This window comes from Azospirillum sp. OGB3 (assembly GCF_014192915.1).
Taxonomy (GTDB): Bacteria; Pseudomonadota; Alphaproteobacteria; order Azospirillales; family Azospirillaceae; genus Azospirillum.
On record NZ_JACHYN010000003.1, the window covers coordinates 223786 to 279842 of the forward strand.

The following is a 56057-nucleotide window of genomic DNA, read 5'->3' on the forward strand; positions in this document are numbered from 1 at the left end:
CACAGCCCGCCCGGCCGCAGGCACCAGCGCTCGCCGTTGCCGAGGTCGAGGAAGGGAAAGGCGGCGGGGCGCAACTCGGTCAGGGCATCGCTCGCGCCGACCCGTTCCAGATAGCCGAGCAGGGAGCGGTTGCCGCTGAGCGCCAGATGGCTGCCGTTGTCCACCATGCGGTCCAGCGCGGCGTCGTGGAAGGAGCGGCAGCGCCCTCCGGCCTGCGGGGCGCCCTCATACAGGACGACCCGCCGCCCCGCTTCGGTCAGGCGGACGGCGGCGGACAGGCCGGCAAGTCCGGCGCCGACGATGTGGACGGTGCCCAAGACGTCCGTCAGGCGGTGGGCGGATAGCCGAGCGCGCAGCGCACGGCCACCAGTGCGCACTCGCGCTTGCCGACCCGCACCCGCCGGTCGAGGTCGCGCCAGCCCCGGGCGCGCAGTCGCACAAGCAGCCGGTGGTACAGCACCATCATGGCGACCGCCGCCCACAGCGAGCCCCGCCGCCCGGCGGCCTGCCCGTCGGTCAGCGCGCGGCGCGCCTCGGCGAAGCGCTCCTCGGCCAGCACGGCCAGCGCCTCGCAGGTCCGGGGCAGGTTGGGGTGGGCGAGCACGGTGGCGGGGTCGGAGCTGCCGATGCCGGCCTCGTCGAGCAATTCGCGCGGCAGGTAGAGGCGGCCGATCTCCGCGTCCTCCGTCAGGTCTCGCAGGATGTTGGTCAACTGCAACGCCTCGCCCAGCGCCAAGGCGAAGGCTTCGGTGGAGGCGTCGGCGCGGTCGAACACGCGGATCGCCAGCATGCCCACCGCGCCGGCGACGCGGCGGCAATAGAGCCGCAGGGTCGGCAGCGCCGGGCCGGTCATGCCCCCGCTGTCGCCTCCATCCGCCGGGATGTCCATCGCCATGCCGTCGATCAACGCTTCCAGCTCGCCGCGCGGCAGGCCGTAGCGTTCGATGGCGCCCTTCAGCGCCGCCCCCAACGAGCTGGACGGCGCGCCGCCGGCATAGAGGCCGCGGATCTCGGTCCTCCAAGCGTCGAGCGCCGCGCGCTTCTCCGCCGGCTCGCCGGGCTCGTCCGCGATGTCGTCGATTCGCCGGCAGAAGGCGTAGATGGCGAACATCGCCGCCCGCTTGGAGCGGGGCAGCAGCAGCATCGGCCAGTAGAAGGTGCTGCCCGACCGTCCGGTCACCGCCGCCGCCGCGGCAGCCGGGCTGCCGGCGGTGTCGCTCTGCGTCGAGTCCAGCGATGGCTGCGGCATACGTCGGTCCTGCGTGGTGGCGGTCGAAGGGTGCGGAGTCTATTTGCTCCCGATGGCGCGCGCCAGCCCGCGTGCGGTGGCGAACAGCTTATGATGCGTGCCAAGCACCACCCGCTTCTTCAGCGGGTCGCGGCTGCGCAGCCGTTGCGCCAGCGACTCGGCGAGGCTGAGGATCACCGAGGCTTCCATACGCAGGCCGCGATGCTGGATCAGGCCGGGCAGGGGGGCGGCGCGTTCCAGCAGCCGGTCGGTGTGCTCCAACGTGCGGTCGAAGATGGCGCGCAGCTTGGCGTCGCTCTCCGTTTCCACCAGCCGCTCGACGCTGATCGCCGAATCGTCGAACCAGACCAGCGGGATGTAGCAGCGGCCGAGCTGGCTCCAGTCCTCCCGGCAGTCTTGGAGGTGGTTCAGCACCTGCAAGGCGGTGCACAGCGCGTCCGACGCGGGACCGGCGGCCACACCCTCGCCGTGAAGGTCCAGCAGGTAGCGCCCGACCGGGTTGGCGGAAAAGCGGCAGTAGAGCAGCAGGTCGCTCCAGCTGTGGCAGCGTGCGCCCACCGCGTCGCGCCGGAAGGCGCGCAGCACCTGCCGGGGGTGGCGATCGCTGACCCCGGTCGCCTGCAGGCTGGCGCGCAGGTCCAGCGCCGGCTTCAGATAGGCGTGCTTGGCCTGCCCTGTGGTCAGCGAGCGTTCCAGCGCCTCCAGATAGGCGAGCTTGGTCTCCGGTTCGAGATCGGGGTCGTCGGCAATGTCGTCGCCCAGCCGGACGAACCGGTAGAAGGCCATGACATGCGGCCGGAGATGCTTCGGCAGCAGGCGCGAGGCGACCGGAAAATTCTCCGAGTCCGCGTCCTTGCGGGCGACCGGGCTGGGTTTGCGGGGCTTGGTGGGGGCGATGTTGAAATCGGCCATTGTTCCGCCTGCTGCGCGTCGGGGCTGGTGTGGGAAGCCTGTCTGCCTAATATAAGGCGCGAGCGGGCTTTGCCCTGCTTCCAAACTGTGCCACCCCCATTTTTCCAGAACAGGCATCACATGGCGAAGGCGACCCCCGACCTGTCCTATTGCGGACGGGAGGTGAGGAAATATGACAACGACCGTTTCCTGACGTGCCTTTTCGCCCCGGCGGAGCGCCGCGAATCGCTGTTCGCCCTCTACGCCTTCAACCTGGAGATCGCCAAGACCCGCGAGGTGGTGACCGAGCCGGTTCTGGGCCAGATGCGGCTGCAATTCTGGCGCGACGGGCTGGACAAGGTCTATGAGGGCGCCGCCGTTCCCAAGCATGCGGTGATGGAGCCGCTGGCCGCCGCCGTGCGGGAAGGTGGGCTGAGCCGCGCCCTGTTCGACCGGCTGATCGACGCGCGGGAGGCCGACCTGGACGACACCCCGCCGGCCAACCTGTCCTGCCTGGTCAACTACGCGGAGGTCACCGGCGCTCCACTCGTCCAGCTCGCGCTGGAGATCCTCGGCGCGAAGGACGCCGACGCGGCGGAGGCCGGGCGTCAGGCCGGGATCGGCTACGCGCTGGCCGGCATCGCCCGCGCGGTGCCCTTCCACGCCCGCCAGCACCGCCAGCTTCTCCCCGCCGACCGCATGGCGGCGCACGGCGCCAAGCAGGGCGACCTGTTCGAACTGCGCTCCACCCCCGAGCTGCGCCCCGTGGTGCGCGAGGTGGCGGAGGCCGCCCGCGACCATCTGGCGAAGGCCCGCGCGCTGCGCCGCTCCGTCCCGCGCGCCGCCCTGTCGGCCCTGCTGCCGGCGGTGCTGGCCGGGCTGCATCTGGACGCGCTGGCGCGGGAGGGCAACGACCCCTTCGCCCCGCGCGTTCTGATGCCCCACCCGCTGCGCCACGCCAAGCTGGCCTGGGCGGCGCTGCGCGGCAGGTTCTGACCCCTGTCGGTCAGGCGGCGCGGATCATCGCCACGAACCGCTCCACCTCCTGGCGGAGCTGGTCGGCCTCCCGCGACAGGTCGCCGGCGGCGTTGAGCGCCTGATCGGCCATCGAGCCGGTGGACCCCGCCGCCTGGGTCACCCCGCCGATGTTCACCGACACGGCGGCGGTGCCCATCGACGCCTGCTGGACGTTGCGGCTGATCTCCTGGGTGGCGGCGCCCTGCTGCTCCGCGGCGGCGGCGATGGCGGTGATCGTCTCGTTGATGGCGATGATGCTCCGCCCCACCGTCCCGATGACGCTGACCACCGTGCCGCTGACCGTCTGCATGTCGGCGATCTGCCGAGAGATGTCCTCCGTCGCCTTGGCGGTCTGGTTGGCGAGATTCTTCACCTCGCTGGCGACGACGGCGAAGCCCTTGCCGGCTTCGCCGGCGCGGGCGGCCTCGATGGTCGCGTTGAGCGCCAGCAGATTGGTCTGGCCGGCGATGCCCTGGATGAGGTTCACCACGTCGCCGATCTTCTGCGCGGCGGCGGACAGCCCTTCCAGCGTGGCGTTGGTGCGCTCCACCTCGGCGACCGCCTCGGCGGCCATCTGGGAGGAGCGGCCGATCCGCTCGTTGATCTCGCGGATCGAACAGCTCAGCTCCTCCGCCGCGGCGGCCACCGTCTGGACGTTCTGGCTGGCTTCCTCGGCGGCGGTGGACACGGCGGCGGCCTGACGGTCGGTCTGGGCGGCGATGGCCGACAGGCTCTGCGCGGTGCTGCGCATCGCGCCGGCCTGCTCCGACACGTTGCGCACGACGCCGCCCACCGACGCCTCGAACCGGCTGGCGACGTCGGCGAGGTCGCCCTTGCGGCGCTCGGCGGCACGCTGCTCCTCGCGGCGGCGCTCCTCCTCCAGCTCCGCCATGCGGGTGGTGTTGTCCTGGAAGAGCTTCAGGGCCTTGTTGATGGCGCCGATTTCGTCGGTGCGGCCGGTGTCGGCGATGACCACGCCGCGGTCCCCGGCAATCACAGCGTCCAGCGTCGCGATGGTGCGACGCAACGGCAGGCCCACGATGCTGCGGCTGGCCAACAAAAGCGCTGTCACCAGGGCGGCCAGCAGGACCAGCCCGCCGATGATGGTGGCGTTGCGCAGGTCCCGGACCGGGGCGTTGATCTTGTCGAGCGGCAGGTTGACCAGCAGGGACCAGGGTGTATCCGTTCCCGCGACCTTCACCGGCAGGAACAGCTGCTTCACGGGCTGCCCGTCGGCGACCGCCATCTGCTCGAAACTCCGTCCCGCGCGGACGGCCGGTTTGGCGGCGTCGAGCGCCGGGTCCGATGCGCCGATCGGTTGCCCCATCCGCTCGGTATCGGGATGACCGGCCCAGACGCCGTCGTTGGAAATCAGGTGGATGGACCCGCTGTCGAAGGGCTTCACCGTCTTCAGCATGGACCAGATGCCGTCGGTGGACAGATCGACGCCGGCCACCCCGACGACCCGGCCGTTTTCGACGATCGGAACCGACATGGACACCATCAGCACCTTCCGGCCGGCGACCATGTAGCTGTAGGGCTCCACCACCATGGCCTTCCCGGTGCGCTTCGGGATCTGGTAATAGGCGCCGTCGGAGCCCGGATCGTCATAGCCGACGAGGGACTCCAGCGCAACCGTCCCCGACCCGCGGTTCCAGTAGGGAAGGAACCGGCCGGACGCGTCGGAGCCCGGCTTGCTGGCGAACTCCGCGTCGCGGCCGTCCAGGGCGTTCGGCTCCATCCCCACCCACACGCCGAGGAAATCCGGGTTGGCCTCGGCGATGCTCTTGAGCCAGGTGGAGAGCTGCTCCCGGTCGGTGCGGCCCGCGGCCTTCAGGCCGACCAGGGAAGTCGCGATGAAGCGAGCGGCTTCCATCGCGGTGCCCAGCCGGGCGTTGACCATCTCGCCGTAGCGCTGGCCAAGCTGCTCCCCGCTCTGGAAGGACAGGGTTTCGATGTCCGACCCGCTCTTGGCCGTCAGGGCCGCAATCCCCACCGCCAGGGAAATGATCGTCACCGTCACGATGACGATCACCTGTTTGGCAACCAATGATTTTGTTCTAATCATAACCATCCCGCCGGAAGACTTTCTCACCCATTCGAAAGAAAGTGTCCCATGGGATTGGTTAAGCGTCACTTATGACCTTTATTATAGTTCCGTGATAATTTTCCCGAAATTGCCGGGCTTCAGACCGTGACGGCGGGTGCGGCCTTTAGCCACCCCTCCAGATCCTCCAGCGCGCGGCGGGTGTAGGCCAGCTTGCGGTCACGCCCGCGGATGCGATCGTCCACCGGCGGGAACAGGCCGAAATTGACGTTCATCGGCTGATAGGTATCGGCGTTGGCGCCGCCGGTGATGTGGCCGAGGATCGCCCCCAGCGCGGTGGTGACCGGCGGGGCGGACGGCTCCCCGCCCAGCCGCTCGGCGGCGGCGAAGCGCCCGGCGAGCAAGCCGACGGCGGCGCTTTCCACATAGCCCTCGCAGCCCGTCACCTGGCCAGCGAAGCGGATGCGCGGCTGCGCCTTCAGCCGCAGCGCGCCGTCCAGCAGGCGCGGGCTGTTCAGGAAGGTGTTGCGGTGCAGGCCGCCCAGCCGCGCGAACTCCGCCTTTTCCAGGCCGGGGATCATGCGGAAGATCCGCGCCTGCTCGGCGTGGCGCAGCTTGGTCTGGAAGCCGACGAGGTTGTAGAGCGTGCCGAGCGCGTTGTCCTGGCGGAGCTGGACCACCGCGTAGGGGCGGCGTTCCGGCTTGTGCGGGTTGGTCAGGCCGACCGGCTTCATCGGGCCGTAGCGCAGCGTGTCGACCCCGCGCTCCGCCATCACCTCGATGGGCAGGCAGCCTTCGAAGTAGGGCGTGCTCTTCTCCCACTCCTTGAAGTCCACCTTTTCGGCGGTCAGCAGGGCGTCGATGAAGGCGCGGTACTCGTCCTTCTCGAAGGCGCAGTTGATGTAGTCCTTGCCGGTGCCGCCGGGGCCGGGCTTGTCGTAGCGCGACTGGAACCACGCCTTGGACAGGTCCACGCTCTCCAGATAGACAATGGGGGCGATGGCGTCGAAGAAGGCCAGCGACTCCTCGCCCGTAAAGCTGCGGATGGCCTCGGCCAGCGGCGGGGAGGTCAGGGGGCCGGTGGCGATGACGACGCTGTCCCACGCCTCCGGCGGCAGGCCGGCGACCTCGCCGCGCTCCACGGTGATGAGGGGATGGCTGGTGATCGCCTCGGTCACGGCGCCCGCGAAGCCGTCGCGGTCCATGGCCAGCGCGCCACCCGCCGGCACCTTGTGCGCGTCGGCGCAGCGCAGGATCAGCGAACCGCAGCGCCGCATCTCCTCGTGCAGCAGACCGACGGCGTTGTACTCCGCGTCGTCCGACCGGAAGGAGTTGGAGCAGACCAACTCGGCGAGCTGGTCGGTGCTGTGCGCCTCGGTCGGGCGGACGGGCCGCATCTCGTGCAGCACGACGGGAACGCCGCGCTGGGCGAGCTGCCAAGCGGCTTCGGACCCGGCAAGGCCGCCGCCGATGACGTGAACGGGGGAAAGGGACGTGTCGACCATATCAGCAACTTTCACAAAGTTGCCGAACAAGTAGACCGTCGTTGTCGCCACGGCAAGGCCAACCCGGACCACAGCGCGGAATCGCGGCCAGGATCGTCTGCCGGTTCCGGCGATCCTGGTCGCTCCGCCGAACAGCGGTGACTTACTGGGCGGCGAGCTTCTGCTTCAGCCCGTCGAAGCCCGAGGTGAAGATGCCGGAGATCACCTTGCGCGATTCCTCGTCGCTGGCCCCGTTGGAGGTGTAGCGCGCCTTCCACACGACGCGCGTGCCCTTGCCCGCCGGTTCGGCCGACAGGGAGGCCGCATAGTCCTTGACCGGCAGCGGGCTGGTCAGGATCGAATAGCGGATGCGGTGGCTGCTGGCGGAGGAGGAGAGCAGCCGCTCCTCGATCGTGCCACCGCCCTTGAGGGCCAGCACGCGCTCCTGCGCGCCGTCCTTCCGGCGCAGGGTGCAGCTTTCCACCGCCGGGTGCCAAGTGCCGAGGTTGCAGAAGGGGCCGATCTGCTGCCAGACCTTCTCGATCGGGTAGGGCAGGGTGGTCGATTCCGTGACCTCGACGGCCAGGGCCGGGCTTGCCAGAGCGACCAGCGTGGCCGCGACCGCGAACAGGGTGCGCATGGGGTTCCCTCCGTTGTTCGGCTGTTCCGGCGCGCATCGTTGGGCGCGCCTCGAAATCCTAGCCGAGCGGGGAGGGCTTGAAACTTGTACGTTGGTAGGACGAACAAGGGAAGAATCGGCAAGACAACGGCCGGTCCCGCCTGGGCGGAGCCGGCCGTTTCACTTGGGAGCGAAACGAAGAGTCCTTATTCGCTCTTGGTCGTCGTCGTGCGCTCGGTGGTGGTCGAGCCGCCGGTCGGCGGGGTGGTCAGGCTGGAGTTGCCGTAGTTGGGCGAGGTGGTTGTGGTCGTGGTCGTGGTGCTGGTGGTGTCGTCGGTCCCGCAGGCGCTGACCAGAAGGGCCGCGCCGAAGGCGAGCGCCACACCGGACATCAGGGTCCTGGACATGCTCCGTCTCCATCCTGTTTGGCGAACGATGAAGAGGAAACGCCCCCGCTCCGGCTTTGTTTCCAGGGCAAAAATCGGCCGAAGGAAAAAGGCCGGGATGACCCCGGCCCATCTTCACGCCCTCTTCCGGCTTTTCGGCTTCGCCTTCAGGTAGGGGGCCAGATACTGGCCGGTGTAACTCCGTTTAACCTTCACCACGTCTTCCGGGGTGCCCTCCGCAACGATCTCGCCGCCGCCGGTGCCGCCTTCGGGGCCGAGGTCGATGATCCAGTCAGCGGTCTTGATGACCTCCAGATTGTGCTCGATCACCAGCACCGTGTTGCCCTGGTCGACCAGCGCGTGGAGCACCTCCATCAGCTTCTCGACGTCGGCGAAATGCAGGCCGGTGGTCGGCTCGTCGAGGATGTAGAGGGTGCGGCCGGTGGCGCGGCGGCTCAGCTCCTTGGACAGCTTCACCCGCTGCGCCTCGCCGCCGGACAGAGTCGTGGCGGGCTGGCCGATGTGGATGTAGCCGAGGCCCACCCGCTCCAGAGTCTCCAGCTTGTCGCGGATGCCGGGCACCGCCTTGAAGAACTCCTTGCCCTCCTCGACCGTCATGTCCAGAACGTCGGCGATGGTCTTGTCGCGGTAGGTGACTTCCAGCGTTTCGCGGTTGTATCGCTTGCCGTGACAGACGTCGCAGGTGACGTAGACGTCGGGCAGGAAGTGCATCTCGATCTTAATGACGCCGTCGCCCTGGCACGCCTCGCAGCGCCCGCCCTTCACGTTGAAGGAGAAGCGGCCGGGGCCATAGCCGCGGGCCTTGGCCTCCGGCAGGCCGGCGAACCAGTCGCGGATCGGGGTGAAGGCGCCGGTGTAGGTGGCCGGGTTGGAGCGCGGGGTGCGCCCGATCGGCGACTGGTCGATGTCGATGACTTTGTCGAGATTCTCCAGCCCCAGCAGTTCGTCATGCTCCGCCGGATGCTCGCGCGCGCCCATCAGCTTGCGCGCCACCGCCTTGTAGAGCGTCTCGATGATCAGGGTGGACTTGCCGCCGCCCGACACGCCGGTCACGCAGGTGAAGGTGCCCATCGGGATGCGCGCCGAGACGTTCTGAAGGTTGTTGGCGCGCGCGCCCTTCACCTCCAGGAACTGGCCCTTGTGGCCGGGGCGGCGCTGGTCCGGCACCGGCACGAAGCGGGTGCCGTTGAGGAACTGGGCGGTGACGCTGTCGGGGTTGGCCTGGACCTCCGCCGGGGTGCCCTGGGCGATCACGGTGCCGCCGTGCTGGCCGGCGCCGGGGCCCATGTCCACCAGATAGTCGGCGGTGCGGATGGCGTCCTCGTCATGCTCGACCACGATCACGGTGTTGCCGAGGTCGCGCAGCCGCTTCAGAGTCGCCAGCAGCCGGTCGTTGTCGCGCTGGTGCAGGCCGATGGACGGCTCGTCCAGCACGTAGAGCACGCCGGTCAGGCCGGAACCGATCTGCGAGGCCAGCCGGATGCGCTGGCTCTCGCCGCCGGACAGCGACCCGGAGCCGCGGCTGAGCGTCAGATATTCCAATCCCACCGCGTTGAGGAAGCCCAGCCGCTCGTTGATCTCCTTGAGGATGCGGTAGGCGATCTCCTTGTCCTTCGGACGCAGATGGTCGTTCAGCGTGCTGAACCACGTGGCCGCGTCGGCGATGGACATTTCCGCGGCCTGGGAGATGTGGTGGCCATGCACCTTGACCGCCAGCGCCTCCGGCTTCAGGCGGGCGCCCTTGCAGGTCTCGCAGGGCTGGGAGGACTGGTACTTGGACAGCTCCTCCCGCATGTAGGCGCTTTCCGTCTCGCGGTAGCGGCGCTCCAGATTGTTGACGATGCCCTCGAAGGCCTTGTTCGTCTGGTAGCTGCGCAGCCCGTCGTCGTAGGTCATCGTGATCGGCGCGCCGTCGGAACCGTAGAGGATGGTCTGGCGGACCTTCTCCGGCAGCTTTTCCCACGGCGTGTCCATGGCGACGCCGAAATGCTTGGCGATGCTCTCCAGCGTCTGCACGTAATACTGCGAGGAGGAGCCGGCCCACGGGGCGATGGCACCCTTTTTCAGCGACAGCCGCTCGTCCGGGACGACAAGCATCGGGTCGAAGTAAATCTTGCTGCCCAAGCCGTCGCAGGCCGGGCAGGCGCCGAACGGGTTGTTGAAGGAGAACAGACGTGGCTCGATCTCCGGAATCGTGAAGCCGGACACCGGACAGGCGAATTTCTGCGAGAAGACGGTCTGCTCGTGCGACTCGGCGTCCTCGACGAAGACGATCCCGTCGGCGAGGCCGAGTGCCGTCTCCAGCGAATCGGCGAGCCGGTTGCCCAGCCCCTCGCGGACGACGATGCGGTCCACCACCACGTCGATGTCGTGCTTCAGCTTCTTGTTGAGCGCCGGAACCTCGTCGATCTCGTGCATCGTGCCGTCGACGCGCACGCGCTGGAAGCCGCGCTTGCGCAGATCCTGGATCTCCTTCTTGTACTCCCCCTTGCGCCCCCGGATGAGCGGCGCCAGCAGCAGCAGGCGCGTGCCCTCCGGCATCGCCAGGATGCGGTCGACCATCTGGCTGACCGTCTGGCTCTCGATGGGCAGGCCGGTGGCCGGGGAGTAGGGGATGCCGACCCGCGCCCACAGCAGGCGCATGTAGTCGTAGATCTCCGTCACCGTGCCGACGGTGGAGCGCGGATTCTTCGAGGTCGTCTTCTGCTCGATGGAGATGGCCGGCGACAGCCCCTCGATCGAGTCGACGTCCGGCTTCTGCATCAGCTCCAGGAACTGGCGCGCGTAGGCCGACAGGCTCTCGACATAGCGCCGCTGGCCTTCCGCGTAGATCGTGTCGAACGCCAGCGATGACTTGCCCGATCCCGACAAGCCGGTGATGACGATCAGCTCGTCCCGAGGCAGATCGACATCGACGTTCTTGAGGTTGTGCTCCCGCGCGCCGCGGACACTGATGTGCTTGTTCATGGAGTGTTCTTAGCCGAAACCGGAGGGGAATGGAAGGCGCCAAAAAAGCTCCGAAAGCCCGGACAGATATGTGCCGCGCGCAGGCGACTTGCCACCGGCGCACGTTCCTTTCCGGCCGCGTGGGACGCAGGGGCGGGATGCGGGAGCCCCAGGTAAGGGGCAGAGAGACACCGGGGAGACGATGATGGGGAGCCACCAAGGAATCGGTTGGCGGCACGGACTCTCTCTGCTATGTTTGTTCATGGAGTGTTCTCTTCCGTGCGGGCCGGGCGGGTTGATCCGGATGGAAGGGGCGAAGCGCTCCGGCGGCGGCGGTTGACCCGTGCCTGTCCCCCGTGCTTTGTGAAGCGCAAGGCGGGGCGGGCATGGACCGGACCACGGATCAAACCGGCCCTGCGAACAGACACCCCCGGTATCCGGACGCCCTTCCGCCGGGCGCCCGAACGGGTCGGATGGGATACCGGGAACCCGCGCTAGGAGACACGTGCGATGAATGTATGGACGTTTACGGGGCGCCTCGGCGCGGATGGCGAGCTTCGCTCCACGCAGAGCGGCGAAAAGGTTCTGGGCTTCCGCGTCGCCAACGACGTCGGGTTCGGCGACCGCAAGACCACCCAGTGGGTGGACTGCTCCATCTGGGGCCGCCGCGCGGAGGCTCTGGCGCCGCACCTGACGAAGGGCAAGGCCGTGGTGATCTCCGGCGAGGTGACGCTCCGCGAGTTCGAGAAGCGCGATGGGACCCGCGGCGCCGGCCTGTCGGTGCGTGTCAACGAAATCGACTTCACCGGCGGCCGTGAGGGCGAAGGCGGCGGCGGCGGTGGTTACGGCGGCGGTGGCGGCGGCTACGAGTCGCGCGGCGGCGGTGGCTACGGCGGCGGCAGCGGCGGCGGCTACGGCGGTGGTGGTGGTGGACGCAGCGGCGGCGGTGCTCCGCCCAAGCACGACGACCTGGACGACGAAATCCCGTTCTGAGCGCCCGGGTGACCGCGAGGGAGGGGGCGTTTCTTCCCCTCCCGTCCGGTCCCGGCCGCAGGATTGTCTTCGCTTCACCTCCACAGGCCAGGGCTTGACGGGGCCAGGGCTTGACGGGGAAGGCTCGTCACCCGAGATTCCGCGGCGAGTGTCCGTCGTGATCCAGGAGCAGCCATGGCCCCCCAGCGCCGTCACATCCTGCGTGCCCTTGCCGCCGTCGCGGTCGGGGGCGGTGCCGCGACCCTGTCCGGTCCCGCCGCGGCGTTCCGCGTGATTCCGAACGACGATCTGAAGGGGGTGCTGGACGAGGGCTGCGGGGCCACCGCCTATCATCGCCGGATGATCGACGAGGCGGTTCAGGCGGCCGGCGTCTCGTTGACGGACGAGCAGCGCAACACGCTGCTTTCCCAGATTTCCTGTCCGACCTGCCGTTGCCCACTCAACCAGATCGACAATCCCGCGGCCGGCCTGCGCTTCTGAGAGGCCTTCGGGGCTCTCCACGACGCCGGGCGCGCCCGGCAACCAGGTCTTTCAGCCCGCGCGGGATGCGCGTGCGGTCGCTCCAGCGCACGACGATCCCGGCGGCGCGGCATTCCGCCGCCAGTTCCCGGCCATTCTCGTAACGGTGCTGGTCGAGCAGCGGCCAGCCGTCCAGCCCGCGATAAACGAACGGGCGCCCGTCGAGGAAGTCCCGGAACCCGTCGAAGAAGCGTGGGTGCAGGACCACCGGCTTCGCTTCCCGCCAGGAGCATGCCCCGTAGAAGCGGTTGTTGGTCACCCCGCTCATTGAAGTGATCCCGGACTGGCGCCCGAAGGGGTGTCCAGAACGGCCCGGCCCAACCGGTCGAGCAGAGTCGCCGTCGCGTTAGGGCCATGCAGGGTGGCGAGCCGGTCCACCGATTCGACCAACATCGCCCAGGCGACCAACCGGTCCGGTACGCCGTCGTGCCGTCCTTCGGCCCACAGCGAGCGCACCAGCTCCAGCGCTGCCTCGAAACCCGCCGGACGGTCCGGTGCATCCGCATCCTCGATCATCATCCCCCCGTTGCCGCGTGTCGCCAAACAGCTCCGGGAATATGTAACGTTATATCATAACGTTTAAAAGACGAAAGGATGCCTGCCGGCCAGACCTTGCGGCCCCGTCATGGGGTGCCTCGCATGGTCTGGCCGAAGGAGGAATCAGCGCGGGGCGGTGGCGCGGTTCCAGTTGGTGGCGTCCGCCGGATTGCCGGGCAGGGGAGCCAGGGCCGGAGCCATCGCGGCGGGCGTGGCGAACAGGGCGTCGAACTGGTCCGCGCTCATGCCGGTGAGGACGAGCGCCTGCCGTTCTTCCGAATAGCGCAACTGCCCGGAGTCCAGCGTCACGTGACGCCTCACCGGATGGACCGGCGCGCCGCTCGCCACCACGAGTTGGACCGGCTCGCGGGCCGGGGTGAGGACGACATCCTCCACCGCACCCAGGATGCGGTTCTCGGGAATCGACTGCACCGTTAGCCCGACCAGTTCCAAGGGGGACATTTGCGCCATGGGCCGTTGCGTGGCGCCGGTCTCCGCGCAGGCGGCGAGCGCCGCCAGGGCACCGACGGCCAGCAGGCGGCCGGCGGGGCGGGGGGTGAAGAGTCGATGATTCATGCGTGGCTCCTCCGTCGCGTGGGCAAGGCTATAACGCGGCAGCGGAGCGGAGGAGCCATGGACTGGAACGGAAAAGGGCGCGGCCAGCCGCGGCCACGCCCCTTGCGCCATCGGGCCCTTATGCCCGCGGTACTTCCATCAGGTGGAAATGCCGGTCAGGTGAAGACATAATCGCGGCCGGACACCAGCCCAACCGAGTCCACGGTCAGCGACGAGCCGTCCCGGAAGCCGAAGGCGGTGCTGGTGGCGGTGGTGGAGACGGTCAGGTCGGCGGCGGAAAAGCCGCGGAACTCGATGCGGTCAATCCCCGCTTCGAAATAGCTGATGTCGTCGGTGCCGAAGCCGCCCGGCGCCACGTCGAAGCGGAAGATGTCCGTCGCGCCGTCGCGGTAGCTGACCATATGGTCGTTGCCGGCGCCGGGCAGGAAGATGTCGGAGCCATCGTCACGCAACGTGTCAATCAGCCAGTCGTCACCGGTTCCACCGACCAGCGTGTCGTCGCCGCGGCCGCCCTTGACCGTGTCGTTGCCCGAACCGCCGTCCAGCCAGTCGTTGCCGGCCCCGCCGAACAGCTGGTCGTTGCCCTGGCGCCCGTACATGCGGTCGTTGCCCGGATCGCCGGCGTAGGGATCGCCCAGCCAGTCGTTCCCAAGCCCTCCATCCAGAAGATCGTTGCCGAGACCCCCGGAGAGCGAGTCATTCCCTCCATTGCCATAGACCGTGTCGGCGGAGTCGGTGCCGAGGTAGCGTTCGGCGGCGTTGGTTCCCGAAAACCTGGCCATGGTTGCCTCTCCTCAATGATTAACAAATCGTTAACATCAAGGTGGGAAGAGAGAAAGGTAAAAAAACACTTAACGCATCGGCGCCGATTTTTGCCACGGTCCCTTGTGTCTTGTTGCCCTTGTGTTTCGGTGTTGTTTCCAGATTCGAATCTTCGATTTCCAATGCAGCGGCCATTGGAAAGGAAAAAGGCCGGCGCCTCGTGGCACCGGCCTTTCTTGAAACGGCTTGTTGCGGACGAACGCCGTGTCCGGCGCCTTACGCCTGGGTCGGCGACGGCATGCCGGGAACCGGCTGGTCCGCCGGGGGCGGCATCTCCGGAGGGGTGTCGGGATTCTCAGGCACCGGGTAGGGGTCCGGCGTGGTCGGACGATCCGGCTGCGGAGTGTTCGGGTTGCTCGGCGGCGGCACCTCAGCGGGGCGCTTCGGATTCATGGGATCGCTCATGCGGGCGTCTCTCTCGTGGTTGAAAAGCGTGTTGGGGCGCGTCACTCGGCGGCGCGTTCGACGGCCCGGCCGCCGGCCTGGACATCCTGCCCGGCCCCTTCGATCGTGTTGCAGCCGACAAGCAGCGCGGCGAAGGTCAGGACGAAGCTGGCAAGGGCGATCTGGCGGACGGGGAACGGCATGGCGCGGCTCATGATCCCGAACTCCTCAATGGATGCTGTTGCTTCGTCAACGCGCCGCCGCGCGCGTTGGTTCCGGCCCATTCGGCGGATTTGCAACAGGGCGGAAGGACAATAAGCCGCCACTTGACGTGGTACGCCGCACGGTCAAGATGGCCGGTTCCGCCACCGGCGGTGACAACCGTACACAAGCGACCGATACCTCGATCATGCCTGACCACGCGATTCCCGCCCCTCTCCTGGCCGACCGTCTGCGCTCCCATGCGGGCGAACTGCTGCGGCTGGCCGCCCCGGTCATCGTCTCGCGCGCCGGTCTGGTCGTCATGATGGCGGTGGATACCGCCATCGTCGGCCGCTACAGCGCGCAGGAACTGGCCTATTACGGGTTGGCCCACCTGCCGGCCAACCTGCTGGTCACCACCGGCGTGGGGCTGATGATGGGCGTGGTTGCGGTGACCGCCCATGCCCTTGGCGCCGGCCAGGACGCCGAGTGCGGGCGCATCTGGCGCCGGGCGATTCCCTACGCGCTGCTGCTCGGCATTCTCTTCGCCTTGGCCTCGCTGGCCGGAGAGCCCTTCTTCCGCCTGACCGGCCAGTCCGCGGATCTGGCGGCGGGCGGCGGGCAGGTGATGGCGGTGCTCGGCTACGGCATGCCGGGCATGATGCTGTATGTCGCGACCGGCTTCTTCCTGGAGGGGCTGAAAAGGCCCGTGCCCGGCATGGTGGCGATGATCCTCGGCAATCTCCTGAACGCGCTGCTCGCCTGGATGCTGGTCTGGGGGCATGGCGGCTTTCCGGCCCTGGGGGCGGTCGGCTCAGCCTGGGCGACCACGGCGGTGCGCTGGGGAATGGGGCTCGGTCTCGCCTTCTACGCCTGGCACATGAGCGACCACGCCCGCTGGGCGGTGCGCGACCCGGTCCGCGACTGGTGGAGCGGCAGCCGCAGGCAGCGCCATCTCGGCTACGCCGCCGGGGTCAGCCTGGGCGTGGAAAGCGGCGCCTTCGCCACCTTGGGCCTGTTCGCCGGGATGATCTCGCCGCTGGCGCTCGGCGCCTACACGGTCGGTCTGAACCTGACGGCGCTGCCTTTCATGGCCGCGGTCGGGCTGGCCTCGGCCACGGCGGTGCGGGTGGGGGTGGCCTATGGCCGGCGCGACCCGCTGGACATGGCGCTGGCCGGCTGGACGGGGCTGGCGGTGACCAGCCTGATCCTGGCCGGAGTCGGGGTGCTCTACCGCTGGATGCCGGAGCCGCTGGCGGCGATTTACAGCGCCGACCCCCAACTCATCGCCGCGGTGGCGCCGCTGATCGCCTTCACCGCCTGGGTCCTGGTGGCGGACGGCGGGCAGGTGGTCATGGCGAACGCGCTGCGCGGGCGCGGCGATGCCTGGGTGCCAACCGCGCTGCACTTCATCTCCTACGCGGTGGTGATGATTCCGGTGTCGGCCTTGCTCGCCTTCGGGTTGGACCGCGGCGCGCGTGGTCTTTTTGAGGGAATTTTGATCGCCAGTGTGGTATCCGTGACCATCCTTTCGCTGCGCTTCGCGCTGTTGAGCCGCCCTCGTCCCGCAAAGGCCGGAGGCCATTGACCTGCAAAGGCCAGAAATCGTGGGATTGCCGGAGCGTTGTGAGCACATGCGAAAGCTGATAGGAATTCTTATATTACATGCAGCGGCCCGAAGGGCCGTGCGGACGTGCCCCGTTGAACCTTAAGTGTTGACCTTGAGCGTTGAACAGCAAGCGTTGAACACCGAGCATCGCCGCAGCCCGTAGAATGAGTTTGTCTCCTTGAGCACGACGCCCCTTCCTCCCGCCTCCGACATCGCGCCGGTCACCATCGAAGATGAGATGCGCCGGTCCTATCTCGATTACGCAATGAGCGTGATCGTGAGCCGCGCTCTGCCCGACGTCCGCGACGGGCTGAAGCCGGTGCACCGCCGCATCCTGTACGCGATGAAGGAGGGCGGGTACGACTCGACCAAGCCCTACAAGAAGTCGGCGCGCATCGTCGGCGACGTGATGGGTAAATACCACCCGCACGGCGACAGCGCGATCTACGACGCCATGGTCCGCATGGCGCAGGACTTCTCGATGCGCCTGCCGCTGATCGACGGGCAGGGCAACTTCGGTTCGATGGACGGCGACCCGGCGGCGGCCATGCGCTACACCGAGGCGCGGCTGGCCAAGGCGGCCGAGGCGCTGCTCGACGACATCGACAAGGACACCGTCGATTTCCAGGCCAACTACGACGATTCGGGCAAGGAGCCCACGGTCGTCCCGGCGCGTTTCCCGAACCTGCTGGTCAACGGCGCCGGCGGCATCGCCGTCGGCATGGCGACCAACATCCCCACCCACAATCTGAGTGAGGTGGTGGACGCCTGCTGCGCCTACATCGACAACAACGACGTCACCGACGAAGAGCTGATGGAGTTCGTGCCGGGTCCGGATTTCCCGACGGGCGGCATGATCCTCGGCCGGTCGGGCGTCCGGTCGGCCCTGATGACCGGGCGCGGTTCCGTCATCATCCGCGCCAAAACCGAGATCGAGGAGATCCGCAAGGATCGCTTCGCCATCGTGGCGACGGAGATCCCGTATCAGGTCAACAAGTCCAAGCTGATGGAGCGCATCGGCGAGGTGGTCAACGACAAGACCATCGAGGGCATCGCCGACCTGCGCGACGAATCGGACCGCGACGGCGTCCGCGTTGTGATCGAGCTGAAGCGCGACGCCATGGCCGACGTGGTGCTGGCCCAGCTCTTCCGCCACACCCAGTTGCAGACGTCCTTCGGCGTCAACATGCTGGCGCTGAACGGCGGCCGGCCGGAGTTGATGAACCTGCGGCAGATCATCGTCGCCTTCATCCGATTCCGCGAGCAGGTCATCACCCGGCGCACCGAGTTCCTGCTGGGCAAGGCGCGCGAGCGCGCCCACACCTTGGTCGGTCTGGCCGTCGCCGTCGCCAACCTCGACGCCATGATCGCGCTGATCCGCAGCGCCCCGGACCCCGTCTGGGCGCGCGAGCAGATGATGGAGCGCGAGTGGCCGGCGATGGACGTCGCCCCGCTGATCGCCCTGATCGACGAGCCGGGCCGCGGCGTGTCGGAGAACGGCACCTACCGGCTGTCGGAGGAGCAGGCCCGCGCCATCCTCGACCTGCGCCTGCACCGCCTGACCGGGCTGGAGCGCGACCGGATCGGCGCCGAGTTGAAGGACGTCACCGACCAGATCGCCGATTACCTGGAGACTCTGGCCAACCGCGCGAAGCTGCTGGGCATCCTCCGCGACGAGCTGGTGGAGATGAAGGAGCGGTTCGGCACCCCGCGCCGCACCGAGATCCAGGAGCTGGAGTTCGAGGCCGACATCGAGGACCTGATCCAGCGCGAGGACATGGTCGTCACGGTCAGCCAGTCCGGCTACGTGAAGCGCGTGCCGCTGTCCACCTACCGCGCGCAAAAGCGCGGCGGCAAGGGGCGGTCGGGCATGTCGATGAAGGCGGAGGACGCGGTCAGCGACCTGTTCGTCGCCAACACCCACACGCCGCTCCTGCTGTTCTCGTCGCGCGGCATGGTCTACAAGCTGAAGGTCTACCGCCTGCCGCTGGGCAACCCGCAGGCGCGCGGCAAGGCCTTCGTGAACCTGTTGCCGCTGATCGATGGCGAGACCATCACCACGGTCCTGCCGCTGCCCGAGGACGAGGCTGTGTGGGCGGACCTGCACGTCGTCTTCGCCACGTCGAAGGGCAACGTGCGGCGTAACCGCCTCTCGGACTTCGCCAACATCCGCTCCAACGGCCTGATCGCCATGAAGCTGGAGGAGGAGGGCGAGCGTCTGATCGCCGTCCGCACCTGCTCCGAGGCCGACGACGTCCTGCTGGCCACCGGCGGCGGCAAGTGTATCCGCTTCGAGGTCGCCGATGTGCGCGTCTTCGCCGGCCGCACCTCGACCGGCGTGCGCGGCATCCGTCTGGCCGACGGCGACGAGGTCATTTCGATGACCACCCTCCACCATGTCGACGCCTCGCCTGAGGAGCGCGCCGCCTTCCTGAAGCGCAAGCGCGAGGAAGGCGTGGACATGGAGGGCGAAGCGGCGCCGGAGGCCGACGAGGTTCCGACCGAGGCCGTGACGCTCAGCCCCGAGCGTTACGAGGAGCTGAAGGGCCTGGAGCAGTATGTGCTGACCGTGACCGAGCGCGGCTACGGCAAGCGGACGTCGTCCTACGAGTACCGGGTGACCGGCCGCGGCGGCCAGGGCATCTGGAACATGGAGATGGGTGACCGCAACGGCTCCATCGTCGCGGCCTTCCCGGTTGAGGCCACGCATCAGGTGATGATGGTGACCAACGGCGGACAGGTCATCCGCATGCCGATCCACGACGTGCGAATCGCGGGCCGCAAGACGCTGGGCGTCACACTGTTCCGCGTCGGTGCGGACGAGCGTGTGGTGTCCGTTGCGTCCATCGCTGAGGACGAGGACACCAACGGGAACGGGACCAATGGCAACGGCGGCGATTCGAACGGCGCCGATCCAAACGGCGACAGGACGGCCTCCGTGGACGACACGGCTGGGAACGGGGCCGGCCCCGGCGACACGCCCGGTGACACCATCGAATAAGAAGAGGCGGAAGGTACTCCCATGGCCAAGCGCCGCATCGGTGTCTATCCCGGCACCTTCGACCCGATCACCAACGGGCACATGGACATCATCCAGCGGGCGTCGCGCCTCGTCGATCACCTGATCGTCGGCGTCGCCCGCAACGCCGGCAAGGGTCCGCTTTTTTCGACGGACGAGCGGGTGGCGATGGTGCGGGAGGACGTGACCGCCCTTAACAACGCCGGGGCGAGCATCGAGGTACGGGCCTTCGACACGCTGCTGATGCATTTCGCGGTGGAGGTGAACGCCACCGTGATCATCCGCGGTCTGCGGGCGGTCTCCGACTTCGAGTACGAGTTCCAGATGGCGGGCATGAACGCCCGCCTGAACCCGAAAATCGAGACCATGTTCCTGATGGCCTCGGAGAAGAGCCAGTTCATTTCCTCCCGCTTCGTCAAGGAGATCGGGCGTCTGGGCGGCGACATCCGCGGCTTCGTCAGCGCCCGCGTGGCCGAGCATCTGGCTGAGCGCTTCGCCCTGGAGGCCGGCAACGGCGACGCCAGCAAGCAGGTGCAGACCCTCAAACAATGATGGCGGCGGGACTGTGGCGGAGGGCGAAATTTCTGTGCGCTCCGCCCACCCCACTGTTGACCGGGGCGCCCCCGCCCCCTATGTTGCGCCCCGCATCGGCAACAGGCCGCATGCTTTTTGTGATCCGGTAGCTCAGTCGGTAGAGCACGTGACTTTTAATCATGTGGCCGTGGGTTCGAATCCCACCCGGATCACCATTCCCCTCAATGGGTTGACGGTCTTAAGGACCGTCCGTTCAGACCCTTCCGGCAAACTCGTCCGTAACGGTTTGCAAGGGATGGGGTACCGCTCCCGGTTGCCGGCTGTTTAAAAAGATCGGACGGGCGATCCCTCGTGTCACCCCGGCAGCGAGCCGGAACCTTCCGCCAACCTGCGGTGTTGCTTGGCGGCAGCGTTAAGAGGGGGAGTCGCCGGCATGAACCGAGCCACCGATCCGTATGCCGACACCATGGGCGGCGTCGCGGCGGGCACAACAGCAAACGCAACACCGGCCTCCGCCGCCTCGGCATCGCCAGGCGGGCGGCGCGGGACGGATGAGATCGAGCAGGACATCCACGCCATCCGCGGCCGTATGGACGCGGTTCTCGACGAGATCGAGTTCCGCCTTTCACCCGGCCAGGTGTCCGGGGGTGTCATCGAGGTGGTGCGGGACGTGGTGGAGGGCAACCCGTCGCGCATGGCCCGTGCCATCCGTTCCAACCCCTGGCCGCTGGCCGTGATGGCGGCGGGCGCCTTGTGGTTCGCCTGGACCGTGTCGCGCACGCCGGAGGTCGAGCCGACCGCTTCGGGAGCCGCCGCGGGTCGGGTGGCCGACGGGACGATCCAGGATGTGCTGAGCGTTCTGGTCGCCGCGTGCCGCCAGGGGGCCGCCGGCTTCCGTCAAGCCGACATGGTTCTGGATGATCCCGACCTAAGGGCGCGGCTGACCCAGGTCGCCAGCCAGTTCGACCGGAGCGCCGCCGCCCTGGAGGCGGAACTGGTGCGCCGCGGCGGTGGCCGCGATTTGCAGACGCCCGTCCACGCGGTCTGGCGTGACCTGGACACCGAACTGGGCGGTGCGCGGACGCGCGGCGGGCTGCTCCGCGGGCTGGAAAGCGGCGTGGAAGGCACGCTGGGCCTGTTCCGGAACAGCCTGCACGATGACCTGCCCGAGGAACTGACGGTGATCGTCGGCGCCCATTTCCACGAGATCGAGACGGTGCGCCACCGTGTCGGCGCTTTGCGCGAAGCGGTCGCGTGAGGGAGGAGGCATGCTGGGGCTGAGCCGTCGCCACCGCAACGAGTATCCGCGTGTCGAAACGGGGCGGGGACGGTCGGCGGCCCGGCCGTCCGACATTCCCAAGGCGGGCTGGAAAGACATCCTCTGGCGCACCTGGGAGGAGCAGGGGAAGGACAACATCTCCATCGTGGCGGCGGGGGTGGCCTACTACGCCCTGTTCGCCATCTTCCCGGCCATTGCCGCGCTGGTGTCGATCTACGGCCTCGTCTTCGACCCGGCGGGGGTAGAGCAGCAGGTCAACCAACTGGCCGGGCTGCTGCCGCCTGAGGCGCTGAACGTGCTGCGGGATCAAGCGCGCAACGTGGCGTCGGCGCCGCAGGAGGGGCTGGGCTTCGGCGTCCTGTTCGGCCTCGCTTTGACGCTGTGGAGCGCGTCGCGCGGCACCAATTCCCTGCTCACCGCGCTGAACATCGCTTATGGTGAGGAGGAGCGGCGCAGCTTCATCTGGCTTGCCGGCCTGTCGTTGGTGCTGACGCTGGCTGGGCTGGTGTTCGTGATCATGACCCTGGCGATGATCGTGGCGGTGCCCGCGGCCATCAACTTCCTCGGCCTGCGTGACACGCCCATCGGCTGGGCCGCCAGCCTCGCGCGCTGGCCCATTCTGGCGGTGGCGATCGTGCTGGCGCTCGCCGTGCTTTACCGTTACGGGCCGGACCGGCGACAGCCGAAATGGCGTTGGGTCACCTGGGGGTCGTCCATTGCCACGGCGCTGTGGATCATCGCGTCGGCCGGCTTCTCGGTCTACGTCTCGAACTTCGGCAGCTACAACCAGACCTACGGATCGGTCGGGGCGGGCGTGGTTCTGTTGCTGTGGTTCAACCTGACCTCCTATGTGATCCTGATGGGGGCGGAGCTGAACGCGGAGATCGAGCACCAGACGGCCCGCGACACCACGGAGGAGGACGGGCGTGGCCCGAAGCCGATGGGGCACCGGGACGCCTATGTCGCCGACACAGTTGGGAAGCGCCGGGCGTAGCGTGTCCTTCGCCTCAGCGGCTGCCGCAGCTTTGGATAACGCCGTCGACCTTGTGTGCACTGTCCGCGCTCAACCGATCGTGGATGAAGTCTGACCACAGGCCCGCCCGGTTCAGATCGTCGGACACGCAGCGGCAGGTGGCGGTGCAATGCGCCACCTCCCCGCCGCCGGCGATGCAGGTTGCGACGCAGGACGTCTGGAAGCTGCGGACGTCCGCCGGGTCGGCGCCGATCCCCATCGCCACCGCCGACAACAGGCCGAACAGTATGGGTTGGTGCAGCAGATAGACCGCCAGACTGTGCCGCCCGGCCCAGGCGAACCCGCGCCCGACCGCACCGCCCGGAGTCCTCGCCGGGCCTGGACGCCACAGCCGCCCCAGCGCCATCCCGAACAGGAAGCCGCCGAACCAGGGGAAGAGCGGGACATAGTCGTTCGATTCCGGCTCGAAGCTCATCAGCCCGATCCAGCGCAGCCAAGGCTCGTCGAACAGCGGCAGGGCGACCGTCCTGCCGATCGCAATCACCGCCACGCCGAGCAGCAGAAGCGCCGGCCAGGGAAGGCGCAGCAGAGCGAGGCCGAGCAGGCTCGCCACCGCCATGTGGTGCAGCACGCCGAAAAAGATCGGGCTGTCCGGGAACATGACCATGGAGACCGCCGACACGCCGCCCGCGGCCAGGACCAGCAGGGCGAAACGCCGCAGGAAGCGCCTCCGGTCGATCCCTCCCGCCGCCGCCAGGGTGAGGCTGAGGCCCGACAGCATCAGAAAGCTGCCGAGGATACCGGTGCGTGCGGCCAGCCAGAGGGGATCGCCGAACAGGTCGAAATCGGCCAGCCCCAGATAGGTCAGGTCCCAGGAACCGTGATAGACGGCCATGGCAAGCAGGGCCATGCCGCGCGCCATGTCGATGACGCCGACGCGATGCGCCGCCGTGGTCGCCGGTGCGGATGAAGGGGTGAGCATAGGCATGGGCGCGACTTTTGCCGGAACGGCATGCCGCTGTCCACCGCTGCCCGTCAGGAGGCCAGGGTCTGCGAAAGGACCAGCCGGGCCGTTGTTCCCTGTCCGCGTGATCCGGTCATGCTGAAGGTTCCGCCAATCTGGGCGGCCAGCGAGTTGACGATCTTCAGGCCGAGACTGGACGGGCGTGTCAGGCTGAAGCCATCCGGAAGGCCCGCCCCATCGTCGTGCACCGTCAGCACCAGTTCCCCTTCGTCGGCGCGCAGATCCACGCCGATCCGTCCGGCCTCGCCGTTGGGAAAGCCGTGCTCCAGGGCGTTGCTGACCAGCTCGGCGAGGATCAGGGCCAGCGGGATCAGAGTGTCCGGCGGCAGGTCGGACTCGGCGGCCCTGACCGTGCAATCAATCCGTTCGGCCCCGGAGGTCTTGAGAATGTCTTCGCACAGCTCACGCAGGAACGGCTCCATGTCCATCGGGCCGTCATGGGGAGCGTGAAGCCTGCGGTGCAGGCGGCCCAGAGTGGACAGCCGCCCGGCGGCCTCCTCCAGCGCGCGACGGGCTTCGGGATCCTTGACCTTGGACTTCTGGATCGCGATGAGCGAGGAGGCGAGCTGAAGGTTGTTCGAAACGCGGTGCTGAAGCTCGCTGAACATCACCTGGGTCTGTTGCGTCAGGCGGGCGCTGCGGTTGCGTTCCTCCGCCAGCCGTTCCAGCGCCACGTTCATGATGTGGATCACCGCGATGTCCACCGCCACGACCAGCCCGAAGAAGCCAAGCGCCAGGGCGCTGCCGGGCGTCAGGTCAAGCGATTGGTTGGGGCCGAGGAAGAAGTACCAGGAGGCCAGCCCGCTCAGCAGCGCCGTCAGGATGCCCGGCCACAGACCGGCCAGGAAGGTGGTGACGATGACCGCCGGGAAGAAGGTCAGGAACGGGAACCCCGCCGGCAGCCGGTCGTCCAGGGCGAGACGCGCCATCAGGGCGACGGCGAAGGTCGCCAGCGCGAACATGATTCCCAAACCCCTGTGCCCGCGCAACCGGGAGAGCTGGGCAAGAGTCATCGGCGACAGTCGTCCGTTTCGAAAGCAGGGAACGGACGATGCCGTCCGCGGGAAAGAGCGTCTACGATATGGAGATTCGTATGCGAACGCACCGTGTTTTATGCGGGTGCTTGACAAATTAACTTCGATCTTCGTGGCGTTCGTCCAGCGCTTGGGTCTGGGAGGTCATAGGCACGTCACCACCTTGCGCACTTCCCCGCATTGGATCTGCAACGGCGCCATCGAGCGTCGCGTTGCGATGCGGTTGGCGGCTTCCACGGATTGCCGGGCCGCGGTGAAGTCCCCCTGCGCCGCCAACCCGCGGGCGAGCGCGAGCCGTGCCCAGGCCTCGTCGCCCGATTGTCCGGCGGCCGCGGCTTTCTCGGCGGCGTCACGGGCGTTGCGGACGGCGTCCTCCACTTGGCCGGAGAGCAACGCGGCTTCGGCGATCCAGATCAGGATTTGCGGCTCGTGGCGGCGGACGCCGAGCATCCGCGCATGCTCCCGGCTGCCGAGCAGCAGGGATGCCCCGTCGTTGAGTGTTCCGGTGCGGACCAGCGCGTAGCCCAGCGCACCGAGGACAAGTGGCTGACAGGCGTGCAGGCGGATCATCTCGGTGACCGCGACGGCCCGCTTCAGGGGCTCCACCGCCACCGCGTAGCGCTGCCCGGTCAGCGCGGCCCAGCCGAGATGCAGACAGGCCAGAGCGTGGGACGCCGCGTGTCCGCTGTCCTCCGCCATGGCGAGCGCGGCTTGGGCGAGCCGCATCGCCGCCTCCGGATCGCCCAGCTCCGCCCGGCAGCGCGCGCGGTGCGCGGCGATGCAGACCGGCGCCAAGGCGGTCGGGCCGCGAAGGCGGCGTGTTTCCCCCTGGGCCGCCAGTTCGCCGGCGGCGCGCAGGACGGTATCGGCGTGGCGGAATCGGCCCTCCTCGGCCAAGCCGCGGCCCAGCTTGATGAGCGTCTGCACCTGTTGGTCGGGGCTTTCGGCTTCCCGCCAGAGTCTCAGGGCCCACAGCCCGGTGCGGCGGGCTTCCGGCAGGTTGCCGGCGGCCCAGCGCTGGGCCGCCAGCAGCGACAGGGCGCGTGCGGCGCGCAGCCGGTCGCCGCAGCCTGCGGCAAGCGCGCGAGCGCTTTCCGCCGCCTTCACCGCGCCGCCGCCCTGTGGCGGCTGGGTGCGGGCCAGCGCGGTCCACAGATCGATCCGGCGTTGCTCGTGCCGCCGGGTTTTGGGCAATTGGTCCAGCGCGGCCAGCGCGCTCCTGTAATGGCGGGCGGCGTCGGCAAGACGGCAGTCCGCCTCTGCCCGTCGTCCGGCGTGCCGTGCGCTGGCGCAGGCCAGCGCCCAATCGCCGGCCAACGGGGCGTGGTGGGCCATCCACTCGATCCGTTCCGGCCGCCGGTCGCGGCGCAGTGCGTTCAGCAAGACGGCGTGCGGCGTGGGATCGCCCTCGTCAACGCCGCCGGTGTCGTCCTGCTTTCCATTCGGCTCCGTCGGGACGATGCACCGCGCCGTGCCGGGGGGGACCCAAGCGTCTGGCCGGTCACACGGCACGGGAGAGCGGATGGCCAGCAGGCACAGCCGCGCGTCTTTGACGGCGTGGCTGAGCCCTTCGAGGAGCGGCACCGTCAAACCGCGCGCCCATTGGACGTTTTCCACCACGATCAGGATGGGACGTTCGTAGCACAGGTCGAGGAGGGCGGCGGCCAGTCCCTCAACCAGGAATGCCGCCTTCTGCGCGCCGTCCAGGCCAAGCCAGAGCGGTTGGAGCGACGGCAGGCCGAACAAGCCGCGCATCGCCTCTCCGGCCAATTCGCCGCCACCGCGTTCGGCGGCCAGCACGATGTCCCGACGGGCTTCGGCGGAAGGGCCGCCAGCCAAACCCAGCAGGCTGATGGCCACCGCTTCGAGATCGTCGGGCCCACCCAGCGGCGGCAGCAGGGATTGCGGCCAACGGAGGACGCCGAACCCGGCGGCAGCGGGGCTGTGGACAAGCGCACCGATCAGGCGCTGGGCGTCGTCGTCCGCCAAGGCCAGCGAAAGGATGGAGCCGATTCCCTCTTCGGCCCGGTGCAGAGCCTCTGCGAGATCGGCCAGAGCGCGCTGGAACACGGCACCATCGGGTGGCGCCCGGGTACCATCCTGAGCGACGGACCACGGCTGTGCCATCGGTTTCCCCGTGGTGTTGAACTTTCGGAACGCTCATCCCGTTCCGGCATGCCGGAGCTTGCGGAAAGACAATGACAGATTTCGCGATGGATGGCCTGCGCTTCCTTTGGCGATGCGGCAGAAGGATCGGAGACATACTGCCGCATGCGTCGCGGGCGCCTGCCGCGCCCAGAAAGAGAAACGGCACCGCGCATTGCCGCGGTGCCGTCCATTGCTCCAAGTTGCAGTAGCAGCACTGCCGAAAGTCTTAACCGGAAGGTTTGGTTCCTTCCTTCGCGCCTTCGGCGTGGCGTCAGCGCTTCACGGCGATGCCCTCGACCTGAGACACGTCGCGGACCGCGCCGCGGTCGGCGCTGGTGGTCAGGGCGGCGTAGGCGCGCAGCGCCGGCGAGACGACGCGGTTGCGGTTGGCCGGCTTCCAGGCGTCGGCGCCCTTGGCGTTCTCGGCGTCGCGGCGGTTCCGCAACTCCTTTTCGGACAAGGCGAGGTTGATTTTGCGGTTGGGGATGTCGATCTCGATCCGGTCGCCGTCCCGGACAAGACCGATGGCACCGCCCTGCGCCGCTTCCGGCGACGCGTGGCCGATCGACAGGCCCGAGGTGCCGCCGGAGAAGCGCCCGTCGGTGACCAGGGCGCAGGCCTTGCCCAGCCCTTTCGACTTCAGGTAGCTGGTCGGGTAGAGCATCTCCTGCATGCCGGGACCGCCGCGCGGGCCTTCGTAGCGGATGACCACCACGTCGCCCGCCTTCACCGTGTCGCCCAGGATGGCCTCGACCGCCGCGTCCTGGCTTTCGAAGACGCGGGCCGGGCCGGCGAAGACGAGGTTGGAGGCGTCGACCCCCGCCGTCTTCACGATGCAGCCCTTTTCGGCGATGTTGCCGAACAGCACGGCGAGGCCGCCGTCCTTGCTGAAGGCGCTGTCGACGGAGCGGATGACACCCTTGTCGCGGTCGAGGTCCAGTTCCGGCCAGCGCTTCTCCTGGCTGAAGGCGATGGTGGTCGGGATGCCGCCGGGGGCGGCCTTGAACATGGTGTGCACGCCCTCGTCCTGGGTGCGCTTGACGTCCCAGCGGTCCAGCGCATCGCCCAGCGTCTTGGCGTGGACGGTCGCGACATCGCGGTTCAGCAGCCCGCCGCGGTCGAGTTCGCCCAGGATGCCGAAGATGCCGCCGGCCTTGTGCACGTCCTCGATGTGGACGTCGGACACCGCCGGGGCGACCTTGCAGACGTTGGGCACGCGGCGCGACAGCCGGTCGATGTCGGCCATGGTGAAGGGCACCTGGCCCTCCTGCGCGGCGGCCAGCAGGTGCAGCACCGTGTTGGTGGAACCGCCCATGGCGATGTCGAGCGTCATGGCGTTCTCGAACGCCTCGAAGGTGGCGATGCCGCGGGGTAGGGCGGTGGCGTCCTCCTCCTGGTACCAGCGGCGGCACAGCTCCACCGCCATGCGGCCGGCGGCCAGGAACAGCTCCTTGCGGTCGGCGTGGGTCGCCAGGATGGTGCCGTTGCCGGGCAGCGAGAGGCCCAGCGCCTCGGTCAGGCAGTTCATCGAATTGGCGGTGAACATGCCGGAGCAGGAACCGCAGGTCGGGCAGGACCCGCGCTCCATCACCGCCGCCTCCTCGTCGGTCACCGTCGGGTCGGCGGCGGCGACCATGGCGTCGATCAGGTCGACGGCCTTGGTCTTGCCGCGCCAGTTGACCTTGCCGGCCTCCATCGGGCCGCCCGACACGAAGACCGCCGGGATGTTCAGCCGCATGGCCGCCATCAGCATGCCGGGGGTGATCTTGTCGCAGTTGGAGATGCAGACCAGCGCGTCGGCGCAATGTGCGTTCGCCATGTACTCCACGGCGTCGGCGATCAGCTCGCGCGAAGGCAGGCTGTAGAGCATGCCGTCGTGGCCCATGGCGATGCCGTCGTCCACGGCGATGGTGTTGAACTCCTTGGCGACGCCGCCGGCCTTCTCGATCTCGCGGGCGACGAGCTGACCCAAATCCTTCAGGTGGACGTGCCCCGGCACGAACTGCGTGAAGGAGTTGGCGATCGCGATGATCGGCTTGCCGAAATCGCCGTCCTTCATGCCCGTCGCGCGCCACAGGCCGCGGGCGCCCGCCATGTTGCGGCCGTGCGTGGAAGTGCGGGAGCGATAATGCGGCATGTCTCTACCTCAGGGATCGAACATTGCGTGCGGATGCGCAGGGGCAGCAACACTAGCAATCCCGAAGGGCGGAAACCAGACCTCTCGTTCCCTTTCGAGCCCCATTTTCCGCCAGACAGGGCATAGGAGGTCTGCGGAGGAAGGGAAGGGGAAACGCCCCCGCCCCGTCAGCCGCGCCCCATCAGCCGCTTGAGGCGTCCCGGCGCGATGCCTTGCCCGGTTTTCCGCTGGCGGCACCGCCGCGGGAGATCTGGCCGCCGGTTTTGGTGGTGCCGGTTTGCTCCGTCCGTCCGGCTGCGACGGCCGACAGGTTTTCGGCCGCCGCCCGCGTGCCGGCGCCCCCGGCGGCTTTAGGAGTGGCTTTGGGTTTCGCGGAGGTCGGCTTCGCGTCGGTCGCCTTGGTGGAACGCCGTTTCGGCGCGGCGTCCGGTGCGCTGCTTTCCGTTTCCGCGCTTTGCCGCTCGGCTCGGATCTCGTCATCGACCTCGGCTTCGGCCTGCGCCCAGTGCTCGTCGTGCCGGCCTTCGGGGCGGCCGTCCCGTTCCCAGATGTCGTGAGCACGGCGACGCACGCGTTCGGCCCGATCCTGTTCCGGCTTTTGGGTCATGGGGCTGCCTCCTCCTGCTCATGGCGGGTCACGGACCGGGCGGGTTATGGGCCGGCCTGCCCGTCACAACGCAGGAGAGCGTCGGTGGTTTCAAATCATCCGAAACGGCGGACCAAATGGCGTGCGATGCCCCGTCAGCGGCTTTCCTGTCCGACGAACCGGCTTTCGAAGCGGGCGGCGTCGGCGGGGGCCAACGCGACGTGCACGTGGGCCTGCCCGTCCTCGTCCCGGCGGTCCAGCACCTGCCCATGCTCGTACAGCCACGCCAGGGCGCGCCCGTCCGACAGGTTTACGCTCAGCTCCAGCACCTGCCGCCCGGCGGACACGCGCCGGTCCAGCAGTTCCAGCAGGTCGTCGAGCCCCTCCCCGGTCAGGGCGGACACGGCGATGGCGCGTTCCTCGCCTTCCATCATGCGCTGGTTGGCGAGGCGCATGTGGAGCGCGCCGCGGGCGGTCGCCGGCATCTGGTCGGTCTTGTTCAGCACCTCCACCACCCGAGGGTCGTTGGCGGCGTCGATCCCAAGGTCGGCCAGCACCGAATCCACATCCGCCTTCTGCGCCGCCGTGTCGGGGTGGGAGACGTCGCGGACGTGCAGGATCAGGTCGGCGGCCTGCACCTCCTCCAGCGTGGCGCGGAAGGCGGCGACGAGCTGGGTTGGCAACTCCGACACGAAGCCCACCGTGTCCGACAGGGCCATGGTCTTGCCGGAGGACAGGGCGATCCGGCGCACCGTGGGGTCGAGCGTGGCGAACAGCACGTCCTCGGCGGTGACGCCGGCGCCGGACAGCCGGTTGAACAGCGTCGATTTGCCGGCGTTGGTGTAGCCGACCAGCGCAACCAGCGGGGTGCCGCCGCGCTGCCGGGCGGAGCGGTGCAGCTTGCGCGTCCGCCGCACCTCCTCCAGGTCCGACTTCAGGCGGCTGATGCGTTCGGCGATCAGGCGGCGATCGAGTTCGAGCTGGCTTTCGCCGGGGCCGCCCAGGAAGCCGAAGCCGCCGCGCTGCCGCTCCAGGTGGGTCCAGGACCGCACCAGACGGGAACGCTGGTAGGTCAGGGCCGCCAGTTCGACCTGCAACTGGCCTTCACGGGTTTGGGCGCGTTCTCCGAAGATCTCCAGGATCAGGCCGGTGCGGTCGATCACCTTGGCCATGCAGCGGCGCTCCAGGTTGCGCTGCTGGACCGGGCTGAGCGGATGATCGATCACCACCAGATCGGCGTGGAAGGCCTCCACCATGCCGCCGATCCGCTCCGCCGTGCCGCGCCCGAACAGGGTGGCGGGATCGGGATGGGCGACGCGGATCACCTCGGCGTGCGGCACCTCCAGCCGGATGGCCTGGGCAAGCGCGATCGCTTCGGCGAGGCGCGCGTCGGGCTGGCGCGCCGCGCCGTGTCCTTGGTCGGGGGAGGTGGGCAGAACGGGCAGGATGACCAAGGCGCGGCCCGCGGAAGGCGGTGGCGCGCCGTCAGGGTCGTAGCCCTGGGCGCTGCGGGAAACGGAGGCGGTGGAACGGGGTGACGGGCGGTCGTCGGAATCTGGCATCGGGCTGGCACCGTTCCTTCAGGCAGAGGGGTTGGGCGATCAAGAGTTGCAGGTCCGCAAAAAACAGCCCGCTGCTGCCGCGGTTCCAAAACCGTCCGGAATCGTGCACAAACCGCTGGCGTGTAACCTCTGGACATACTCCGATCATGTCATCCTCGGACCGCATCGCCGCCCCCCCTCAACCGGTCACGCCCGATCGCTCGGCCGGGGTGCCCAACGCCGGCCTGCTGGAGCGCTGGCCCTGGTGGGGGCTGTGCGCGGCGTTGGCGGCGGTGATGGTGGTGTCCGCCGTGGCGATCGGGTTCCGCACCCCTTACTGGTCGCACGCCGACCAGGATCTGGTGCTGGCCTACCACGGGCTGCTGTTCAACGAGGGGCTGCCCCAGGAGTATTTCGACCATCCCGGCTACACCTATTTTCTGGTCATCGAGGTCTGGTACCGCCTGCTGCACGCGCTGGGGCTGATGCCGGTCGTCACCTTGTCCGGCCTGCCGCCCGCGGCGGACACCGCCGCCTACAACGCCGCCTGGCAGAATTTGGTGGAGGCCGGACGGGCGCTGTCCATCCTCATCACCACGATTTTCGCGCTGGTCTACGCCAATCTTGTCCGCGCGCTGGTCGGCGACCGCCGGGTGGCCTTTCTGGCCGCCGTGGTGATGGCCTTCGGCATCGGCCTGTCCACCCAGGCGCGGCAGATGCGCACCGACCTGCTGTCGGCCTCCTTCGTGGCGACGGCGCTTCTTCTCGTGCTGGTCGCCATCCGCACCGCTCCGGGCTGGCGCCCCCTTCTGCTTCTCGGGCTGGCCGGCCTGCTGGCCGGGCTGGCGGTGGTGACCAAGATCCAGGCCATCTTCCTGGCGCTGGGCATTCCGGTGATCGCGCTGGCCTTCGGGCGCTGCTTCACCAGGGAGGGCGGGCCCAACTGGATCGCCGCCGGAACGCTGGCGCTGGCGGCGGGTGCCGCGGCGCTGCCCGCGGTCGCTCTGATCCAGCACGGCATCGCCAGCGCCGGCCATTCGCTCTACCCTTACCGGCCGGTCGGCGGCGGGCTGTCGGGGGTCTATCAGGGGATCATCGTCGGCTGGGTCTTTCTGGGGATGCTGGTCTACGCTGCGGTGTGGCGGGTGCGGGCGTCCTACGCGGCGGCGGCCATGGCGGTGGTCGCGCTCGGGCTGGCGCTCGGCGTGCTCGCGTTGACGATCCGCCCGCACGAGCAGAACGTGATCGCCGTCGCCAACCTGATCGAGCACATGTTCGTCTTCACCACCTGGAAGCATCAGGCGGCGCTGCAGGGACAGGAGCAGGTGCTCTCCGACGGGCTGGTGACTCTTCTGGCGAAGGGGCTGTGGCGTACGCTGGCGATCCGCACCATCGTCCTTCACCCCGACAACATCCCCCAGACCGTCGTGGTGGAATGGTTCATCATCGGCGGCTGCATCGTGCTGTGGTGCCGGGGCGAGCGGGCAGCCGCGGCGCAGGCGGCGCTTCTCCTGCTGGTCGCCTGGGGTCTGGAGACGCTGTTCTCCCTGCGCGGCTTCCAGCGGGCCTACGCCGCCTACACCGACCCGCTGATGGGGCTCGCCGCGGCCTGGGTGCTGCTGCGCCTGCCCGGTCTGCTGGAGCGCGCCCGGACGCGCCGCTGGATCGTCGGCATGGTGGCGCTGGTGGTGGTGGTCGCCCAGGTCTGGCCCGCCATCGAGGCCATCCGCCTGCCCAACCCCGCCGGCCAGTGCGGTTGGATTCCCACCTATATGAAGCACGTCGAGCCCTTCCCTTTCTGCCGCCCCGGTTGAGGTGCGGCGCGGGCGTCCCACATCATGGGGACAGGCTGACCACGAGGCCCGACCCCATGGACGACACCGCCGACACCCCCTGGAAAACCGATCCCGAAGCCCCCGATGCGGCTGAGAGCGCCGAAGCAGGGGAAGGCACCGATGACCTGGACCGGCGGGTGGCCGCCGCGGCGATGCGGCTCGCCGCCGGGCAGGGCTGGCGCAATACCGGTCTGCTGGCGATCGCCCGGGCGGCGGAGGTGGCACCCGACGTCTTCTACCGCCGCTTTCCCTCCCGCTCCGACGTGCTGGCCGCCGTGTCGCGGGTCGCCGACACCGCGGTCCTCGCCGACGACGCCCCGGTCGGTCCGGACGAGAGCGCCCGCGACCGGCTGTTCGACGTGATGATGCGCCGCTACGACGCTCTGCTTCCCTACCGGGACGGGCTGCGCTCGGTCGTCCGCGACCTGCGGCGGGAGCCGCTGACCGCGCTGGCCTTCTCCCGCCATTTCGGGCGGTCGATGGCCTGGATGCTGCGCGCCGCGGGCGTGGAGGCCGACCGGAGCGGCGGCGCCCTGTTCGTGGCCGGGCTGGGGGCGGTGCAGGCGCGGGTCATGCGGGTCTTCCTGGAGGATGACAGCGCCGACCTGTCGCGGACCATGGCGGTGCTCGATTCCGAGCTGCGGCGGGGGGAGCGCTGGGCTGGGGCATTACGCCGCAGATCCGGGCGCGCCTCTCCGACCGAATCACCGCCGCCCCCGCAGGGTACCGGGGAACCGGCCGGGGAACCAGGAAGCGCGTCCGCTGGTTGAGGTTCCATGAGCCGCGGTGTAGCCCCTGGTGCGACGCACAAGGGCGTTGACTATCTTTTTGGCAATCTGCATAGTCGCGCCACAGGTTTGCTGCGCCGCAGCACGCCGAATGAATCCTTTCGTCGGGGGTGAGAACCATGGCCAAGCAGACCGGTAACCCGTTCCTCGAATTCGACCTGTCCAAGATGCTGGGCGATTACAAGGTGCCGGGCCTCGACGTCGAATCGATCCTGGCGAGCCAGCGCAAGAACATCGAGGCGGTGACCGCCGCCAACCAGCTCGCGATCGAGGGTCTGCAGGCCGTGCTCCGCCGCCAGGCCGAGATCGTCCGTTCTTCCGTCGAGGAGGCCGGCACCTATGTGAATCAGGTCGCCGCCGCCGGCACGCCGGAAGAGAAGGCCGCCAAGCAGGCCGAACTGGTCAAGGTCGCCTTCGAGAAGGCCCTGTCGAACATCAAGGAACTGGCCGAGCTGGTCGCCAAGTCCAACACCGAGGCCGCCGACGTGCTGTCCAAGCGCGTGTCGGAGAGCCTGGACGAGGTCAAGGCCGCCATCGCCAAGAAGTAAGCCCCTCTCCCACCTGGGAGACGTGCTGCAAAGGGCCGCCCATCGGGGCGGCCCTTTCGCGTTTCGGCTTCGATGCCGCCGGTGCTAGCCTTGCTCGCGACGATTCAAGCCGTGACGACCGCAACAGGGCAGGGACGAAACCCGTGACCATCAATTACGACGATTTTCTGAAGGTGGACATCCGCGTCGGCACCATCACCGCGGCGGAGCCCTTTCCGGAAGCGCGCAAGCCGGCCTACAAGCTGACCATCGATTTCGGGCCGGAGATCGGCAGCCGGCGCAGCTCCGCCCAGATCACCCGCCATTACACGCTGGATGAACTGGTGGGCCGGCAGGTGCTGGGCGTGGTGAACTTCCCGCCCAAGCGCATCGGCCCCTTCACCAGCGAGGTCCTGTGCCTGGGCCTGCCCGACGCGGAGGGCGAAGTCGTGCTGGTCGGGCCGGGGCAGGGTGTGCCGAACGGCGGGCGCCTATACTGAGTCTGCGGACAGCAAAAGGGCCGGGAGGCGTTGCCGTCCCGGCCCTTTTGCTTGTGACCAAGCCCTTACTCGGCGCGTTCGATGGAGCCCCAGAGATCGTATTCGTCAGCGTGCTCGATGGTCACGTCGACGATGTCGCCCGGCTTCACGTTCGTCTCGCCGTTCAGGAAGACGTTGCCGTCGATCTCCGGCGCGTCGGCGTAGGAGCGGCCGATGGCGCCCTCCTCGTCGACCTCGTCGATGAGGACGCCCAGCGTGAAGCCGACCTTCTGCTGGAGCCGTTCGGCGCTGATCGCCTTCTGGGTCTCCATGAAGCGCTCCCAGCGCTCCTGCTTGACCTCTTCCGGAACGGCGCCGGGCAGGTCGTTGGCGGTGGCGCCCTCGACCGGCTCGTACTTGAAGCAGCCGACGCGGTCGAGCTGCGCTTCCTTCAGCCAGTCCAGCATGAATTGGAAGTCCTCCTCCGTCTCGCCGGGGAAGCCGGTGATGAAGGTGGAGCGCAGAACCAGATGCGGGCATTCCTGCCGCCACTTCCGGATGCGGTCGAGCTGCTTCTCCTGGGCCGCCGGGCGGCGCATCGCCTTCAGGACGGTGGGCGAGGCGTGCTGGAACGGGATGTCCAGATAGGGGAGGATGCGGCCCTCCGCCATCAGCGGGATCACCTCGTCAACATGCGGGTAGGGGTAGACGTAGTGCAGGCGCACCCAGACGTCGAAGTTCGCCAGCTCGCGGCAGAGGTCGATGAAGCGGGCCTTCACCTTGCGCCCGTACCAGTCCTCTTCCGCATACTTGCGGTCGATGCCGTAGGCGCTGGTGTCCTGGGAGATGACCAGCAGTTCCTTGACCCCGGCGATCGCCAGCTTCTCCGCCTCGCGCAGGACCGAGACGACGGGGCGGCTGACCAGATCGCCGCGCAGGGAGGGGATGATGCAGAAGCTGCAGCGGTTGTTGCAGCCCTCGGAAATCTTCAGGTAGGCGTAGTGGCGCGGGGTCAGCCGCAGCCCTTCCGGCGGCACCAGATCGGTGAAGGGGTCATGCACCGGCGGCACGGCGTCGTGCACGGCGTTGACCACCTGCTCGTACTGGTGGGGGCCGGTGACGGCCAGCACGTCCGGATGGACCTGCCGGATCATGTCCGACTCCACGCCCATGCAGCCGGTCACGATGACCCGGCCGTTCTCCTTGATGGCCTCGCCGATGGCCTCCAGCGATTCCTTCTTGGCGGAATCGAGGAAGCCGCAGGTGTTGACCAGCACGACGTCGGCGCCGTCGTAGGACGGCGAGATGTCGTAGCCTTCGGCGCGCAGGCGCGTGAGGATGCGCTCGGAATCGACGAGCGCCTTGGGGCAGCCCAGGCTGACGATCCCCACCTTGGGGGAGGACGCCGGGTTGGTCTTGAAACCGGGAATGGACGGGGGCGTGCTGGTCATGGCGCGCATATATAGGCGAGTCGCGGCGCAACGCCAGACAAAACGCGCGGCGCAGCCCCGACACGAGGTGGTAGGTGCCCTGCGTTGTCTCCGCACCGGTCCGGTAATCCGCACGGCGCCACAGGGGGGTGCGACACCTTGTGCTGAATGAGGTTTGAGGTCAATGTTTCGTTTACCCTCCCGATACCGTAGTGTGCGGCTCGTCGTCGGGGGTGGGGAGTCATGGACTTGCCTACTGGGGCATGTTAGTTTGGTGTTCGTATAGTCTCTGAAACGTACAGACTCGTTGCCGGCATTTGCTGCGCAGCGCGTGTTTATTCTGGCAACTGTCGAGACCCCGCTGCCATGTCGAAAAGCCCGCCGTCCCTGGCTTCGGCGCAAGCGATTGCCGAGGTCATGATGCACATCGGCCACATCGCCGACAGCATGGGCTATACGCAGGGGTTGAAACCATCGCAGTGGACGGCGTTGCGCTACTTCGCGCGCGCCAACGACAGCCAGCGGACGGTGTCCGCCTTCGCCGACTTCCACGCGACGACCCGCGGCGCGGCGTCCCAGATGGTCGAGGTGCTGGTGACGAAGGAGTTGCTGACGCGCGTCCCGGTGCCGGAGGATCGCCGCGTCGTGCAGCTTCACCCGACGGAGAAGGCTCTGGCGCTTCTCGAATACGACCCGCTGAAGGACTTCGCCGCGGTCATCGCCGCCCTGCCGGGGCCGGAGCAGTTCCAATTGGCGGATCTGCTGTCGCGCGTGCTCAAGGGGCTGTTGAGCCAGCGGGCCTGAACAGGAGAGGTGCTGTTGCCCCCTCCCTAACCCTCCCCCGCTTCGCAGAGGAGGGAATTATGTCCCCTCCCTCGCGAAGCGGGGGAGGGTTAGGGAGGGGGCAATGCGTTCCTACGCGCTCCCTACCGACGGCCCTTTCAGCCGCTCGACCGCCTGGGTGACGATCTCGTGCAGGCCCTCGCCGCCGGCGCTGCTGTGCTCCAGCAGGCGCTGGCGCATGCGCGGTTCCCAGAAGGCGCGGATGTGGCCGGCGGTCTCGGTCACCGCCTCGTCCTGCGGGTAGGACTGGAAATAGCTGGCGATCTGATTCGCCATGCGGACGAGTTCGCGTGTGGTGTCCATGGGTCGGCTCCCGGAAAAGTCGGTTTTCTTCGTTAACGGAACAGCATGACGCCGTTGCCGCGGGCGCGGGCGGCCAGAGTCATGCCGGCGGCGCGGGCGAGCTTCAGCGCCAGCGCCGTGGGGGCGGAAATGGTGGCGAGCATGGGGATGCCGATGGTCGCGGCCTTCTGGACCAGTTCGAAGCTGCACCGGCTGCTCATCACGGCGAAGCCGCCGGACGGGTCGATGCCCGCGCGGGCCAGCGCGCCGGCCAGCTTGTCGAGCGCGTTGTGCCGCCCGACATCCTCCCGCGCCATCACGATGCGCCCGTCCGGCCCGGCCCAGGCCGCCGCGTGCAGGGACTTGTTGGCGCGGTTCATCGGCTGGTGGTCGGGCAGGGCGGTAAAGGCGGCGGCCACCGCCTCCACCGACGGGGCGAAGGCCGCCGTGACCCGCGGCGGCTCGCGCACCGCGTTGGCGAGGCTGTCGATCCCGCACAGGCCGCAGCCGCTCCGCCCTTCCATGGAGCGGCGGCGGAGCGAACCGCGCAGAAGACGCAACGGGTCGGCCTCGATGGACAGGACGATGCCGTCCTCCACTGGGCGGAGGTCGATGCGGTCGATGTCGGCGGCGCTGCCGACGATTTCCTCGCACAGGCTGAAACCCAGCGCGAAGTCCTCCAGATCGGCGGGCGTCGCCATCATCACGGCGTGGGAGCGTCCGTTGTATTCGAACGCCACCGGAGTCTCCTCGGCGACCAGCCACGTCACGTTTGCCTGATTCGCGGCCTGATCGGCGGTTTCCGGAAAGCCGGTGCCGCTGACCGGCAGGGAATGGGCGAGTGACCGCATCGTTGGTCTCCTGTTTTCCCTCTCCCGCCCCGGGAGAGGGAAGGGGCCTGCGCGCAGCGCGGGAAGGGTGAGGGTGCTGACAAGCATCATCCACTGATCTTTGGACGACCCTCACCCGGCCGCTTCGCGTCCACCCTCTCCCGGGACGGGAGAGGGGTTCGGGTTACTCCGCCGCCACTTCCACCAGATCGCCGCGGCGGATCTGCCAATCGGACGGGTGGTTGCTCAGCGTCACCTGCACCGCGGTCACCTTGTATTCGGGGCAGTTGGTGGCCCAATCCGAATTCTCGGTGGTGACCACGTTGGCGCCCGTCACCGGGTGGTGGAAGGTGGTGTAGACCACCCCCTGCGGCATCCGGTCGGAGATGCGCGCCCGCAGCGTGGTGGCGCCGATGCGGCTGGCGATGGAGACCAGATCGCCGTCGCGGATGCCCCGCTCCTCGGCGTCGTGGGCGTGGACCTCCAGGATGTCCTCCGGGTGCCACGCCACGTTGGCGGTGCGGCGGGTCTGGGCGCCGACGTTGTAGTGGTTGAGGATGCGGCCCGTCGTCAGGATCAGCGGGTAGAAGCGCGAGGCGCGCTCCTCCGTCGGCACATACTCGGTGATCATGAAGCGGCCCTGGCCGCGCACGAAACCGTCGGCGTGCATGATCGGCGTGCCGACCGAGTCCTCGTCGGTGCAGGGCCACTGCACGCTGCCCACCCGGTCCAGCTTCTCGAAGCTGACGCCGGAGAAGGTCGGGGTCAGGCGGGCGATCTCGTCCATGATCTGCGCGCCGCTGCGGTAGAACATGGGATAGCCCATGGCGGTGGCCAGATCGCAGACGACCTCCCATTCCTGCTTGCCGGTCTTGGACGGCATCACCGGGCGGACGCGGTTGATGCGGCGCTCGGCGTTGGTGAAGGTGCCGTCCTTCTCCAGGAAGGAGGTGCCGGGCAGGAAGACGTGGGCGAAGGCCGCGGTCTCGTTCAGGAACAGGTCCTGCACCACGACGATCTCCATGGCCCGCAGGGCGGCGAACACATGCTGGGTGTTCGGGTCGGACTGGGCGATGTCCTCGCCTTGGACGAACAGGCCCATGAAGGTGCCGTCCACCGCGGAGTCGAACATGTTGGGGATGCGAAGGCCCGGTTCGGGGTCGAGCGCCGCGTTCCACACCTCCTCGAACTGCTGGCGGACTACGTCGTCGGAGACGTGGCGGTAGCCGGTCAGCTCGTGCGGGAAGGAGCCCATGTCGCACGAGCCCTGGACGTTGTTCTGGCCGCGCAGCGGGTTCACGCCGACGCCGTCACGCCCGATGTTGCCGGTCGCCATGGCGAGGTTCGCCATGCCCATCACCGCGGTGGAGCCCTGGCTGTGCTCGGTGACGCCCAGGCCGTAATAGATGGCCGCGTTGCCGCCCGTGGCGTAGAGCCGGGCCGCCGCGCGCATCTCCGCCGCCGGGATGCCGGTGTACTGCTCGGTGTTCTCCGGGGAGTGGCGCGGGTCGCGGACGAAGGCTTCCCAACGGGCAAACTCCATCGGGTCGCACCGGTCGGCCACGAAATTGCGGTCGACCAGTTCCTCGGTCACGATCACGTGGGCCAGCGCGTTCATCGCGGCGACGTTGGTGCCGGGGCGGAGCTGGAGGTGGTGCGTGGCCGAGACGTGCGGGCTGCGCACGAGGTCGATGCGGCGCGGGTCGATGACGATCAGCTTGGCGCCCTGGCGCAGCCGCTTCTTCATGCGCGAGCCGAAGACCGGGTGGCCGTCCGTCGGGTTGGCGCCGATGACCAGGATGACGTCGGACTTGTCGACGCTCTTGAAGTCCTGCGTGCCGGCGGAGGTGCCGAAGGTCTGCTTCAGGCCGTAGCCGGTCGGGGAGTGGCAGACGCGGGCGCAGGTGTCGACGTTGTTGTTGCCGAAGGCGGCGCGGATCATCTTCTGGACGACATACACCTCCTCGTTCGTGCAACGGGACGAGGTGATGCCGCCGATGGAACCGCGGCCGTATTTCTGCTGGACCGCGCGCAGGCGGGTGGCGGCGTAGGTGATCGCCTCCTCCCAGGACACGACGCGCCACGGATCGTCGATGCTCTCGCGGATCATCGGCTGCGTCTGGCGGTCGGCGTGGGTGGCGTAACCCCAGGCGAAGCGGCCCTTGACGCAGGAATGGCCCTCGTTGGCGCCACCGTCCTTGTGGGGGACCATGCGGACCACGGTGGTGCCCTTCATCTCCGCCTTGAAGGAGCAGCCGACGCCGCAATAGGCGCAGGTGGTGATGACGCTGTGCTCCGGCTGGCCCAGCTCGATCAGTGACTTCTCGGTCAGGGTGGCGGTCGGGCAGGCCTGGACGCAGGCGCCGCAGGACACGCACTCGCTGTCCATGAACTGTTCGAGAGCGCCCGGCGACACCTTGCTGTCGAAGCCGCGCCCGTCGATGGTCAGCGCGAAGGTGCCCTGGACCTCGCCGCAGGCCCGCACGCAGCGCGAGCAGACGATGCATTTGGACGGGTCGAAGGTGAAGTAGGGGTTGCTCTCGTCCTTCACGGCGGTGCGGTGGTTCTCACCCTCGTAGCCGTAGCGGACGTTGCGCAGGCCGACCGCGCCGGCCATGTCCTGAAGCTCGCAATTGCCATTGGTCGGGCAGGTCAGGCAGTCCAGCGGGTGGTCGGAGATGTACAGCTCCATCACGCCGCGGCGCAGCCGGCCCAGACGCTCGTTCTGGGTGTGCACCTTCATGCCCGGGGCGACCGGGGTGGTGCAGGAGGCCGGCGTGCCGCGCCGCCCCTCGATCTCCACCATGCACAGGCGGCAGGAGCCATAGGCGTCCAGCATGTCGGTGGCGCACAGCTTCGGCACGGTGATGCCGGCTTCCATCGCCGCGCGCATCACCGAGGTGCCTTCCGGCACGGTCACCGTGCGGCCGTCGATGTCCAGCGTCACCATGGTGGCGGACTCGCGGGCCGGGGTGCCGTAATCGATGTCTTGGATGGACATGGGGTCTGGTCCTTTCCGCTCACTCGGCCGCGACAGCCGCGGGGCTGCGGGTGAAATCCTCGGGGAAGTGCTTCAGGGCGCTGCGCACCGGGATCGGCGTCATGCCCCCCATGGCGCAGAGTGAGCCGTCGGTCATGACCTCGCACAGGTCGTTGAGCAGCGTGATGTTCGCCGCCACTTTCTCGCCGGCGATGATGTGGTCCATCACCTCGACGCCGCGCACCGCACCGATGCGGCAGGGGGTACACTTGCCGCAGGATTCGGCGGCGCAGAACTCCATGGCGAAGCGGGCCTGCTTGGCCATGTCCACGCTGTCGTCGAAGACGACGATGCCGCCGTGACCGACCATCGCCTCGACCGCGGCGAAGGCCTCGTAATCCTTCGGCAGGTCGAACAGCGAGGGCGGCAGGTAGGCGCCCAGCGGGCCGCCGGCCTGCACCGCACGGATCGGCCGGCCGGTGATGGTGCCGCCGCCGAACTCGTACAGCAGTTCGTGCAGGGTGACGCCGAAGGCCTTCTCGACGATGCCGCCGTGCTTGATGTTGCCGGCGAGCTGGAAGGCCAGCGTGCCGCGCGAGCGGCCGACGCCGAAGTCGCGGTAGTAGCTGGCGCCCTTGTCCAGGATGATCGGGACCGAGGTCAGCGACAGCACGTTGTTGACGATGGTCGGCTTGCCGAACAGACCCTCCAGCGCCGGCAGCGGCGGCTTGGCCCGGACGGTGCCGCGCTTGCCCTCCAGGCTTTCCAGCATGGAGGTCTCCTCGCCGCAGATGTAGGCGCCGGCGCCGACGCGGACGTCGAGGTGGAAGCGGTGGCCGGTGCCGTGGATCTCGTCGCCCAGCCACTTCTCGTCATAGGCCAGCCGGATCGCCTCGCGCATGGTCGCGACGGCGTGCGGGTACTCGGAGCGGATGTAGATGTAGCCCTCGGTGGCGCCCACCGCGATGGCGGCGATGGTCATGCCCTCGATCAGGCAGAAGGGGTCGCCCTCCATGATCATGCGGTCGGCGAAGGTGCCGCTGTCGCCCTCGTCGGCGTTGCAGCAGATGTATTTCTGCTCCGCCTGGGCGTTCAGCACCGTGTTCCACTTGATGCCGGTCGGGAAGCCGGCGCCGCCGCGGCCGCGCAGGCCGGACTCGGTGACCTCGGTGACGATCTCCGCCGGGGTCATGGCGAGCGCCCGCTCCAGCCCGCGGAAGCCGCCGTGCAGCCGGTAATCCTCGACCGACAGCGGGTCGATGATGCCGCAGCGGGCGAAGGTCAGCCGCTCCTGCTTGGCGAAATAGGGGATCTTCTCGGTCAGGCCGTGGGCCAGCGCGTGGTCGGCGCCCTCCAGGAAGCCGGCGTCGAACAGCCCGGCCACGTCCTCGGCCATCACCGGGCCGTAGGCGACGCGGCCCTCGGGCGTCTCCACCTCGACCAGCGTCTCCAGCCACAGCATGCCGCGGGAGCCGTTGCGCACGATGCGGAGCGGGATGCCGCGCTTCGTCGCTTCGGCGCGGATGGCGGCGGCGGTCTCGTCGGCGCCCACCGACAGGGCGGCGGCGTCGCGCGGCACGTAAACCGTGTGCAGGGGCTCGCTCATCGCACGGCCTCCGTGGCCAGGGTGGAGGCGGTGATGGCGTCGAAGCGGGCCGGGCTGACCCGGCCGTGCAGCGTCTCGTCCACCATCACGGCGGGGGCCAGGGCGCAGTTGCCCAGGCAGAAGACCGGCTCCAACGAGAAGGCGTCGTCGGCGGTGGTCTCGTGGAAGTCCACCTTCAGACGGCGACGGATGTGGTCGATCAGCCCGTCGGCGTTCATCGATTGGCAGGCCTCGGCCCGGCAGACCTTGATGGTGTGGCGGCCGGGACGGCTGCGGCGGAACTCGTGGTAGAAGGACACCACCCCGTGCACGTCGGCGCGCGACAGGTTCAGCTCACGCGCCAGCAGCGGGATGGCCTCCTCGTCGATGCAGCCGAACTCTTCCTGAAGAGCGTGCAGCATCGGCAGCAGGGCTCCGCGCAGGTGACGGTTGGCGGCGATCACCGCCGTGGCGCGTTCCTCGCTCCATGGAGATCGGGCGTTCATGGTCTCCTCCCCCGCGCCCGCCTGGATCGGCGGCGCTTCGTTGGTGTCTTGTCCATCAGCGTTACGGACATTGGGGGAGGCGGGCAAATTTGATTTTCTGATGCGATGATAGGGTTTCGCTATCACCACACGGATCGCGCGGTTATGCCCTTGAGATCATAGCCCTTTTGGCAAACCCCAGGGGGCCAGGGCCTCGTCGGTCAAAGTGCGCACGCGCTCGGCGAGCCCCGGTTCTGCGGCGACGGCGGCCAGCGCCTTGGCGAGCGGGGCCGGCGGTTCGCGGTCGGCGTAGACGAGTCCGACGGCGTAGGTCAGGTCCGGCTCGGTCAGCGGCAGGGCCACCAGATCGGGGTGGAGCGCGACCAGGGTGAGGAGCTGGCTGGGCACCACGCTGGCCGCCAGACCGCTGCGCACGATGGTGTAGATGGTGACGATGGAGTTCGTCTCCATCAGCGGAACCACCGTCCGGTCGGCCATGCGGAAGGCCGTGTCGGCGATGCGCCGGTTCTGCATGTCCGGGGTGAGCAGGCACAGCGGCAGCTTCGCCGCGTCGGCCCAGCGGATGCCGGTGGTGCCCTCCCGGACCTGACGGCGCTGGGCCAGCAGGAAGTAGCGCTCCGAGAACAGCGGGACGGTGCGGACGTTGCTCAGCGGCTCGTTGTCGAGGTAGGTGACGGCGGCGTCCAGCTCGAACCCGTCGAGATCGCGCTGGATGTCGCGCGAGCTGAGCGAGCGCACGCTGGAGCGGATCTGCGGGTAGCGCTCGGCGAAGCGGGCCAGCACATGGGGGACGGCGGGCAGGGCGGTCGGGATGGCGCCGATCCGCAGGTGGCCGGACAGGCCCTGGCCCAGCGCCGTCAGCTCCTGATAGAGCCCGTCCCGCTCCGCGACGATGCGGCGGGCGTATTCGAGCACCTTCAGCCCCTCCGGCGTGAAGCCGGAGAATTTCTGCCCGCGCTCGACGATGGGCACGCGCAACTCGTCCTCGAGCTGGCGGATGGCGTTGGACAGCGTCGGCTGGGAAACATGGCAGGCCTCCGCCGCCCGGCCGAAATGCTGCTCGCGCGCCAGGGCCAGCAGATAGACGAATTTGCGGAACACAGTCCCCTCCCGCGCGTGATGGGCCGGTGCCCGCTCGGCGCCCGCTCCCGGGCGTCGCGCACGTTATGCCGAATCGGGCACACCGCCGGCAAGGGGGAGACTCCTTCTTGCCGTCCGATGACCGCCTCGGCCGTCAGTCTCCCGGCTGCGCCGCTTGGGCCGCGTGGGTGGAGCGCATCAGCGTTCCGCGCTCCGTCAGCAGGACGGTCAGCAACGCCAGCACGCCCAGCACGGTGAAGCCGATGGTCAGCGGACGCACGGTGCCGTCGAAGGACTGGCCGACGATCCAGCCGACCACCGCCGCCATGCCGGTGCTGAAGAAGCCGACGAAGGACGACCCCATGCCCGCCACGTGGCCCAGCGGCTCCATCGCCATGGCGTTGAAGTTCGGGGCGATCAGGCCGAAGCAGAAGAAGATCGCCGCCATGAACAGGCCGAGGCCGAGCAGCGGCGGATGCTCCGGAAAGCCGAGCAGCGCCATGGCGACGCCGGTCAGCGTGTAGCCGAGCAGGGCGACGTGCGACACCCGGTGCATGCCGACCCGCCCGACCAGCCGCGCGTTGACCAGCGAGGCCAGGGCCATCACGCCGGCGATGGCGCCGAAGGCCACCGGGAACATCGCCCCCAGCCCGTAGACGTCCACGAAAATCTGCTGGGCGCTGCCGACGTAGCTCAGCAGCCCGCCGAACAGCAGGCCCATCGCGGCGGTGTAGCCGACCGTCGCGCGGGTCGTCATCACCTTGTGGAAGGCATGGCCGAGCGCCGCCGGAGACAGCGGCATCCGATCCTCCGGCGCCCGGGTTTCCGCCAGCCGCAGCATCGACCAGGCGAAGGCGGCGATGGCCGCCAGGAACAGCGCGCCGAAAACCCACGGCCACGTGCCGAGACGCAGGATTCCTTCGCCCAGGGCCGGGGCGATGACCGGTACGATGATGAAGATCATCATCACGAAGGACATCACCCGCGCCATGTCGCGCCCGACGAAGCGGTCGCGCACGATGGCGATGGCAACCACGCGCGGGGCGGCTGCGCCGAAGCCCTGAAGCGCGCGGGCGGCCAGCAGCGCCGTGAAGCTGGGGGCGAAGACCGCGCCCAGCGAACCGACGGCGAAGATCACCAGGCCGGCGGCCAGGACCGGCTTGCGCCCGAACCGGTCCGACAGCGGACCGTGGAAAGGCTGCCCGACGGCGAAGCCCAGCATATAGGCGGTGACGACAAGCTGCCGGTCGTTTTCGCGCATCACCCCGAAGGAACCGGCAATGTCCGGCAAGGCGACCAGCATGATGTCGATGGACAGCGCCGTCAGCGCCATCAAAAGGGCCATGAGCGCGACGAACTCGCCGAAGCGGATGTCGCCGCTCCGGCCGGCGGAAGCGGAATGGGGCATGGAGTCAGGCATTGGAGCAGTGTGCAGCCCGCCTGTCCCCGCGGCAAATCGAATTCCCGCAGGCCCGCCATCGATATTTGGACATCGGCAATTCAAGGCTGTGCGGCGTCGCGGCCCGATGCGCTGCACACTGCCGCCTTTATGGCGTACCCAACTATCATTTGAGGATTTCAAGAACTTCACACTGTTGTTGCTGAAAATGGTGGATGGATTGGCGGATTCTGTAGGAGTCGCCCGAGTCGCTGTCTATAGTGTGCCGTGTCAACAGTCTGCGAAAACCCGGTATGCGCTTTCGTCTCCCTTTCGTGGCCTTGCTGGCGATTCTTCCGCTCGTCGCCTTCGCGGTGGCCGCGATCATGCTGGTCGACCGGCAGCAGGAACGATCGGTGGAGGAGCTTGTCCGCCACGCCACCGACGCCGCGGTGCGGACGGTGGACGGGCGCGTCCTTATGACGCGCAGCGCGCTCGAAATCATGTCCACGGCCCGGTCTCTGGACATTGGTGACCGCGCCGTTTGGAGGGACCGGGGGGAACGTGCGCTGCGGCAGCGTTTGGATTGGATGGCCCTGGAGGTCCGCGACCGCCAGGGTGTCGTCAACCTGCTTCACCGGCCGCAGGAACCGGAAGCCGGCGGCATCGACCCCGCCGCGCGCTCCGCCCAGGCGGACCGGGTGTTCCGCTCGGGAGAGGTTTGGATCAGCGGCGTCATCAGCGACCCCGCCGGCAAGGTGGAGCCGGTCTTCGCGGTCAGCGTGCCGGTCTGGGGCGTGGGCGAGGTTCGGCTGGTCCTGACCGCCTATGTGCGGACCTGGTCCCTGCGTCAGGTCCTGATCGATCAGGTGGTGGCGCCCAGTTGGGTCGGCGCGCTTCTCGACCGCGATGGGCGGATCGTCGCCCGGACGAGGTCTGATACGGCCTTCGATCCGGCGGTCGGACAGCCGGCGCCCGAATCCCTGGTCCAGGCGCTGCAAACCGGCAAGGAATTCTTCCTGTCCCACACCCGGAATGGAGAGGAAGTGCTGTCGGCGAAGGCCGGCTCCGTCGCAGCGTCCGGCTGGCTCCTGGTCCTCGGTACCCCGGCCGAGCCGATCCAGGCGGCGGCGCGGCGCACGGTCTATACGATCGCCGGCGGCGGGCTGGCCGCTCTGGCGGTGGCGGCGCTGGTCGCCTGGGTTCTTGTCCGCTCCCACGACCGGCGCGAGGCGGCTGAGCGGCGCGCGCGGGTGGCGGAGGCCTCGGCGGAAGCCGACCGGCGGTCGCACGCCATTCTGGAAAGCACGACGGACGGCGTCTATGAGGTCGACCGGTCCTGGCGCATCGTCTACATGAACGGGCGCGCGCGTGGCCTGATGGGCGGCAGCAGCGACCTGACCGGACAGCGGCTGTGGGAGGCCTTTCCCGACGCCATGGGGACGGTGCTGTGGGACCGCCTGCACGTCGCCATGAGGGATCGCCTTCCCGACGAGTTCGAGGCTTACTTCGCGCCGCTCGGCGTCTGGCTCTTCCTGCGGGTTTTCCCATCGTCCGCCGGGTTGGCCATCTATTTTCAAGACATCAGCAAGCGCCTTCTCGCCGAGCGGGCGTTGGAACGGGCGGTGGAGCAGGCGAACCAGATCCTGGAGAGCATCGGCGACGCCTTCTACGCCATCGACCGTGATTGGCGGATCATCTATGTGAACAAGCGCGCGCAGGAGATGTTCGACCGACCGCGCGACGACCTCATCGGCCGCAACCTGCTGGAGCTCTTTCCCGACGTCGCGGGCAACAGCGTCATCCGCAGCTTCGAGGCCGCCATGGCGGACCAGCAGCCGAGGGAGTTCGAAGCGCTGTCCGGCATCTTCCAGCGCTGGACCATGTTCAACGTCTATCCGCAGGCGGGCGGCGGCCTGTCCATCTACTTCCGCGACGTGTCCGCCCACCGCGCGGCGGAGGCCGCCCTGCGGGCCAGCGAGCACCGTTACCGCACGCTTCTGGAAGCGCTGCCGCAGATGGTCTGGACCTGCCGGGCGGACGGCAATTGCGATTTTCTGAGCCGGCAATGGCTGGCCTACACAGGCCAGACGGAGACCTCGGCCCAGGGCTTCGGTTGGGCCAGTTCCATTCATCCCGACGATCGAGAGCGCCTTCTCACGATCTGGATTCAGGCGGTCGAAGCGCGGACGATCTTCGACACCGAGGCGCGTATCCGCAACGTCGCCGGCAGCTACCGCTGGTTCAAGCAGCGTGCCCTGCCGATCACCGACCCGGAAACCGGAGAAGAGCGCTGGTTCGGCACCTCCACCGACATCACCGACATCTTCGAGGCGCGCGACGCCATGCAGGCGGCGAAGGAAGAGGCGGAGCAAGTAGGGTTGCGCTTCCGCACGCTGGCGGATTCCATCCCGCAACTCGCCTGGATGGCCCGCCCGGACGGGCGGATCTTTTGGTACAATCAAAGATGGTATGACTATACGGGCGTCGTCGAGGGCGGGGATGCCGCTTCCGACCCGCTGTGGGACGGCATCCTTCCCGCCGACCACGCCGAGCGCGTCACCGCAAGCCTCCAGCGGTCCTTCCAGACCGGAGAACCGTGGGAGGACACCTTCCCCATGGCGGGGCGGGACGGTGCCTTCCGCTGGTTCCTGTCGCGGGCGCTGCCCGTGCGCGACTCCGAAGGCGCCGTCGTTCTGTGGTTCGGCACGAACACCGACGTGACCGACCGCCTGGAGGCCGAGGACGCCCTGCGCCGCGCCAAGGAGGAAGCGGAGCGGGCCGCCTTGTCCAAGTCCAAGTTCCTCGCCTCGGCCAGCCACGACCTGCGCCAGCCGATGCAGTCGCTGTTCCTGTTCTCCGGCGCGCTGCACGGCCACGTGCAGGGCGAGAAGGGGATGAAGGCGCTGCGTCTTCTGGAAAGCGGGCTGGACGCGCTGAAAGGCCTGCTGGACAGCCTGCTCGACGTGTCGCGCCTCGACGCCGGTGTGGTCAAGCCGACGCTGGAGGATTTTCCGGTGGCGCTGCTGCTCGACCACATCGCGGCGGGCTATGCCCCGGTGGCCCGCGGCAAGGGGCTCGACTGGACGATGGAGGGATGCCCGCTGAACATCCGGTCCGACCGGGTGCTGCTGGGCCGGATGATCCGCAACCTCGTGGAGAACGCCATCCGTTACACCGAGCGGGGCAGCATCGCCATCGCCTGCACGGTGATGAACGGGCTTATGCGGATCACGGTCGCCGACACCGGAATCGGCATCTCGGGCGACCAGTTGCCCCGGATCTTCGAGGAGTTCCATCAGGTCGGCAATCCGGAACGCGACCGCAGCCAGGGGCTCGGGCTGGGTCTAGCCATCGTGCAGCGCATCGGGCAGCTTCTGGAGCATCCGGTGACCGTTCATTCCACGCCAGGCGTGGGGTCCGTCTTCACCATCGAGGTGCCGCTGGGCGAGACGCCGAAGCCGGTGGAAGCCGTGTCGGCGGCACCTGTTCCGGTGGCGGCGGGTGGCGGTGAGGAGCGGCTGGCGATGGTCATCGACGACGACGCCATCGTGCTGCTCGGCCTTCAGGCGATCCTGCGCGAATGGGGGTATGAGGTCCTGATCGCCGGTTCGGGCGAGCAGGCGGTGGACAAGCTGCGCTCGGTCAACCGCAAACCCGACATCATCATCGCCGACTATCGCCTGCGCGAGGGCAAGGTCGGTACCGATGCCATCCTGGACATTCGCCGGCTCTTCGATGCCGACGTCCCCGCAATCATCGTGACCGGCGAAACCGGACCGGAATGTCAGCGCGACGCCGTGCGCCACGGCTTCGGCCTGATGCACAAGCCGGTGACCCCGCGCCAACTCGCCGGAGCGATGGAACGCTCCCTGCAACCGGCGGAGTGAGGCCGGCTGGCTCTGGAGATCAGTCGCCGCCGCCGCCCATGGCGGGCGGGCTGGGGGGAAGGCGGCGGCGGGTTTCGCGGTGCAGGATGTAGAGGCCGCTCACCGCTACGACGGCGGCCCCCGACACCATGTGCAGGGTCGGCATCTCGTTCCACAGCAGCCAGCCGAACAGCACCGCCCACAGCAGCGCGGCGTAGTTGAAGGGCGCAACCACGGCCGCCGGGGCCAGCGAATAGGCCCGCGTCAGGAACAGCTGGGCGCCGCCGCCCAGCACCCCGGTGGCCGAGAGCAGGGCGAAATCGGTCAGACTGCGCGGGGTGACCCACACGAAGGGCATGACCAGTGCCAGGATCAGGGTGGTGATCGCTGTGAAGTAGAAGACGATGGTGTTGGCGCGTTCGGACTTGCTGAGCTGGCGGATCGCCACCATCGCGAAGGATTGGAAGAAGGCCGCGCCGAGCGCGACCAGCGCGCCCAGATGCGTCAGCATCTCGCCGGACGGCCGGACCATGATGAGCACGCCGACGAAGCCGACCAGCACCGCGCTCCAACGGTGGATGCCAACCTTCTCGCCGAGCAGCGGCACCGACAGGGCGGTGAGGAAGAGCGGGGCCGAGAAGTTCAGAGCCACCGCGTCGCCCAGCGGCAGCAGGTTGAACGACCAGAAGGTCAGGGACATCGCCGTCAGCCCGACGACCGAGCGCCAGACATGGCCCATCGGCCGCTCGGTGCGCAGGTTGTTGACCCACCCGCCCTGGAGCGAGATGACCACCGCCACCGGGATCAGCGCCATGGCGTTGCGGAAGAAGGTCACCTCGATGACGGGGTACGTCTCCGAGAGCAGCTTCACCAGCACGTTCATCACGGAGAAGAGCAGCACCGACGCCAGCATCATGACGATGCCGAGCGGGATGTTCTCCACGCGGACGTGGCGGGGCGTCGCGGGACGGGCGGGGGCGGGGGAGAGGGGGGGCGCGGTCACGCCCGAATGCTATCAAGCGCAACCACCCGCGTCACGTTGCCGCGACACGGGTGGTCATGTCCTGACGGAATGGCCGGATTGCGGCGCCATGCCGATCCGGATGTTGTCGGCCCGTCAGCGGTTGTTCAACAGGTCGGCGATCTCGGCCTCGGCCAGCAGCCAATGATCCATCTCGCGCCCGTTCGGACGGCCTTCGCGCTCCCAGATCTCATAGGCGCGCTCCTGCACCATGCGGTTCTTCTGGCCGTGCAGCAGGCCTTCCGCGATGTGCATGTTGATGCGCGACAGCGAGACCATCTTGCTCGCCTCGATCGAGCCCCGGGTCGCTTCCATGGTGGTGACGGTGACGTACTGCGCGAGGTTGCGCAGGTTCGCCTTCACCTCGGACTCCAGCGTGTTCTCTTCGTTCTGGAGCACCGTCTTGATGGCGACCCAAAGGCGCAGATTGTGGTCCAGCGCGTGGCTGGCCTTCTCCGGCGTGTCCGCTTCGACCAGCAGGCTGGCGGCGTGCAGCAAGGCGACCGCGTCCTGCTCGATGGCCGCGAAGTTGGTGTTCAGGACGATTTCCGCCCCGGTGTCGGTGGCGAGCGCCTCGGCCGCTTCAAGCGACGGAGCGGTTTCGACGGTCTTTGCTGTGGCGGTCTTGCGCTTGGCCATGATCGAATCCCCGGCGTTGGTCCCCGAGGTCAATAGAACCAGCCGTCATTAACAAGTGGTTAAGGCGAGTATTGCCAACCCCTTTGCGCAGCCTTCGCGTCAGAGCAAAGGCCAAGTGATTCGCGGAAGGTCATGCTGCGTTGCAAAACAACCGACGGAGTGTCAGCGGCCGGTGAAGGCTCCGAACGGCATGCGGTAATAGAATCCGAAGACGTTGTTGGCCGGTGCGGCGGCGTCGGCGGCCGGACCGCTGGTGTCGATGCGGCTGTAGCCCAGGCTGAAGCGGGCCTTGTTCTCGAACTGGTAACCGAGTTCGAGCTGGGAGCGGAACTCGACCACGCTGCCCGTCGCCGCCGGATCGCGCGGGGTGACCGGCAGGGTGCCCGCACCCACGCTCGGCGTGAAGACGAAGGAGGACCCTCCCAGCGGAACGTCGATCAGGATGCCGCCCATGCCGTAGAGGCTGCCGTCCGGCGCGCTGGGGCCGAGAGACACCCAAGGGCGCACCTCAGCGTAGCCGTCGAGCTTGGGCAGGAGGGAGGAGCCGATGCGGATCTTGTTGTGCAGGTCGGACACCTTGGTGTCCGGCGTCTCGCCGACGCTGTAGGCGAGGCCGCCGATCTTCCAGTTTCCGATCCGGTCTTCGGGCATGGTCAGGGGCTGCGCACCCGCGGGACCAGAGAGCGCGAAGCCCGCCAGGACAACCACCAGACAGAGGCACGAGGTCCCATGACGCACGGCGGCCTGCTCCCGATCGATCGTTGACCGTCCTACTCCGGCTGCTCCAGCCTACCGCGTCCGATCCCGACGCGGTTGTGGCATTACGCGTCGCGCCGTATCTCCGCGCAAGCGCGTAACGGTGCTACTCCCAGATGTCGTGCGCGATGCGCTTCACGTCAATGGTGGAGGGCCTCCCCTCTTTGCGAGGACCTGGGCGGTTTGCGGGGCTGATCGGCGAAGGCCGGAGCGTGCTAGACTTTCGCCATGCAGCACGCCGCCTCCGATCCGAAGCAGGACCCGATCTTGGGTTCGACGCCGATGGCGGCCGCCTTTCTCGCCGACCCGGTGAGCCATGGCGGGGCGGCGGTGGAGCGTGTCGACACCCACGCCGCCATCGTCTTCCTGGCCGGCGACCGGGCCTACAAGCTGAAGCGCGCGGTTCGCTATCCCTATCTCGACTATTCGACCGCCGAGCTGCGCCGCGCGGCTTGCCTGGAGGAACTGCGGCTGAATCGGCGGACAGCGCCATCCCTGTACCTTGGCCTGGAGTCGGTCGTCCAGCGGGCCGACGGCGCACTCGCCTTTGGTGGCGAGGACGCGGCGGGGGGAACGGCGCTGGATTGGCTGGTCGTGATGCGCCGCTTTCCGCAGGATGCCCTTCTCGACCGCGTGGCGGAGCGGGGCGATTTCGACGACTCGTTGGGCTGTGCCTTGGCCGACGCGGTGACCGCCTTCCACGAGGCCGCGGAACCACGTCCGGACGGTGGTGGGGCGGTGGCGATGCGGGAGGTGGTGGAGGGCAACATCGCCGAACTGCGTGCGAGCCCGTCCCTGTTTGCGCCGGATCACGTGGAACGGCTGTCCGGTCGGTCGGCGGACGCTTTGGCGCGTCTGGCCCCGCTTCTGGAGGACCGGCGGCGCGGCGGCTTCGTCCGGCATTGCCACGGCGACCTTCATCTGCGGAACATCGTGCTTCTTGAGGGAAAGCCGGTCCTGTTTGACGGCATCGAGTTCGACGAGCGGCTGGCGGTCATCGACGTCGCTTACGACCTCGCCTTTCTTTTGATGGACCTGGAACGGCGGGGGCTTCGCCCGCTCGGCAATGCTTTCCTCAACCGCAGCCTGGACAAGACGGAGGATTACGGCGCCTTGGCGCTCCTGCCCCTCTTCCTGTCGGCGCGCGCGGCCATCCGTGCCAAGATCGCCGCAACCACGGCGGCGCTCCGTCCCGGTGACGCTGCGGCGCAAACGTTGGAACGGGAGGCCGTGGCCTATCTGGACCAAGCCGTCAGGGCGTTGGAGCCGCCGCCGCCGCGGCTGGTCGCTGTGGGCGGCCTGTCCGGCAGCGGCAAGACCCGGCTGGCCCGCGCCCTGGCCCCGTCGCTGGGAAAGTCGCCCGGAGCCGTCGTCCTGCGGTCCGACGCGCTGCGCAAGCGCCTCAACGGGGTTGCTGAAACCGAGCGCCTTCCTGCGGAGGCCTACACGCCGGCGGTGACCGAGCGGGTCTATGCCGGGCTGCTTGAACGGGCGGGCGCCGTGTTGGCCGCCGGGCACGCCGTTGTGCTGGACGCCGTCCATGCCCGGCCGGAGGAACGGTCCGCCGTCGCCCGCCTTGCGGCGGAGGTCGGTGTGCGATTCGACGGGATCTGGCTCGACGCGCCGCTGGACATGCGGATCGCCCGAATCACTGCCCGCCGCGGGGACGCCTCCGACGCCACGGCGGAGGTGGCGGAGCGGCAGGCTGTCTATGATCTGGGCCCGCTTGAATGGCTGCGCACGAATGCTGGCAGGGATGCGGGGGAAACGCTTGCGGCCGTGCTGGAGCGACTGGTGTAATTCCAGGTGGAACGGGCGCCGCCGGCTCCCCATGGTCTAGTATAAGGGTGGCGCGGCGCTGGAAACGGTGCATCCAGCCGCCGTTCCGACAGGCACCGTCCAGAAGATGGGCCGGCGGAAACGGCCCGGGGGGAGATCATGTCACTCAAGACGATCCTTGTGCCGCTGGCCGGACTCGACGGCGACACGGTGGCGCTGAACGCCGCGCTGAAGATCGCGCGCGAATTCGATGCCCATGTCGACGCCCTGTTCGTGTCGCTGGACCCGCGCGACGCCGTGCCCATGCTGGGCGAGGGCATGTCCGGCGCGATGGTCGAGGAGATCATGCGCGCCGCCGAAGGGGAGTCGAAGACCCACCTCCACACCGCCCGCCGCACCTTCGACGATGTGATCCGCGCCGCGGACATCGAGCTGCGCGACATGCCCACCGGCGTCGAGGCGCCGACCGCCCAATGGCGGGAAGAGACGGGCCGCGTCGAGGAGGTGGTGCCGCGCGAGGGGCGGCTGGCCGACCTGCTGGTCTTCGCCCACACCACGCTGGACAGCAACACCCAGGCTTACGCGACGGTGGAAAGCGCCCTGCTGGGAGCGGCCCGCCCGCTGCTGCTGGCCCCCGCCACCCTGCCGGAGGAGATCGGCCGCACGGTGACGCTCGCCTGGAACGGCAGCCCCGAATCGGTTCGCGCCCTGGCCGGGGCGATGCCCTTCCTGACCGGTGCCGACACCGTCCATGTGCTGACCGCCGAGACCTCCAACACCCAGGCTGCGGCAGGTCGTCGCATCGCCCACTATCTCGCTTGGCACGGCGTTAACGTTCAGGTAACCATATTGAAGCCGGGATCGGAACCCGTTGGCCAAGCCATCGTGAACAAAGCCGCGGATCTTGGGTCCGACCTCCTCGTGATGGGGGGCTACGGGCACAGCCGGATGCGGGAAATGATCCTTGGCGGCGTGACCCGCTATGTGCTGAATCACGCCGGCCTGCCCGTGCTGATGGCCCACTGACGACGGGGCCGCTCTTTTAGAAGGCCGGGCTTCTCTGATCCGACGCGCGGCGCCGCGCTGACAGGCGCCCTCCACGCCGATGGTTTTCAACCACAAGGGCCACCCGGACTCCGGTCCGGGCAAGGCCCGGCAATCGGGAAGGAAACGCGCCATGTTGACGATCGACGATTGCATCGCGCTCAGCGATCTGACCGAAGAGGAAATCGACGCCATCGCGGAGCATGAGCATCTGCCGGAAATGCTGGCGGTGGAACTGGGCTGCTGCCTTGCCCATGACGCCGAGGGCATCCGCCGGATCGCCCGCATCATCCGCGAGGACATCGACCGGGCTCGCAGCCATGGGCGGCCCATCCATGCCCGTCGGTTGACAATGGTTCTGGATGGCTTCGTGCACCAGCACCCGGCCCTGTAGAAGGAGCCTGCGGGACAGAGGCTCGACGGCGAGGAAACGCCCAATCCGTTACGGTGCGTCGGGAAGCGGGGAGGCGCGGAACAACCGGCCCTCCGTTTGGTTGGCACCGGCGGGTTCGCGTCGGGGGCGGCGGGGAGCGCGCGCAGCGGGCTCCCCCAACCGCCGAGCCAGCCAACCGCCAAGCCACCGCGACGCGCTGTCTTGTTCCGCTGTCAGCACAAAGGACGACGCCCGTGCCCTTGAAGACGATCCGCCTCGAACTGGCCCGCACCGCCGACCATCCCGAAGGCAGCGCGGAGCATGGCTATGAGTTCATCGCTCCGCTGACCGCGGACGGCCACTTGGATCTGGAGGAGTGGCGCAGCCGCAAGGCCGCCTGCACGGTACGCCGCTTTTGGCGCGGGGAAGACGAGCAGACCGGCCATCTGGTCCATCGGGGCAAAGGATGGCTGTTCGACTACGACGCCGACGACACCGACGACGACGAACCGATCTTCCGCTTCGACCGCCACACGCTGGTGGAGGGGCAATACATCTCCATCACCGAGCATGATGGAGTGCAGCGCCCCTTCCGCGTCGTCTCCGTTCGCTGATCCCTATTTGGCCGGGGCGATCCGCCTCGTACCGGACGCGCTTGTACCGGACGCGCGGATTCCCTGGCCGACGGATGTCCGTTCAGGCGGCCAACCGCTCCTCGCGCGCGCGCAAGTTGCGCCCGACCTGTTCGAGAAGTTCGCGCAGCGTCTCGGCGGACATGCCGTCGCGTGTCATCAGAGCGACGATGATGGGCTCGTCCAGGATTTCCGACAGGGTCGGAGCCGTCAATTGGTCCATGTTACCCTCCCTGTTCATTCCGGCCGGCCTTGAGGCGGCGTAATGTCCATTGTAAACAAGATACGGTATTTCGCAACAGTGCTGCGCCGCGAAATAAACCAACACTGCCGACGCAAGGGTAGAAAAGCGCTGAGTGTTCTTGCCTGAACACAGCAACGATGCCTATGCCAGAAATGGGGTTACCACGTCGGAGCGGACTAACGGTCCGCGTCACGGTTCCGCGTGATCGTGACTCCGGCCCCGGCGGTGTCGGGAAGCAGGGACGGCAGTTCCACGTCGACGCGCACCTGGCGCACCTTCGGGTGGGCCAGACACAGGGCGGCGGTCTGATCGGCGAGATATTCGGGACCGGGCACCGCGTCCTGCGCGCACAGACGGCGCAAATCCTCCACGATGTCCTCATAGGACATGACGGCGGTTATGTCGTCGGGGAAGCTCTGGCCGGGATGGCTGACCTTCAACTCAAGGCTGATATGGACCGTGGGCCGTCCAGGCCGTCCGGCGAGCGATACGCTGGCGGTGAAGTCGCGAAGCAGGATGGTGTAGGTCGCCGCCGCGTCGGCAGACTCGGCGCCGGAGGGGCGGGAAACGGGATCGTTGGC

The 56057-nt window shown here is 68.3% G+C and carries 51 protein-coding genes and 1 tRNA gene (2 of these 52 only partly in view); 19 read left to right on the top strand and 33 right to left on the bottom strand.

Translation table 11 applies throughout. The features are described 5' to 3' along the window. The 3 genes in view from hpnE to FHW79_RS08530 are tightly spaced (at most 39 nt apart) and all read right to left on the bottom strand, a layout consistent with a single transcriptional unit that may run on beyond the window. Window positions 1–317, bottom strand: the beginning of a protein-coding gene (hpnE, locus tag FHW79_RS08520) for a hydroxysqualene dehydroxylase HpnE (protein WP_183178514.1). 994 nt of this gene lie to the left of the window's left edge; the window shows 317 of its 1311 coding nt (coding positions 1–317); the start codon lies at window positions 315–317; the stop codon falls past the left edge of the window. An 8-nt stretch (window positions 318–325) separates the two neighbouring features. Further along, complete coding sequence (hpnD, locus tag FHW79_RS08525; protein ID WP_183178515.1) at window positions 326–1249, bottom strand: presqualene diphosphate synthase HpnD; 924 nt, start codon at window positions 1247–1249, stop codon at window positions 326–328. A gap of 39 nt (window positions 1250–1288) precedes the next feature. Continuing rightward, the gene (locus FHW79_RS08530; protein WP_109072636.1) at window positions 1289–2161 is read right to left on the bottom strand and encodes a squalene/phytoene synthase family protein; all 873 of its coding nucleotides are present in this window, start codon (window positions 2159–2161) and stop codon (window positions 1289–1291) included. A 120-nt stretch (window positions 2162–2281) separates the two neighbouring features. Between FHW79_RS08530 and FHW79_RS08535 the strand changes: the two genes are divergently transcribed. Further along, window positions 2282–3136, top strand: coding sequence for a phytoene/squalene synthase family protein (locus FHW79_RS08535; protein WP_183178516.1), 855 nt, complete (start codon window positions 2282–2284; stop codon window positions 3134–3136). Window positions 3137–3146: 10 nt separating this feature from the next. Here the strand turns inward: FHW79_RS08535 and FHW79_RS08540 are convergent, their stop codons facing one another. From FHW79_RS08540 to uvrA, 5 genes are all read right to left on the bottom strand, one after another. Then, the gene (locus FHW79_RS08540) at window positions 3147–5207 is read right to left on the bottom strand and encodes a methyl-accepting chemotaxis protein (protein WP_247884237.1); all 2061 of its coding nucleotides are present in this window, start codon (window positions 5205–5207) and stop codon (window positions 3147–3149) included. A gap of 137 nt (window positions 5208–5344) precedes the next feature. Then, window positions 5345–6709, bottom strand: coding sequence for a methylenetetrahydrofolate--tRNA-(uracil(54)-C(5))-methyltransferase (FADH(2)-oxidizing) TrmFO (gene trmFO / locus FHW79_RS08545; protein ID WP_183178518.1), 1365 nt, complete (start codon window positions 6707–6709; stop codon window positions 5345–5347). A 142-nt stretch (window positions 6710–6851) separates the two neighbouring features. Then, window positions 6852–7328 (bottom strand): SRPBCC family protein, encoded by a 477-nt coding sequence (locus tag FHW79_RS08550; protein WP_183178519.1) that lies wholly within the window; start codon window positions 7326–7328, stop codon window positions 6852–6854. Between the two features lie 185 nt (window positions 7329–7513). Then, entirely contained in the window at window positions 7514–7714 is a 201-nt protein-coding gene (locus tag FHW79_RS08555; RefSeq protein WP_183178520.1) for a hypothetical protein, read from the bottom strand. Window positions 7715–7828: 114 nt separating this feature from the next. Continuing rightward, entirely contained in the window at window positions 7829–10681 is a 2853-nt protein-coding gene (gene uvrA / locus FHW79_RS08560; RefSeq protein WP_183178521.1) for an excinuclease ABC subunit UvrA, read from the bottom strand. A 489-nt stretch (window positions 10682–11170) separates the two neighbouring features. Between uvrA and FHW79_RS08565 the strand changes: the two genes are divergently transcribed. Then, window positions 11171–11653, top strand: a complete 483-nt coding sequence (locus FHW79_RS08565; RefSeq protein ID WP_183178522.1) for a single-stranded DNA-binding protein — start codon at window positions 11171–11173, stop codon at window positions 11651–11653. Window positions 11654–11827: 174 nt separating this feature from the next. Further along, window positions 11828–12133, top strand: coding sequence for a hypothetical protein (locus FHW79_RS08570; RefSeq protein WP_183178523.1), 306 nt, complete (start codon window positions 11828–11830; stop codon window positions 12131–12133). Here FHW79_RS08570 and FHW79_RS08575 read toward each other — a convergent pair. The 6 genes from FHW79_RS08575 to FHW79_RS08600 all read right to left on the bottom strand — a co-directional run bounded on the left by FHW79_RS08575 (window position 12093) and on the right by FHW79_RS08600 (window position 14706). Continuing rightward, window positions 12093–12440: a hypothetical protein gene (locus tag FHW79_RS08575; protein WP_183178524.1), complete on the bottom strand. Its 348-nt coding sequence runs from the start codon at window positions 12438–12440 to the stop codon at window positions 12093–12095. The genes FHW79_RS08570 and FHW79_RS08575 overlap by 41 nt on opposite strands. After that, window positions 12437–12691, bottom strand: coding sequence for a hypothetical protein (locus FHW79_RS08580; RefSeq protein ID WP_183178525.1), 255 nt, complete (start codon window positions 12689–12691; stop codon window positions 12437–12439). The genes FHW79_RS08575 and FHW79_RS08580 overlap by 4 nt, the downstream gene beginning before the upstream one ends. 141 nt (window positions 12692–12832) lie before the next feature. Next, the gene (locus FHW79_RS08585) at window positions 12833–13285 is read right to left on the bottom strand and encodes a hypothetical protein (protein ID WP_183178526.1); all 453 of its coding nucleotides are present in this window, start codon (window positions 13283–13285) and stop codon (window positions 12833–12835) included. A 155-nt stretch (window positions 13286–13440) separates the two neighbouring features. After that, window positions 13441–14067 carry a calcium-binding protein gene (locus FHW79_RS33235; protein WP_183178527.1) on the bottom strand — a complete coding sequence of 209 codons (627 nt, stop codon included), beginning with the start codon at window positions 14065–14067 and terminating at the stop codon, window positions 13441–13443. A 256-nt stretch (window positions 14068–14323) separates the two neighbouring features. Continuing rightward, window positions 14324–14512, bottom strand: a complete 189-nt coding sequence (locus FHW79_RS08595; RefSeq protein ID WP_183178528.1) for a hypothetical protein — start codon at window positions 14510–14512, stop codon at window positions 14324–14326. A 41-nt stretch (window positions 14513–14553) separates the two neighbouring features. Further along, on the bottom strand, window positions 14554–14706 hold the full coding sequence (locus FHW79_RS08600) for an entericidin A/B family lipoprotein (RefSeq protein ID WP_137141072.1): 153 nt from the start codon (window positions 14704–14706) through the stop codon (window positions 14554–14556). Between the two features lie 194 nt (window positions 14707–14900). On the opposite strand from FHW79_RS08600, the gene FHW79_RS08605 reads away from it, so the two are divergent. From FHW79_RS08605 to FHW79_RS08630, 6 genes are all read left to right on the top strand, one after another. Beyond that, complete coding sequence (locus FHW79_RS08605) at window positions 14901–16280, top strand: MATE family efflux transporter (protein WP_183178529.1); 1380 nt, start codon at window positions 14901–14903, stop codon at window positions 16278–16280. A 199-nt stretch (window positions 16281–16479) separates the two neighbouring features. Then, window positions 16480–19302 (top strand): DNA gyrase subunit A, encoded by a 2823-nt coding sequence (gene gyrA / locus FHW79_RS08610; protein ID WP_183178530.1) that lies wholly within the window; start codon window positions 16480–16482, stop codon window positions 19300–19302. Window positions 19303–19323: 21 nt separating this feature from the next. After that, entirely contained in the window at window positions 19324–19872 is a 549-nt protein-coding gene (gene coaD, locus FHW79_RS08615) for a pantetheine-phosphate adenylyltransferase (protein WP_183178531.1), read from the top strand. Window positions 19873–19993: 121 nt separating this feature from the next. Continuing rightward, window positions 19994–20069: transfer RNA gene (locus tag FHW79_RS08620), tRNA-Lys, on the top strand. Window positions 20070–20287: 218 nt separating this feature from the next. Then, window positions 20288–21112 (top strand): DUF3618 domain-containing protein, encoded by an 825-nt coding sequence (locus tag FHW79_RS08625; protein ID WP_183178532.1) that lies wholly within the window; start codon window positions 20288–20290, stop codon window positions 21110–21112. Window positions 21113–21122: 10 nt separating this feature from the next. After that, window positions 21123–22127 (top strand): YihY/virulence factor BrkB family protein, encoded by a 1005-nt coding sequence (locus tag FHW79_RS08630; protein ID WP_183178533.1) that lies wholly within the window; start codon window positions 21123–21125, stop codon window positions 22125–22127. Window positions 22128–22140: 13 nt separating this feature from the next. On the opposite strand, the gene FHW79_RS08635 is transcribed toward FHW79_RS08630, so the two are convergent. From FHW79_RS08635 to hflX, 6 genes are all read right to left on the bottom strand, one after another. After that, window positions 22141–23094 carry a heparan-alpha-glucosaminide N-acetyltransferase gene (locus FHW79_RS08635; protein ID WP_183178534.1) on the bottom strand — a complete coding sequence of 318 codons (954 nt, stop codon included), beginning with the start codon at window positions 23092–23094 and terminating at the stop codon, window positions 22141–22143. Window positions 23095–23141: 47 nt separating this feature from the next. Then, a complete protein-coding gene (locus tag FHW79_RS08640) occupies window positions 23142–24092 on the bottom strand; it encodes a histidine kinase dimerization/phosphoacceptor domain -containing protein (RefSeq protein ID WP_183178535.1) in 951 nt (316 codons plus the stop codon). A gap of 216 nt (window positions 24093–24308) precedes the next feature. Beyond that, window positions 24309–26234, bottom strand: a complete 1926-nt coding sequence (locus tag FHW79_RS08645; protein WP_348984091.1) for a hypothetical protein — start codon at window positions 26232–26234, stop codon at window positions 24309–24311. A 349-nt stretch (window positions 26235–26583) separates the two neighbouring features. Next, a complete protein-coding gene (gene ilvD / locus FHW79_RS08650; protein WP_183178537.1) occupies window positions 26584–28449 on the bottom strand; it encodes a dihydroxy-acid dehydratase in 1866 nt (621 codons plus the stop codon). A 181-nt stretch (window positions 28450–28630) separates the two neighbouring features. Then, window positions 28631–29056, bottom strand: coding sequence for a DUF2934 domain-containing protein (locus FHW79_RS08655; protein ID WP_183178538.1), 426 nt, complete (start codon window positions 29054–29056; stop codon window positions 28631–28633). 134 nt (window positions 29057–29190) lie between these two features. Continuing rightward, on the bottom strand, window positions 29191–30597 hold the full coding sequence (hflX, locus tag FHW79_RS08660) for a GTPase HflX (protein WP_183178539.1): 1407 nt from the start codon (window positions 30595–30597) through the stop codon (window positions 29191–29193). Window positions 30598–30743: 146 nt separating this feature from the next. Between hflX and FHW79_RS08665 the strand changes: the two genes are divergently transcribed. The 4 genes from FHW79_RS08665 to FHW79_RS08680 all read left to right on the top strand — a co-directional run bounded on the left by FHW79_RS08665 (window position 30744) and on the right by FHW79_RS08680 (window position 34226). Beyond that, the gene (locus tag FHW79_RS08665) at window positions 30744–32390 is read left to right on the top strand and encodes a glycosyltransferase family 39 protein (RefSeq protein ID WP_183178540.1); all 1647 of its coding nucleotides are present in this window, start codon (window positions 30744–30746) and stop codon (window positions 32388–32390) included. Between the two features lie 56 nt (window positions 32391–32446). Next, window positions 32447–33181 (top strand): TetR family transcriptional regulator, encoded by a 735-nt coding sequence (locus tag FHW79_RS08670; RefSeq protein WP_183178541.1) that lies wholly within the window; start codon window positions 32447–32449, stop codon window positions 33179–33181. A gap of 137 nt (window positions 33182–33318) precedes the next feature. Beyond that, window positions 33319–33747 carry a phasin family protein gene (locus tag FHW79_RS08675; protein ID WP_183178542.1) on the top strand — a complete coding sequence of 143 codons (429 nt, stop codon included), beginning with the start codon at window positions 33319–33321 and terminating at the stop codon, window positions 33745–33747. A 143-nt stretch (window positions 33748–33890) separates the two neighbouring features. Next, a complete protein-coding gene (locus FHW79_RS08680; protein ID WP_183178543.1) occupies window positions 33891–34226 on the top strand; it encodes a tRNA-binding protein in 336 nt (111 codons plus the stop codon). Window positions 34227–34291: 65 nt separating this feature from the next. On the opposite strand, the gene rimO is transcribed toward FHW79_RS08680, so the two are convergent. Further along, window positions 34292–35656 carry a 30S ribosomal protein S12 methylthiotransferase RimO gene (gene rimO, locus FHW79_RS08685; protein ID WP_183178544.1) on the bottom strand — a complete coding sequence of 455 codons (1365 nt, stop codon included), beginning with the start codon at window positions 35654–35656 and terminating at the stop codon, window positions 34292–34294. Between the two features lie 345 nt (window positions 35657–36001). Here rimO and FHW79_RS08690 point away from each other — a divergent pair, with 345 nt between their 5' ends. Further along, window positions 36002–36439: a MarR family winged helix-turn-helix transcriptional regulator gene (locus FHW79_RS08690; RefSeq protein WP_014197172.1), complete on the top strand. Its 438-nt coding sequence runs from the start codon at window positions 36002–36004 to the stop codon at window positions 36437–36439. A 111-nt stretch (window positions 36440–36550) separates the two neighbouring features. Here FHW79_RS08690 and FHW79_RS08695 read toward each other — a convergent pair whose 3' ends face one another. The 7 genes from FHW79_RS08695 to FHW79_RS08725 form a co-directional block, all read right to left on the bottom strand. Then, window positions 36551–36781: a formate dehydrogenase subunit delta gene (locus FHW79_RS08695; protein ID WP_183178545.1), complete on the bottom strand. Its 231-nt coding sequence runs from the start codon at window positions 36779–36781 to the stop codon at window positions 36551–36553. A gap of 32 nt (window positions 36782–36813) precedes the next feature. Next, window positions 36814–37611 carry a formate dehydrogenase accessory sulfurtransferase FdhD gene (gene fdhD, locus FHW79_RS08700; RefSeq protein WP_183178546.1) on the bottom strand — a complete coding sequence of 266 codons (798 nt, stop codon included), beginning with the start codon at window positions 37609–37611 and terminating at the stop codon, window positions 36814–36816. Between the two features lie 163 nt (window positions 37612–37774). Then, window positions 37775–40591, bottom strand: a complete 2817-nt coding sequence (gene fdhF / locus FHW79_RS08705) for a formate dehydrogenase subunit alpha (RefSeq protein ID WP_183178547.1) — start codon at window positions 40589–40591, stop codon at window positions 37775–37777. Between the two features lie 19 nt (window positions 40592–40610). Then, window positions 40611–42176 (bottom strand): NADH-quinone oxidoreductase subunit NuoF, encoded by a 1566-nt coding sequence (locus tag FHW79_RS08710; protein ID WP_183178548.1) that lies wholly within the window; start codon window positions 42174–42176, stop codon window positions 40611–40613. Continuing rightward, entirely contained in the window at window positions 42173–42661 is a 489-nt protein-coding gene (locus FHW79_RS08715) for a formate dehydrogenase subunit gamma (protein ID WP_183178549.1), read from the bottom strand. The genes FHW79_RS08710 and FHW79_RS08715 overlap by 4 nt, the downstream gene beginning before the upstream one ends. A gap of 156 nt (window positions 42662–42817) precedes the next feature. Next, window positions 42818–43762, bottom strand: a complete 945-nt coding sequence (locus FHW79_RS08720) for a LysR family transcriptional regulator (RefSeq protein ID WP_183178550.1) — start codon at window positions 43760–43762, stop codon at window positions 42818–42820. A 133-nt stretch (window positions 43763–43895) separates the two neighbouring features. After that, window positions 43896–45149 carry a multidrug effflux MFS transporter gene (locus FHW79_RS08725; protein WP_183178551.1) on the bottom strand — a complete coding sequence of 418 codons (1254 nt, stop codon included), beginning with the start codon at window positions 45147–45149 and terminating at the stop codon, window positions 43896–43898. 284 nt (window positions 45150–45433) lie between these two features. Here FHW79_RS08725 and FHW79_RS08730 point away from each other — a divergent pair, with 284 nt between their 5' ends. Then, window positions 45434–49009, top strand: a complete 3576-nt coding sequence (locus FHW79_RS08730; RefSeq protein ID WP_183178552.1) for a PAS domain-containing protein — start codon at window positions 45434–45436, stop codon at window positions 49007–49009. Window positions 49010–49028: 19 nt separating this feature from the next. On the opposite strand, the gene FHW79_RS08735 is transcribed toward FHW79_RS08730, so the two are convergent. The 3 genes from FHW79_RS08735 to FHW79_RS08745 form a co-directional block, all read right to left on the bottom strand. Then, window positions 49029–49991 (bottom strand): DMT family transporter, encoded by a 963-nt coding sequence (locus FHW79_RS08735; protein WP_183178553.1) that lies wholly within the window; start codon window positions 49989–49991, stop codon window positions 49029–49031. Between the two features lie 114 nt (window positions 49992–50105). Then, complete coding sequence (locus FHW79_RS08740) at window positions 50106–50648, bottom strand: DUF2934 domain-containing protein (RefSeq protein WP_183178554.1); 543 nt, start codon at window positions 50646–50648, stop codon at window positions 50106–50108. A 162-nt stretch (window positions 50649–50810) separates the two neighbouring features. Further along, window positions 50811–51299, bottom strand: a complete 489-nt coding sequence (locus tag FHW79_RS08745) for an acyloxyacyl hydrolase (protein WP_183178555.1) — start codon at window positions 51297–51299, stop codon at window positions 50811–50813. Between the two features lie 333 nt (window positions 51300–51632). Here FHW79_RS08745 and FHW79_RS08750 point away from each other — a divergent pair, with 333 nt between their 5' ends. The 4 genes from FHW79_RS08750 to FHW79_RS08765 all read left to right on the top strand — a co-directional run bounded on the left by FHW79_RS08750 (window position 51633) and on the right by FHW79_RS08765 (window position 55214). Beyond that, a complete protein-coding gene (locus FHW79_RS08750; protein WP_183178556.1) occupies window positions 51633–53204 on the top strand; it encodes a bifunctional aminoglycoside phosphotransferase/ATP-binding protein in 1572 nt (523 codons plus the stop codon). Window positions 53205–53342: 138 nt separating this feature from the next. Beyond that, on the top strand, window positions 53343–54209 hold the full coding sequence (locus tag FHW79_RS08755) for a universal stress protein (protein WP_183178557.1): 867 nt from the start codon (window positions 53343–53345) through the stop codon (window positions 54207–54209). Between the two features lie 151 nt (window positions 54210–54360). Continuing rightward, window positions 54361–54621 carry a hypothetical protein gene (locus tag FHW79_RS08760; protein ID WP_183178558.1) on the top strand — a complete coding sequence of 87 codons (261 nt, stop codon included), beginning with the start codon at window positions 54361–54363 and terminating at the stop codon, window positions 54619–54621. 233 nt (window positions 54622–54854) lie between these two features. Further along, complete coding sequence (locus FHW79_RS08765; RefSeq protein WP_183178559.1) at window positions 54855–55214, top strand: hypothetical protein; 360 nt, start codon at window positions 54855–54857, stop codon at window positions 55212–55214. Window positions 55215–55296: 82 nt separating this feature from the next. Here FHW79_RS08765 and FHW79_RS08770 read toward each other — a convergent pair whose 3' ends face one another. Together FHW79_RS08770 and FHW79_RS08775 are read right to left on the bottom strand one after the other, a co-directional pair. Continuing rightward, window positions 55297–55455, bottom strand: coding sequence for a hypothetical protein (locus tag FHW79_RS08770; protein WP_183178560.1), 159 nt, complete (start codon window positions 55453–55455; stop codon window positions 55297–55299). Window positions 55456–55652: 197 nt separating this feature from the next. Continuing rightward, window positions 55653–56057: the 3' portion of a dihydroneopterin aldolase gene (locus FHW79_RS08775; protein ID WP_247884238.1), read on the bottom strand. 3 nt of this gene lie beyond the right edge of the window; the window shows 405 of its 408 coding nt (coding positions 4–408); its start codon lies beyond the right edge, outside the window — the gene reads right to left on this strand; it ends in the stop codon at window positions 55653–55655.

Coding starts and splice junctions, on each gene's coding strand:
- hpnD (WP_183178515.1), bottom strand. CDS start 1,249: ATGCCGCAGCCATCGCTGGACTCGACGCAGAGCGACACCGCCGGCAGC.
- FHW79_RS08530 (WP_109072636.1), bottom strand. CDS start 2,161: ATGGCCGATTTCAACATCGCCCCCACCAAGCCCCGCAAACCCAGCCCG.
- FHW79_RS08535 (WP_183178516.1), top strand. CDS start 2,282: ATGGCGAAGGCGACCCCCGACCTGTCCTATTGCGGACGGGAGGTGAGG.
- trmFO (WP_183178518.1), bottom strand. CDS start 6,709: ATGGTCGACACGTCCCTTTCCCCCGTTCACGTCATCGGCGGCGGCCTT.
- FHW79_RS08550 (WP_183178519.1), bottom strand. CDS start 7,328: ATGCGCACCCTGTTCGCGGTCGCGGCCACGCTGGTCGCTCTGGCAAGC.
- FHW79_RS08555 (WP_183178520.1), bottom strand. CDS start 7,714: ATGTCCAGGACCCTGATGTCCGGTGTGGCGCTCGCCTTCGGCGCGGCC.
- uvrA (WP_183178521.1), bottom strand. CDS start 10,681: ATGAACAAGCACATCAGTGTCCGCGGCGCGCGGGAGCACAACCTCAAG.
- FHW79_RS08565 (WP_183178522.1), top strand. CDS start 11,171: ATGAATGTATGGACGTTTACGGGGCGCCTCGGCGCGGATGGCGAGCTT.
- FHW79_RS08570 (WP_183178523.1), top strand. CDS start 11,828: ATGGCCCCCCAGCGCCGTCACATCCTGCGTGCCCTTGCCGCCGTCGCG.
- FHW79_RS08575 (WP_183178524.1), bottom strand. CDS start 12,440: ATGAGCGGGGTGACCAACAACCGCTTCTACGGGGCATGCTCCTGGCGG.
- FHW79_RS08580 (WP_183178525.1), bottom strand. CDS start 12,691: ATGATGATCGAGGATGCGGATGCACCGGACCGTCCGGCGGGTTTCGAG.
- FHW79_RS08585 (WP_183178526.1), bottom strand. CDS start 13,285: ATGAATCATCGACTCTTCACCCCCCGCCCCGCCGGCCGCCTGCTGGCC.
- FHW79_RS33235 (WP_183178527.1), bottom strand. CDS start 14,067: ATGGCCAGGTTTTCGGGAACCAACGCCGCCGAACGCTACCTCGGCACC.
- FHW79_RS08595 (WP_183178528.1), bottom strand. CDS start 14,512: ATGAGCGATCCCATGAATCCGAAGCGCCCCGCTGAGGTGCCGCCGCCG.
- FHW79_RS08600 (WP_137141072.1), bottom strand. CDS start 14,706: ATGAGCCGCGCCATGCCGTTCCCCGTCCGCCAGATCGCCCTTGCCAGC.
- FHW79_RS08605 (WP_183178529.1), top strand. CDS start 14,901: ATGCCTGACCACGCGATTCCCGCCCCTCTCCTGGCCGACCGTCTGCGC.
- coaD (WP_183178531.1), top strand. CDS start 19,324: ATGGCCAAGCGCCGCATCGGTGTCTATCCCGGCACCTTCGACCCGATC.
- FHW79_RS08625 (WP_183178532.1), top strand. CDS start 20,288: ATGAACCGAGCCACCGATCCGTATGCCGACACCATGGGCGGCGTCGCG.
- FHW79_RS08630 (WP_183178533.1), top strand. CDS start 21,123: ATGCTGGGGCTGAGCCGTCGCCACCGCAACGAGTATCCGCGTGTCGAA.
- FHW79_RS08635 (WP_183178534.1), bottom strand. CDS start 23,094: ATGCCTATGCTCACCCCTTCATCCGCACCGGCGACCACGGCGGCGCAT.
- FHW79_RS08640 (WP_183178535.1), bottom strand. CDS start 24,092: ATGTTCGCGCTGGCGACCTTCGCCGTCGCCCTGATGGCGCGTCTCGCC.
- ilvD (WP_183178537.1), bottom strand. CDS start 28,449: ATGCCGCATTATCGCTCCCGCACTTCCACGCACGGCCGCAACATGGCG.
- FHW79_RS08655 (WP_183178538.1), bottom strand. CDS start 29,056: ATGACCCAAAAGCCGGAACAGGATCGGGCCGAACGCGTGCGTCGCCGT.
- hflX (WP_183178539.1), bottom strand. CDS start 30,597: ATGCCAGATTCCGACGACCGCCCGTCACCCCGTTCCACCGCCTCCGTT.
- FHW79_RS08665 (WP_183178540.1), top strand. CDS start 30,744: ATGTCATCCTCGGACCGCATCGCCGCCCCCCCTCAACCGGTCACGCCC.
- FHW79_RS08670 (WP_183178541.1), top strand. CDS start 32,447: ATGGACGACACCGCCGACACCCCCTGGAAAACCGATCCCGAAGCCCCC.
- FHW79_RS08675 (WP_183178542.1), top strand. CDS start 33,319: ATGGCCAAGCAGACCGGTAACCCGTTCCTCGAATTCGACCTGTCCAAG.
- rimO (WP_183178544.1), bottom strand. CDS start 35,656: ATGACCAGCACGCCCCCGTCCATTCCCGGTTTCAAGACCAACCCGGCG.
- FHW79_RS08690 (WP_014197172.1), top strand. CDS start 36,002: ATGTCGAAAAGCCCGCCGTCCCTGGCTTCGGCGCAAGCGATTGCCGAG.
- FHW79_RS08695 (WP_183178545.1), bottom strand. CDS start 36,781: ATGGACACCACACGCGAACTCGTCCGCATGGCGAATCAGATCGCCAGC.
- fdhD (WP_183178546.1), bottom strand. CDS start 37,611: ATGCGGTCACTCGCCCATTCCCTGCCGGTCAGCGGCACCGGCTTTCCG.
- fdhF (WP_183178547.1), bottom strand. CDS start 40,591: ATGTCCATCCAAGACATCGATTACGGCACCCCGGCCCGCGAGTCCGCC.
- FHW79_RS08710 (WP_183178548.1), bottom strand. CDS start 42,176: ATGAGCGAGCCCCTGCACACGGTTTACGTGCCGCGCGACGCCGCCGCC.
- FHW79_RS08715 (WP_183178549.1), bottom strand. CDS start 42,661: ATGAACGCCCGATCTCCATGGAGCGAGGAACGCGCCACGGCGGTGATC.
- FHW79_RS08725 (WP_183178551.1), bottom strand. CDS start 45,149: ATGCCCCATTCCGCTTCCGCCGGCCGGAGCGGCGACATCCGCTTCGGC.
- FHW79_RS08730 (WP_183178552.1), top strand. CDS start 45,434: ATGCGCTTTCGTCTCCCTTTCGTGGCCTTGCTGGCGATTCTTCCGCTC.
- FHW79_RS08740 (WP_183178554.1), bottom strand. CDS start 50,648: ATGGCCAAGCGCAAGACCGCCACAGCAAAGACCGTCGAAACCGCTCCG.
- FHW79_RS08745 (WP_183178555.1), bottom strand. CDS start 51,299: ATGCCCGAAGACCGGATCGGAAACTGGAAGATCGGCGGCCTCGCCTAC.
- FHW79_RS08750 (WP_183178556.1), top strand. CDS start 51,633: ATGCAGCACGCCGCCTCCGATCCGAAGCAGGACCCGATCTTGGGTTCG.
- FHW79_RS08755 (WP_183178557.1), top strand. CDS start 53,343: ATGTCACTCAAGACGATCCTTGTGCCGCTGGCCGGACTCGACGGCGAC.
- FHW79_RS08760 (WP_183178558.1), top strand. CDS start 54,361: ATGTTGACGATCGACGATTGCATCGCGCTCAGCGATCTGACCGAAGAG.
- FHW79_RS08770 (WP_183178560.1), bottom strand. CDS start 55,455: ATGGACCAATTGACGGCTCCGACCCTGTCGGAAATCCTGGACGAGCCC.